Source organism: Streptomyces sp. NBC_00654, assembly GCF_026341775.1.
Lineage (GTDB): Bacteria > Actinomycetota > Actinomycetes > Streptomycetales > Streptomycetaceae > Streptomyces.
In genome coordinates, this window is record NZ_JAPEOB010000001.1 from 1,887,943 (window position 1) to 1,945,613 (window position 57,671).

Consider the following 57,671-nt stretch of genomic DNA (forward strand, 5'->3'; position numbering starts at 1 on the left):
ACCCTTCACGCACGCTCCGGGCGCGATTCGCGCGCGGCTCCGCGGTCTCGGGCACGGCGGGCATGAGAAAGGCCCTCCAATCCGGCGTGATGCCTGATTGAAGGGCCTATTCGGCACTTCCTGCGAAGTGCCCCCGGCAGGATTCGAACCTGCGCACCCGGCTCCGGAGGCCGATGCTCTATCCCCTGAGCTACGGGGGCGTATCGCGGTGTTGCTCTGCGACGGGTGAAACACTACCAGCTTCCGCGGGGTGTCCGTGAACAGGTATTTCCGGTGCACGACGCGGGCACGACGCGGGTACGGGGCGTGCGTGAGACGCGCCCGCGTCGTGCGCGCGGCGTGCGAGACGCGCGCGACGTGCGGTTTCCGACCCGGCGCGGCACCGCGTGCGCTGTGTTCCGCCCGTCCCTACCGCGTGTTCCGGCCACGGCCGGGGGTCCGGTCGGCGGAGTGCTTCGCCACCCTTCCAGGGACGGAAGTGGTCAAAACCCGGACGCAGCCCCTCCGGCCGACCTACCCTCGAAACGTGTCAGGGGCGTACGGCCGCGTGCTTGTTGTCGACGACAACAAGGTCATCCGGCAGTTGATCAGGGTCAATCTCGAGCTGGAGGGCTTCGAGGTCGTGACCGCGGCTGATGGTGTCGAGTGTCTGGATCTGGTGCACCAGGTCTGCCCGGACGCGATCACGCTCGATGTCGCGATGCCCCGGCTCGACGGCCTGCGGACCGCCGCGCGGCTGCGGGCCGATCCCCGGACGAGTCATCTGCCCGTCGCGATCATCAGTGGCTGCACGCAGTACGAGGTGGACGCGGGGGTCTCGGCCGGCGTCGATGTCTTCCTGGCGAAGCCGTTCGAACCGAGCGAGCTGGTGCGGATCGTGCACCGGCTGGTGCGCCGGGAGGACCTGCCGCCGCTGGACGGGCGGCGAGGCGTGGGGCGGGCGGGGAGCGCCGCCGGCTGACCGGATGGCGAAACCGGGTCGCGAAGTGCCCCCCTGTCTCCCCTACGCTTGTCCCGTGACCCCCGCCGACCTCTCCCGGACCGTGCTGCACGCCGTGCGCCGCGCGGTCGACGAGGATGCGCTGCGCGCGCCCGTGCCCGCGCGCGTGCGGGTGGAGAGGACCCGGCCCGGCGGCAGCGGTGACTACGCCTGCGCCGTCGCGCTCCAGCTCGCCGGGCCCGCCGCGCTGCCGGCGCTGGAGGTCGCACGGATCCTGCGGGACCGGGTCGTCGCCGAGCCCGGGATCGGGCGGGTGGACATCACCGGGCCCGGGTTCCTGAGTTTCACCCTCGACGCCGGTACCGACGCCGCCGCTCGCCACGCCCTGGTGCACGAGGTGCTGGAGCGGGGGCCGCGGTACGGGCACGGCGACGCGCTCCGTGCGGAGGTGCTCCAGTTCCGGCACGCGCGTGAGGTACGGGCCGCCGTCAGCGCCCACGCGGTGCGCGCGCTGCTCCTCTCGCAGGGCGCCCGGGTGCGGATCAGCTGCGACGAGGCGTCCGACCCCGACTGGGCGCGGCTCGGAGTCACCGTCGACGCCCACGGGGTTCCGCCCGCCCCGCTCACCGCCGTACGGCCGGTTCCCGCCGGAGCGGAGGCGGGGGAGCTGCTGGAGCGGCTCGGGCCCGACGCCGTCCGGTGGGGGCTGCTGCGGCCCGCCGGGCACGACCGGGCGCCGCTCGGCGACGACCTGCTCGTCCAGAGCGCGGACAACCCGCTCTTCCTGGTGCGGTACGCCCACTCCCGGGCCCGTGCCCTCACGCGCGGCGCGGCGCTCCTCGGCTTCGACGGCGCGTACGACGCGAACACCGACGCCCGCCACCCCGCCACCGACGCCCTGTTCGGCCTTCTCGCCGACCACCCCGGTGTCCTCCTCGCCGCCGCCCGCCACCGCGCGCCGGACCGGCTCGCCCGGCACCTCGAAGCCGTGGCCCACGCCTTCTTCGACGTCCACGACTCCCATCCGCCGCTCCCCGCCGGCGACGAGAAACCCTCGGCCGCCCATCGCTCCCGGCTGGCCCTCGCCGAAGCCGCCGGGACGGTGCTGGCAGGCGGCCTGTCCCTGCTCGGTATCAGCGCGCCCGAACACCTCTGAGAGACCCGAGAGAGCAACACGATGAGCCGATCCGCACACCCCGCCGGACCCCGTCACGCCGACGTCCTGACGGAAGGGCACTACACCGCCCCGGCCGCCGATCTGAACGTGCTGGACGAGAAGGTCTGGTCCCGTACCGTCTCCCGCGACGCGGACGGCGCGCTCACCGTCGGCGGGATCGGCGTGGCACGCCTGGCCGAGGAGTTCGGCACCCCGGCGTACTTCCTCGACGAGAGCGACTTCCGCGCCCGCTGCCGCGCCTGGGCGGACGCCTTCGGCCCCGGTGCCGATGTCTTCTACGCCGGGAAGGCCTTCCTGTCGCGGGCCGTCGTGCGCTGGCTCAAGGAGGAGGGGCTCAACCTCGACGTCTGCTCCGGCGGCGAGCTGGCCACCGCGCTCGACGCCGGGATGCCGGCCGAGCGGATCGCCTTCCACGGCAACAACAAGACCGTCGCCGAGATCGAGCGGGCCGTCGAGGCGGGTGTGGGCCGCATCGTGCTCGACTCCTTCCAGGAGATCGTCCGGGTCGCCCACATCGCGCAGCAGCGGGGCGTGCGCCAGCGCGTCCAGATCCGGGTCACCGTCGGCGTCGAGGCGCACACCCACGAGTTCATCGCCACCGCGCACGAGGACCAGAAGTTCGGTATCGCGCTGGCCGGCGGGCAGGCCGCCGAGGCGGTGCGGCGGGCGCTGACCCTGGACGGTCTCGAACTGATCGGCATCCACTCGCACATCGGCTCGCAGATCTTCGACATGGCCGGTTTCGAGGTGTCCGCCCGGCGTGTGGTGCAGCTGCTCGCCGAGGTGCGCGACGAGCACGGCGTCGAGCTGCCCGAGATCGACCTCGGCGGCGGGCTGGGCATCGCGTACACCTCCGAGGACGACCCGCGCGAGCCGCACGAGATCGCCAAGGCGCTCAGCGACATCGTGACCCGTGAGTGCGAGGCCGCGAACCTGAACACCCCGCGCATCTCGGTCGAGCCGGGCCGTGCCATCGTCGGACCCACCGCGTTCACGCTCTACGAGGTCGGCACCATCAAGCCCCTCGAAGGGCTGCGCACCTACGTCAGCGTCGACGGCGGAATGTCGGACAACATCCGCACCGCGCTGTACGACGCCGAGTACAGCGTCGCGCTCGTCTCGCGCACCTCGGACGCCGAACCGATGCTGGTCCGGGTCGTCGGCAAGCACTGCGAGAGCGGGGACATCGTGGTCAAGGACGCCTTCCTGCCGGCCGACCTCGCTCCCGGAGACCTGATCGCGGTGCCCGCCACCGGCGCGTACTGCCGCTCCATGGCGAGCAACTACAACCACGCCCTGCGCCCGCCGGTCGTCGCCGTGCGCGACGGCGGGGCCCGAGTGATCGTCCGGCGCGAGACGGAGGAAGATCTCCTGCGTCTCGATGTCGGCTGATGAAATAGTCGTCTCAGGATCCGGACGGGTGGCAGAAACTCCCGTCCGGTGAGTGAGACTGGTCCACACCTAAGTATGTATGAGAAACGAGGTCGGATGATGCGTACGCGTCCGCTGAAGGTGGCGCTGCTGGGCTGTGGAGTGGTCGGCTCAGAGGTGGCGCGCATCATGACGACGCACGCCGACGACCTCGCCGCGCGTATCGGCGCGCCCGTCGAGCTCGCCGGTGTCGCCGTCCGCCGGCCCTCCAAGGTGCGGGAGGGAATCGATCCCGCGCTGGTCACCACGGATGCCACCGCACTGGTGAAACGGGGTGACATCGACGTCGTCATAGAGGTCATCGGGGGCATCGAGCCGGCCCGCACCCTCATCACGACCGCGTTCGAGCACGGTGCGAGCGTCGTCTCCGCCAACAAGGCGCTGCTCGCCGAGGACGGTGCCGCGCTGCACGCCGCCGCCGAGAAGCACGGCCGCGACCTCTACTACGAGGCGGCCGTGGCCGGTGCCATCCCCCTCGTACGGCCGCTGCGCGAGTCCCTCGCCGGTGACAAGGTCAACCGGGTGCTCGGCATCGTCAACGGCACCACCAACTTCATCCTCGACCGGATGGACACGAGCGGAGCCGGTTACTCCGAGGCGCTCGACGAGGCCACCGCCCTCGGGTACGCCGAGGCCGACCCGACCGCCGACGTGGAGGGGTTCGACGCCGCCGCGAAGGCCGCGATCCTCGCCGGTATCGCCTTCCACACCCGCGTACGCATCGGCGATGTGCACCGCGAGGGCATCACCGAGGTCACCGCCGCCGACATCGCCTCCGCCCGCCGCATGGGCTGCACGGTCAAGCTGCTCGCCATCTGCGAGCGCGCCGCCGACGGGCAGTCGGTCACCGCCCGCGTGCACCCCGCGATGATCCCGCTCAGCCACCCGCTGGCCTCCGTCCGCGAGGCGTACAACGCGGTCTTCGTCGAGGCGGAGGCGGCCGGGCAGCTGATGTTCTACGGCCCCGGCGCCGGTGGCGCGCCCACCGCGTCCGCCGTCCTGGGCGACCTGGTGGCGGTCTGCCGCAACAAGCTCAACGAGGCCCCCGGCCCCGGTGAGTCCGCCTACACGCGTCTGCCCGTCAGCCCGATGGGCGACGTCGTCACGCGCTACCACATCAGCCTCGACGTGGCCGACAAGCCTGGCGTACTCGCCCAGGTCGCGACGGTCTTCGCCGAGCAGGGCGTATCGATCGACACGGTGCGCCAGCAGGGCCGTCAGGACGGAGGCGGCGAGGCCTCTCTCGTCGTCGTCACCCACCGCGCGCCCGACGCCGCCCTCTCCGGGACCGTCGAAGCGCTGCGCAAGCTCGACACCGTGCGCGGTGTCGCCAGCATCATGCGTGTTGAAGGGGAGTAAGGACCCATGACCAGCAAGGGCACCCACCAGTGGCGCGGCATCATCGAGGAGTACCGGGACCGTCTTCCGGTCACGAGCACGACGCCCGTCGTCACGCTTCGTGAGGGCGGTACGCCGCTCGTACCGGCGCAGGTCCTCTCCGAGCGCACGGGCTGCGAGGTGCACCTCAAGGTCGAGGGCGCCAACCCCACCGGTTCGTTCAAGGACCGCGGGATGACCATGGCCATCACCCGGGCCAAGGAGGAGGGCGCGCAGGCCGTCATCTGCGCCTCCACCGGCAACACCTCCGCCTCCGCCGCCGCGTACGCGGTGCGGGCCGGAATGGTCTGCGCCGTCCTCGTACCGCAGGGCAAGATCGCGCTCGGCAAGATGGGCCAGGCGCTCGTCCACGGCGCCAGGATCCTCCAGGTCGACGGCAACTTCGACGACTGCCTGACCCTGGCCCGCTCGCTCTCGGACAACTACCCGGTGGCGCTGGTCAATTCGGTCAACCCGGTCCGCATCGAGGGCCAGAAGACCGCCGCGTTCGAGATCGTCGACGCGCTCGGCGACGCTCCGGACATCCATGTGCTGCCGGTCGGCAACGCGGGCAACATCACCGCGTACTGGAAGGGGTACACGGAGTACGCGGCTGACCGGGTCTCCACGCACGCACCGCGCATGTGGGGCTTCCAGGCATCCGGCTCCGCGCCGATCGTGCGCGGCGAGATCGTCAAGGACCCCTCCACGATCGCCACCGCGATCCGGATCGGCAACCCGGCCTCCTGGCAGTACGCCCTGGCCGCGCGGGACGAATCGGGCGGTTTCATCGACGAGGTGACGGACCGGCAGATCCTGTCCGCGTACCGGCTGTTGGCCTCGCAGGAGGGCGTCTTCGTCGAGCCGGCCTCGGCCGCGTCCGTCGCCGGTCTGCTCAAGGCCGCCGAAGAGGGCAAGGTCGACCCCGGCCAGAAGATCGTCTGCACGGTCACGGGCAACGGCCTCAAGGACCCCGACTGGGCCGTCGCGGGTGCCCCGCAGCCGGTCACCGTCCCGGTCGACGCGGCCGCCGCAGCCGAGAAGCTCGGCCTGGCGTAACCCTCCGCGCCCCTCGTGACCCTTCGCGACCGGGTGCGGAGAAAAGTAGCTCAACCGCCTCTTTTCGGGGCGGAGAGCGCATAGGAGGCGTGCGACACGCATCGTGCGCCTCCTGTGCGCCCTATGTCGCGACAGAACCTTCCTTCGATAAGCTGTATGCAACCGCCCCGCCGCATGTGCCGCGGTGCGGCCGGCGCCGTTGCCGTCGGTTGGGCGACAGAGGTTCCCGGAAGGCCGGGAGCCCCCTTCGCAGCCGCGCCCCCCAGTCACCTCCGCCCCCACCGCCGCAGAGCCACACCGCACCGAATCCCCGCTGTCTTACAAGGAGTCGTCCAACCGATGGCCGGTCCCGCGTTCCGAGCTGCCGCCGTCCGGGTGCGCGTCCCCGCGACCAGCGCCAATCTGGGCCCGGGTTTCGACGCCCTCGGGCTGTCGCTGGGGCTGTACGACGATGTCGTGGTCCGGGTCGCCGACTCCGGGCTGCACATCGACATCGCAGGTGAGGGCGCGCAGACGCTCCCCCGCGACGAGAGCCACCTCCTCGTGCGCTCCCTGCGCACCGCCTTCGATCTGCTCGGCGGACAGCCCCGCGGCCTCGAAATCGTCTGTGCCAACCGCATCCCGCACGGACGGGGCCTCGGCTCCTCGTCCGCCGCCATCTGCGCCGGTATCGTCGCCGCCCGCGCCGTGACGACGGGCGGCGACGCCCGCCTCGACGACGCGGCCCTGCTGGAGCTGGCCACCGAGATAGAGGGCCACCCGGACAATGTCGCGGCCTGTCTGCTGGGCGGCTTCACCCTCGCCTGGATGGACGGCGGAGCGGCCAGGGCACTCAGGATGGACCCTGCGGATTCCGTCGTTCCGGTGGTTTTCGTCCCCGGCCGGCCGGTGCTCACCGAGACCGCCCGCGGCCTGCTGCCGCGCACCGTCCCGCATGTCGACGCCGCGGCCAACGCCGGGCGCGCGGCCCTGCTCGTAGCGGCTCTCACCCAGCGGCCGGAGCTGCTGCTCGCCGCCACCGAGGACCGTATCCACCAGGAATACCGCGGACCCGCGATGCCGGAGAGCCTGGAGCTGGTGCACCGGCTGCGCGCCGACGGCGTCCCCGCGGTCATCTCCGGCGCGGGACCCACGGTCCTCGCGCTGGCGGAGGAGGGTTCGGCCGACAAGGTCGCCCGACTGGCGGGCGAGGGGTGGGCCGCGAACAGGCTCGCGCTCGACGCCGCGGGCGCGAGCGTTCTGCCGCTCGCCCCGTAATCGCATGTGATCGCCGGTGAGTGAGAGGGGGAATGTTTGTTGGAGCCGGTAGTGTTAACCTCAAGTCTGCAACCGACGTCTTTGTGGCGCGTTGCTTCGTGTCCCCCTCCGGGACCACCATTCTTCCGGGAGCCTCCCCAACTGCCTGAGCAGCCTGCCTGAGCAGTTTCGTGCACGCTCCGGAACCGGCACGACACCCCTCGCTCATCCAGGAGTGGGCCGAGCAGGGGGATCTCGCGCCGGACCCCGCACATTCATCTCTCCGCCGTACCCGGCGGACCACCGCCCCGGCAAGGTCCGCGATCCGCAAGATCACAGACCGCAGTCGGACAGCACAACCGGTCGCCGAGCCAGAAGGCCGACGTCCGCTCCAGGGAAGGACCCTTCGTGAGCGACACCACCGATCTGATGGGCGTGACTGCCGACAAGAACGTCGACAGCGCCGCGCCCGCCGAAGGTGCTGCCACTGGCACCACCGCACGGCGCCGCCGCTCCGGCACCGGCCTCGAGGGCATGGTCCTGGCCGAGCTGCAGCAGGTCGCGTCCGGCCTCGGTATCAGGGGAACTGCGCGGATGCGCAAGAGCCAGCTGATCGAGGTCATCAAGGAGGCGCAGGCGGGCAGCTCTGCCGCGCCCAAGGCCTCCACCAAGGCCGCTGCGGCCCCCGCCGGCACGGACACCGAGAGCAAGCCGAAGCGGCGTGCCACCTCCAAGGCGCGCACCGGGGACGAGGCCGCCGCACCGGCCGACAAGTCCGAGGCCCAGCAGCAGATCGACATCCCCGGTCAGCCGGCCAGCGACGACCAGCCCGCCGGCGAGCGCCGTCGGCGCCGGGCCACCGCTCAGGCGGGCAGCCCCGAGGCCAAGACCGATGCCAAGACCGAGGCCAAGGCCGAGGTCCGCGCGGAGCCGCAGGCCGAGCAGAAGAACGACGACCGCGGCGAGTCCAAGGCCGAGTCCGGCGCCGACAACGCCGAGGGCCGCCGCGGCGACCGCCGGGACCGCGGCGAGCGTGGTGACCGCGGTGACCGCGGTGACCGGCGCGAGCGTCAGCGCGACCGTCGCGGCAAGGGCGACGACCAGGGCCAGCAGGGCGGCGGGCAGCGCCCGCAGCGCCAGGGCCAGGGGCAGAGCCCGAGCCAGGGCCAGCAGGGCCGGGACAGCGGTCCGCAGGACGACGGTTACGACGACGAGGCGGGCGGCCGTCGCGGCCGTCGCGGCCGCTACCGCGACCGCCGTGGCCGCCGTGGGCGCGAGGACTTCGCCAGCGATGTGCAGGTCGCCGACGACGACGTCCTGATCCCCGTCGCGGGCATCCTGGACATCCTCGACAACTACGCGTTCATCCGGACCTCCGGCTACCTGCCGGGCCCGAACGACGTCTACGTCTCGCTCGCCCAGGTCCGCAAGAACGGCCTGCGCAAGGGTGACCACGTCACCGGTGCGGTGCGTCAGCCCAAGGACGGCGAGCGCCGCGAGAAGTTCAACGCGCTGGTGCGTCTCGACTCGGTCAACGGCATGGCGCCCGAAACCGGCCGCGGCCGTCCGGAGTTCCAGAAGCTGACCCCGCTCTACCCGCAGGACCGGCTCCGTCTGGAGACCGACTCCAATGTGCTGACGACGCGGATCATCGACCTGGTCGCCCCCATCGGCAAGGGCCAGCGAGGCCTGATCGTGGCCCCGCCGAAGACCGGCAAGACGATGATCCTCCAGGCCATCGCCAACGCGATCACCGTCAACAGCCCCGAGTGCCACCTGATGGTCGTCCTGGTCGACGAGCGTCCGGAAGAGGTCACCGACATGCAGCGGTCGGTGAAGGGCGAGGTCATCTCCTCGACCTTCGACCGCCCGGCCGAGGACCACACCACGGTCGCCGAGCTGGCCATCGAGCGCGCCAAGCGTCTCGTCGAGCTGGGTCACGACGTGGTCGTCCTGCTGGACTCGATCACCCGTCTGGGCCGCGCGTACAACCTCGCGGCGCCGGCCTCCGGCCGCATCCTGTCCGGTGGTGTCGACTCGACCGCGCTGTACCCGCCGAAGCGCTTCTTCGGCGCGGCGCGCAACATCGAGGACGGCGGTTCGCTGACCATCCTGGCCACCGCGCTCGTCGAGACCGGCTCGCGCATGGACGAGGTGATCTTCGAGGAGTTCAAGGGCACCGGCAACATGGAGCTCAAGCTCGACCGGAAGCTCTCGGACAAGCGCATCTTCCCGGCGGTGGACGTCGACGCGTCCAGCACCCGTAAGGAAGAGATCCTGCTCGGCACCGACGAGCTGGCGGTCGTCTGGAAGCTGCGCCGGGTGCTGCACGCGCTCGACCAGCAGCAGGCGATCGAACTGCTGCTGGACCGCATGAAGAAGACGCAGTCCAACGCGGAGTTCCTGCTCCAGATCCAGAAGACGACGCCGGGCAACGGCAACGACTGACGTCGTCCCAGCAGTCCGCGGAACCGCCCTCGTTACTCCGGTGACGAGGGCGGTTCCGCGTTATAGCATCAGCAGGCCCGTAGGTGGGGGGGAAACGTATTTTCTCTGTGCCCACTGTGCCGAACCACCAGTGGGCCCGTCCCTCCCTTCGCGTGCAACTACCCGGCGCCGCACTCGCGTTGCGCCGCGTCGACCGAAGGGATTCTTGCGTGACATCCGGCAGACCGAGGCAATTCATCACCCTGCCCGCGGCGGCCGCCGCGCTTGCCCTGGGGGCCGCGGCGCTGACCGCCGCTCCCGCGCAGGCGGCGGACCGGCCGCCGCTTCCCGGGACCCAGAACGTGCAGAAGCGTTCCGCGCAGTCGCAGGAGGAGCTCCTCGACACCGTCAGGGGCTCGGCCACGAAGCTGGAGCAGGGCGAGTCGGGCGCCCCCGGCCAGGCCGCCGACGACGCCGGGAAGGCCGCTCCGGGCGCACCCGGCAGCAGGGTGGACCCGAAGATCATCGGTGGTGTGGACGCGCCGATCACGGACGCGCCGTGGATGGTGCAGCTGCACTACTACGACGACAGGGGAACCTCCGACACGGCCGACGACGAGGGCTACTTCTGCGGCGGCACCCTGGTCGCGCCGGCCAAGGTCCTCACCGCCGCGCACTGCGTCGACGGTCTGGACTGGGCGGCGAACGGGGCCGTCGTCGGCGGTACCGCGCAGCTGCCGGACGGCGCTGATCTGCACGGCGGGCAGGCCGTTTCGGTCTGGCGGCAGTGGGTCGACCCCGCGTTCGACGACGCCGCGCTGACCAGTGATGTCGCCGTGCTGACGCTGGGAGCGACGCTTCCGTACAAGACGCTCCAGCCGGCCTCGGGCACGGACACCGCCCTCTACAAGGACGGCACCCGCGCCACGGTCTACGGATGGGGCCGCACCAGCTCCACCGACGAGTCGATATCGCAGACCCTGCGCAAGGCCACCGTGCCGATCCACGCGGACTCCACCTGCGCGGCCTTCTACCCGGCCGACTTCGTGGCCGGCCCGATGACCTGTGCGGGGATACCGGCGTCCGGTGAGGACAACGGCACGGTATCCCCGTGCAACGGCGACTCCGGCGGCCCGATGGTCGTCAACGGCCGTATCGCGGGCGTCGTTTCCTGGGGGATGAAGGACTGCGTGGAGAAGGGCTCGTACAGCGTCTACGCGAAGACGAGCACGCTCTACGGGAAGATCGCCCCGCGGATCGACGACACCAACATCAACGGCGACTTCACGGCGGACCTGTTCGCCCGCAAGGCCACGGGCGAGGCGTTCGAATACGTCTCCACCGGCACCTCGTTCACCCGGCCCGTCTCCGGCGGCGACTGGGGCGGGGCCGACCTCGTGCGTCAGGTCGACTGGAACCGCGACGACTACCAGGACTTCGTCTACCGCATCGGCAACGGCGACCTGTACTGGCTCCGTTTCGACGGCGAGACCCAGTGGATCGAGACGAAGATCGGCAAGGGCTGGTCGACGTGGAAGAACATCCTCTTCCCCGGTGATGTCACCCGGGACGGTGTTCCGGACCTGGTCGGCATCGACAAGGACGGCAAGATCTGGACGTACCCGGGCCGCGGTGACGGCTCCTTCGGAGCGCGCGTCGGCGGCGGCGGAGGCTGGGGCACCGTGCAGGTCTTCGGCAAGGGGGACTACAGCGGTGACGGCAAGCCGGATCTGCTGACCCGTGACAGCGAGGGCCGTCTGTGGCTCTACGCGGGCCGGGACACCCCCTCCTCCCCGTACGCGCCCAGGGTCCAGGTCGGCAAGGGCTGGAACTTCACGGCGTACGTCACCACCGGCGACAACACCGGTGACGGCATCGCCGACCTTGTGGTCCGCGACAAGGCGGGCGACCTGTGGATCTACCCGAGCCGCGGCTCGGCGACCGCACCGTTCAGCGCGCGGCTCAAGGCGGGCAAGGGCTGGAACGGGTTCGACCTCTTCGGCTGACCCCGACCCGGTCCGGCCCGGACCGAGAGCCGGCCCGGCCCTGATCCGACCCGGATCCGGACGCGGACCGCTCCGGACCGCGCCGGGCCGAGACCTTTGCCACACCCCGGCTGCCGGACTCCCGCGCGGAGAATGGCTGTACGGGGCAAGAAACCCCAGGTGAGCGCCGGATCACGGCCAGTTCACCCGCACGACCTGTGGCCCCCGTCCCCGACGGGGGCCACAGGTCGCTGTGCAACCCTTCTTGATGCTTCGACGTCTGATCAAGAGATGACAAACCGTGCCGGAACCACCGGGGCCGGGGGAGCAGGGAGCGGCGAGGCGCCAGGAGCGAGGGAGACCATGAGCGAGCACAGCAGGGGGACGGGCCGAATACGCGGCACCGGAAGCCGCCGGAAGAAGCCCTCGCGCCGTCACCGGGCGAAGGTCGTCGTGGGCTGGACGGTGGCCGCGGTCGTCGTCGCCGGCGGATCGGGGCTCGGATACGCCTACTTCACGCTGAACGGCAATCTCAAGGGCGTCGACATCAACGCCGCGCTCGGTGCGGACCGCCCCGACGACGTGGACGACGGCTCCCAGGACATCCTGGTGCTCGGCTCCGACTCCCGCTCCGGCGACAACGCGAAGTACGGCGCCGACGACGGCGCGGCCCGTTCGGACACGGCGATGATCGTGCACGTCAACGAGGGGCACAAGGCCGCCAGCGTCGTCTCCATACCCCGCGACACCCTCATCGACCGCCCCGGCTGCACGAGCGACGAGACCGGCGACCCGGTCGCCGCCGAGCAGCGCGCGATGTTCAACACGGCGTACGAGGTCGGGGGGCCGGCCTGCGCGGTGAAGACCGTCGAGGCGATGTCCGGGATCCGCATGGACCACTACGTCGAGGTCGACTTCACCGGCTTCAAGAAGCTCATCGACGAGCTCGGCGGCGTCGAGATCACCACCAACCAGGCGATCAACGACCCCAAGAGCCATCTGGATCTGGAGCCCGGCACCCACACGCTGAACGGCGAGCAGTCGCTCGGACTGGTGCGTACCCGCAAGAGCGTCGGCGACGGCAGCGACCTCGGACGCATCCAGCTCCAGCAGGCGTTCATGAAGGCGCTGATGGAACAGGCCAAGAGCGTCGGGGTGTTCACCAATCCGAAGAAGCTGTACGACATCGCCGGTACCGCCACCAAGGCCATCACCACCGACTCCGACCTGGCCTCGGTGAGCGAACTCACGGGCTTCGCGAACGGACTGAAGGGCCTGAGCTCCAAGAACGTCCACATGGTCACCCTGCCCGTCCAGTACGACCCCGCCGACCCGAACCGCGTCATACCGCTGGAGAAGGAAGCCCAGCAGGTGTGGACGGCCCTCAAGAGCGACCTGCCGATCCCGGCGTCCGCCACCGAGCGGTCGGCGGGCGACAAGGGCGAGGCCGGGCAGGTCGTCGAGTAGCTCCGCCGCACCCGCCGCCTGCGGATATGCCACCCGGTGACCGCCTGGTCACCGGGTGGCGCGGTCCCGTCGGGAATAGGTGCGCCCCGACCCCGGTTTTGGGAGATACGGCCGGTCCTGGCAGACTGGTACGTCGGCCCCGGTTCACGGACGCGCAATCCGCGCGGACGACCCGGCGCCCTCCCGAAACTAGGAGTCACCTTGAAGCGCGACATTCACCCCGAGTACGTCGAGACGCAGGTCAGCTGCACCTGCGGTGCGTCGTTCACCACCCGGAGCACCATCGACGGCGGCACCATCCGTGCCGACGTCTGCTCCGAGTGCCACCCGTTCTACACGGGCAAGCAGAAGATCCTCGACACCGGCGGCCGTGTGGCCCGCTTCGAGGCCCGCTTCGGCAAGGCTGCCGGCTCCGCCAGCAAGTAGCGAGCCACTGCGCCGGTTCTCGGCGCCCTCTTCCCGGGGGCGTCGGAACCGGCGTTTTTTCCGGCCGGGCGTCCGGGGGCGCCCCCGGACGCCCCACCCGGCAGTACGCCCTCCAGCAGGCCCGCAGACGTCATCAACCAGGAGCCCCCGAATGTTCGAGGCGGTCGAGGAACTGATCGGTGAACACACCGGTCTTGAGAAGAAGCTCGCCGACCCGTCGGTCCACGCCGACCAGGCCAACGCGCGCAAGCTGAACAAGCGCTACGCGGAGCTGACCCCGATCGTCTCCACGTACCGGACCTGGAAGCGGACCGGCGAGGACATCGAGACCGCCCGCGAGTTCGCCGCGGACGACCCCGACTTCGCCGCCGAGGTCAAGGACCTGGAGAAGCAGCGCGAGGAGCTCACCGAGAAGCTCCGCCTCCTCCTCGTCCCGCGCGACCCGAGCGACGACAAGGACGTACTCCTGGAGATCAAGGCGGGCGCGGGCGGCGACGAGTCGGCCCTGTTCGCCGGCGACCTGCTGCGCATGTACCTGCGGTACGCGGAGCGCGTCGGCTGGAAGACCGAGATCATCGACTCCACCGAGTCCGAGCTCGGCGGCTACAAGGACGTCCAGGTCGCCGTGAAGACCAAGGGCGGCAACGGAGCCACCGAACCCGGCCAGGGCGTCTGGGCCCGGATGAAGTACGAGGGCGGCGTGCACCGTGTGCAGCGGGTGCCCTCCACCGAGTCCCAGGGCCGTATCCACACCTCCGCGGCGGGCGTGCTCGTCACCCCCGAGGCGGAGGAGGTCGACGTGGAGATCCACGCCAACGACCTCCGGATCGACGTCTACCGCTCCTCGGGCCCCGGCGGCCAGTCCGTCAACACCACCGACTCCGCGGTGCGCATCACCCACCTGCCGACCGGTGTCGTGGCCTCCTGCCAGAACGAGAAGAGCCAGCTCCAGAACAAGGAGCAGGCCATGCGCATCCTGCGCTCCCGGCTGCTGGCCGCCGCCCAGGAAGCGGCCGAGCAGGAAGCCTCCGACGTGCGCCGCAGCCAGGTCCGTACCGTCGACCGCTCCGAGAAGATCCGCACGTACAACTTCCCGGAAAACCGGATCTCGGACCACCGCGTCGGCTTCAAGGCGTACAACTTGGACCAGGTGCTCGACGGCGACCTCGACGCCGTGATCCAGGCGTGCGTGGACGCGGACTCCGCCGCCAAGCTCGCCAACGCGTAAGCACAGCCCGCCCCGCCGCCCGTAACCCCGTACGGAGAACCGCGATGAACCTGCTGCTCGCCGAGGTGGCCCAGGCCACCCAGCGGCTGGCCGACGCCGGTGTCCCTTCACCGCGATTCGACGCCGAGGAACTCGCCGCGTTCGTGCACGGCGTCAAGCGGGGCGAGCTGCACCGGGTGCCGGACTCGGACTTCGACGCCCGCTACTGGGAGACCATCGCCCGCCGCGAGGCCCGCGAACCGCTCCAGCACATCACCGGCCGCGCCTTCTTCCGCTATCTGGAGCTCCAGGTGGGACCCGGCGTCTTCGTGCCCCGTCCCGAGACCGAGTCGGTCGTCGGCTGGGCCATAGACGCCGTCCGGGCGATGGACGTCGTCGAGCCGCTCATCGTCGACCTCTGCACGGGATCGGGCGCCATCGCCCTCGCCATGGCGCAGGAGGTCCCGCGCTCGCGCGTGCACGCCGTGGAGCTGTCCGAGGACGCCCTCAGATGGACCAGGAAGAACGCCGAGGGGTCCAGGGTCACCGTCCACCGCGGAGACGCCCTGAGCGCCCTTCCCGAGCTCGACGGCCAGGTGGACCTGGTCATCTCCAACCCGCCGTACATCCCGCTCACCGAGTGGGAGTACGTGGCACCCGAGGCCCGCGACCACGACCCGGAGATGGCCCTGTTCTCCGGCGAGGACGGACTCGACACCATCCGCGGCATCGAGCGCACCGCGCACCGCCTGCTGCGCCCCGGCGGCCTCGTCGTCATCGAGCACGCCGACACCCAGGGCGGCCAGGTGCCGTGGATCTTCACCGAGGAACGGGGCTGGGCGGACGCCGCCGATCACCCGGACCTGAACAAGCGCCCCCGGTTCGCCACCGCCCGCAAGGCCATGCCGTGACCGGCGGCCCGCACCGGCGCGCGCCGTACTTCCCCACCAGGGGCCGGCAGCTGCCGCACCGGCACCCGTCGGACCCGTACACGCCATACCCGTACACGCCATACCCGTACACGCCATACCCGTACACGCCATACCCGTACATGCTTGAGGAGGCCGGCTGATGGCACGGCGATACGACTGCAACGACGCGACCGACCGTACGACCGGCCTGCGTGAAGCCGCGTCCGCCGTCCGCCGCGGCGAACTGGTCGTGCTGCCCACCGACACCGTGTACGGGATCGGTGCGGACGCCTTCAGCTCCGAGGGCGTCGCCGATCTGCTGGACGCCAAGGGGCGCGGCCGCAATATGCCGACCCCTGTCCTGATCGGCTCCCCGAACACCCTGCACGGCCTGGTCACGGACTTCTCCGAGCAGGCCTGGGAGCTCGTCGACGCCTTCTGGCCCGGTGCCCTCACCCTCGTCGCCAAGCACCAGCCCTCGCTCCAGTGGGACCTCGGGGACACCCGGGGCACCGTCGCCATCCGGATGCCGCTGCACCCGGTCGCCATCGAGCTGCTCACCGAGGTCGGCCCGATGGCCGTCTCCAGCGCCAACCTCACCGGACACCCCTCGCCCGAGGACTGCGACGCCGCCCAGGAGATGCTCGGCGACTCCGTCTCCGTCTACCTCGACGGCGGCCCGACGCCCGGCATCGTGCCGTCCTCGATCGTCGACGTCACGGGCGGCGTCCCGGTGCTCCTGCGAGCCGGTGCGCTCTCCGTCGAGGAACTGCGCAAGGTGGTACCCGACCTCGAGGTGGCCAATTGACCGCCCCTGAGGGGCGTGGCATAGCGGGTCGGACCGATACCTTCCGCATCCTCCACGTCAGCACCGGCAACGTCTGCCGCTCGCCCATCACCGAGCGGCTGACCCGCCATGCCCTGGTGGACCGCCTCGGCGATCCGCTCAGCGGCGGACTGATCGTGGAGAGCGCGGGCACCTGGGGACACGAAGGCGCCCCCATGGAGGCCAACGCGGAGGTCGTCCTCGCCGACTTCGGCGCCGACGCCACCGGCTTCGTCGGCCGCGAACTGCTCGACGAGCACGTGATCCGCGCCGACCTGGTCCTCACCGCCACCCGCGACCACCGCGCCCAGGTCATCTCCATGGGCCACTCGGCCGGCCTGCGGACGTTCACCCTCAAGGAATTCACCCGGCTGGTCCGGGCCATAGATCCGGCCACTCTCCCCGACGCACGCGACGAGGGCGTCGTCGAACGCGCCCGCGCGCTGGTGCGCGCCGCCGCGGCCCTGCGCGGCTGGCTGCTGGCCCCCACCGCCGAGGCGGACGAGGTCTACGACCCCTACGGCGCCCCGATCACCTTCTTCCGCTCCATCGGGGACGAGATCAACCAGGCCCTCGATCCCGTCGTCACCGCGCTGACGGGCGTCAGCGCCCCCCACTGACGGTCCGTACGCCGGCCGGTGCGCCGACCGGCCTACGGAGCCGCGCCCGACAGCGGGCACGGCGCCCGGCCGCGGCCTACATTGGATCTGACGCCAGCGCACCCCTCCCCAGGCCCGGAGCCGTCAGATGCCGGTCACCTCTCCCGCCGCACCCGCAGCCGTGTCCCCCTCCCACGCCGCCCTGCCGCAGGACTTCGACGCCCTGCGCCGGGAGGACCCGGAGATCGCCGACGTCCTCCTCGCGGAGGTACAGCGGCAGACGGGCACCCTCCAGCTGATCGCCGCCGAGAACTTCACCTCGCCCGCGGTGCTGGCCGCCCTCGGCTCCCCGCTCGCCAACAAGTACGCCGAGGGCTACCCCGGAGCCCGCCACCACGGCGGCTGCGAGCACGCCGACGCCGCCGAACGCATCGCGATCCGGCGGGCCCGCGCCCTCTTCGGCGCCGAGCACGCCAATGTCCAGCCGCACTCCGGCTCCTCCGCCGTGCTCGCCGCCTACGCGGCGCTGCTGCGCCCCGGCGACACGGTGCTCGCGATGGGACTCCCGTACGGGGGACACCTCACCCACGGTGCGCCCGGGAACTTCTCCGGCCGCTGGTTCGAGTTCGCCGGGTACGGGGTGGACCCCGACAGCGGGCTCATCGACTACGCGCAGGTCCGCTCCCTGGCCCGCGCCCGCCGGCCCAAGGCGATCGTCTGCGGCTCGATCTCGTATCCGCGCCACCCCGACTACGAGCTGTTCCGGGAGATCGCCGACGAGGTCGGCGCGTACCTGATCGCCGACGCCGCGCACCCGATGGGCCTGATCGCCGGGGGAGCGGCCCCCAGCCCCGTCCCGTACGCGGACGTGGTCTGCGCGACCACGCACAAGGTGCTGCGCGGACCGCGCGGCGGCATGATCCTGTGCGGCGCCGAGCTGGCGGAGCGGATCGACCGGGCGGTGTTCCCGTTCACCCAGGGCGGCGCCCAGATGCACACGGTCGCGGCGAAGGCCGTCGCGTTCGGGGAGGCCTCGACGCCCGCGTACACGCTGTACGCCCATCGGGTGGTCGCCCACGCGCGGGTGCTGGCGGCCGGTCTGGAGGCCGAGGGCTTCGAGGTCACCACGGGCGGCACGGACACCCACATCGTCGTCGCGGACCCCGCCCCGCTCGGCGTGGACGGCCGCACCGCGCGCGAGCGGCTGGCGGCGGCGGGTATGGTGCTCGACACCTGCGCGCTGCCCTACGGAAACGCCCGCGGCATCCGGCTCGGGACCGCGGCCGTCACCACCCAGGGCATGGACGAGGCGGACATGGCGCGGATCGCCGCACTGTTCGGAGCGGCGGTACGGGAGACGGGCGCCGCCGGCCGTCTGCTGGCGGAGGTGCGGGAGCTGGCAGCGGGAAATCCGCCCTATCCGGGGTAGGCGAAGCCTGTGGAACCATCACCCGTGCCAGGGAGTCCTTGTTCATGAGGCTAGGGTGTGGGGCTGAGATGGCCGGCGATTTCTGTGGGGCAGCCCGTGCGTGATTACCTGCTGACGCTCTGTGTCACGGCCGCAGTGACTTATCTGCTGACCGGGCCGGTGCGAAAGTTCGCCATCGCGATCGGGGCGATGCCCGCGATCCGTGCGCGTGACGTACACCGAGAACCGACACCACGGCTCGGTGGCATCGCCATGTTCGGCGGACTGTGTGCGGGGCTGATCGTCGCGGACCATCTGTTCAACCTGAACGGTGTCTTCGAACTCTCCAACGAGCCGCGGGCGTTGCTCTCCGGGGCCGCGCTGATCTGGCTGATCGGCGTCCTGGACGACAAGTTCGAGATCGACGCCCTCATCAAGCTCGGCGGGCAGATGATCGCCGCGGCGGTCATGGTCATCCAGGGTCTGACGATCCTCTGGCTGCCGATCCCGGGCGTGGGCACCGTCCCGCTCACCCAGTGGCAGGGCACGCTGCTCACGGTCGCGCTGGTCGTCATCACGATCAACGCGGTCAACTTCGTCGACGGCCTGGACGGCCTGGCGGCCGGCATGGTGTTCATCGCCTCCGCCGCGCTCTTCCTGTACACCTACCGGCTCTGGTACGGGTACGGAATCGAGGCCGCCGCCCCGGCCACGCTCTTCACGGCGATCCTGATGGGCATGTGCCTCGGCTTCCTGCCGCACAACATGCACCCCGCCCGGATCTTCATGGGGGACTCCGGGTCGATGCTGATCGGCCTGGTGCTGGCGGCCGGGGCGATCTCCGTCACCGGGCAGGTCGACCCCGACGCGATGAAGCTCTTCGAGGGCAGCGAGCGGCAGGCCACCCACGCGATGCTGCCGGTCTTCATCCCGCTGCTGCTGCCGCTGACGATCATCGCGATCCCCGCCGCGGACCTGGTGCTGGCGATCGTGCGGCGCACCTGGAACGGCCAGTCGCCGTTCGCGGCGGACCGCGGTCATCTGCACCACCGGCTGCTGGAGATCGGCCACTCGCAGAGCCGGGCCGTGCTGATCATGTACTTCTGGTCCGCGCTGATCGCCTTCGGCGCCGTCGGCTACTCGGTGCACTCGGCGTCGATGTGGATCGTGCTCGCGATCGTGGCGCTGAGCGCCGTGGGCCTGGTGCTGCTGCTGATGCCGCGCTTCAAGCCGCGTGCCCCGCACTGGGCGGAACGCTTCGTACCGCCGCGCTACCGGCGCCCCCGCGGACACGACGGCGCGGTGGCGTCCCCGCTCGCGTACGGGGAGCGGGCGGAGTTGGGGCAGGAGCCGGCGCAACAGGGGCCGGGAGACGCGCAGATGGCACCGGAGAGCACGGAACGCACTCCTGTGGCCGTGGGTGTCTCCGGCGTCAACGGAGCGACCGCGATCGGCCACCGTTCGCGCTTCTCCGATCGTCGCAAGGCCGATTCACCGCATTGACGTTTCGGTCTTCTCGGTGCATTACCAGACAAGGCAACGCCCTGTCTTGCGCAGGTGTGCGGATTAACTCTCACGTGTGACAGTTGGCACACTTTCCAGGTAAAGACCTCATCAAATAGTTTGTGATACCGTTCACGAGACCCGGTGACAGAGCCGAAGGACCCTAGCGAGACGGTTCATTGGCCCGAGGCGACCACTCTCGGACCGGGCCTACGCTCGTCCCTGACGACACCATTGCCCACCCCCTGCAAGCGGAGTTACCGCCATGCCGTCCAACGACGCCCGGACTCTCCTCCACACCGCCGTGCCCACCGCTGCCGCCGGTGTTGTCGCCGTTGCCGTCAGCGCCGTGGTCGCGGGTGGCAAGGGAGCGATCGGGGCCGCTGTCGGGACGCTGTTGGTGATCCTCTTCATGGGGATCGGCCTGTCCGTCCTGCAACGGACGGCGAGGTCCATGCCGCACCTGTTCCAGCCGATGGGGCTGATGCTCTATACGGCACAGCTGCTGCTGCTCTTCATCTTTATCGCCGTGTTCAAGAACACGACGCTGTTCAACCCGAGGGCTTTCGCCATCTCGCTGGTCGTCGCGACCGTTGTATGGGTCGCGGCCCAGATCCGTGTACACATGAAGACCAAGATCCTTTACGTCGAGCCGGACTCGTCCGCGGGCAAGAAGCCCGAGAACAAGGGGTCATCGACGTGAGGGGTAGGGCCGGGATAAGTGCGCGTTCGCGATCCTGCTATCGTCCGGTGCCAACTGCGGCACTGCGGGCGCGGGCATCCAAGCTGACGCCTGCTTCATCGCGAAGCTCTGTGCCTGAGCCGCCCCCCCATCCGTAACACCAAGTCCAGTGCCGACCAGCGGCTTCCTGCCGCGCCGACACAACGAGGTTGCCGTACCTATGCGCCACGCTGAAGGAGCCCGCGGTGAGTGCTGACCCGACGACGGTGCTCGCCTTCGAGACCGACTGCCACATTTTCGACGGGTGTGGCTTCCCGGCTCCTGGCCTGCACTCCTTTGTATTCGAGCCGATGTTCACCGTCGGCGGCATCGAGATCAACAAGCCGATGCTGCTGGCGGTCCTGAGCACCGTTGTCGTCGTCGGCTTCTTCTGGGCGGCCTTCAACAAGCCGAAGCTCGTGCCCGGGAAGCTGCAGATGGTGGCGGAGGCGGGTTACGACTTCATCCGCACCGGTGTGGTCTACGAGACGCTCGGCAAGCGCGAGGGCAAGAAGTACGTGCCCCTCATGGTCTCGATGTTCTTCTTCATCTGGATCATGAATCTCTGGGCGATCATTCCGCTCGCCCAGTTCCCGGTGCCCTCGGTCATCGGCTTCCCTGTGGCCCTGGCCGCGATCGTGTACGTCCTGTGGGTCAGCCTGACCTTCAAGCGCCACGGATTCGTCGGTGGCTGGAAGAACATCGCGGGCTACGACAAGACGCTCGGCCCGGCCCTTCCGTTCGTCATGGTCATCGAGCTCTTCTCCAACCTGCTGATCCGGCCGTTCACGCACGCCGTGCGACTCTTCGCGAACATGTTCGCCGGTCACGTGCTGCTGCTGATCTTCACCATCGCCAGCTGGTACCTGCTGAACGGCATCGGCATCGCCTACGCCGGTGTCTCGTTCGTGATGGTCCTGCTGATGACCGCCTTCGAGCTGTTCATCCAGGCGCTGCAGGCCTACGTCTTTGTCCTCCTGGCCTGCAACTACATTCAGGGCGCTCTCGCCGAGCACCACTGACCCGCCGGCCACACCCCGATAGTCGTCCGGTGGCCAACCCCCACCGGTCCTGAAAGAGAAGGAAGAAACGGCATGTCCGCTCTTGAGACCCTCGCCGCCGTCAACATCACGGGCAACCTCGGTTCCATCGGTTACGGCCTGGCCGCGATCGGCCCCGGCGTCGGCGTCGGCATCATCTTCGGAAACGGCACCCAGGCGCTGGCCCGCCAGCCCGAGGCCGCCGGTCTGATCCGTGCCAACCAGATCCTCGGCTTCGTGCTCTGTGAGGCGCTGGCCCTCATCGGTCTCGTCATGCCCTTCGTCTACCCGGTCGACTAATCGCGGCATTCCTTACCGCCCGATTCGACGAAAGGCACTGATGTGATCGCCCAACAGTTGGCGTCAGAGGAGATTCAGAATCCTCTGCTCCCGGCGGTCCCCGAGATCGTCATTGGTCTGATCGCCTTCGCCATCGTCTTCGGCTTCCTCGCCAAGAAGCTCCTCCCGAACATCAACAGGGTTCTGGAAGAGCGTCGCGAGGCCATCGAAGGCGGTATCGAGAAGGCCGATGCGGCCCAGACCGAGGCGCAGAGCGTTCTCGAGCAGTACAAGGCTCAGCTCGCCGAGGCGCGCCACGAGGCCGCCCGTATGCGCCAGGAGGCGCAGGAGCAGGGCGCCGTCATCATCCAGGAGATGAAGGCGGAAGGTCAGCGGCAGCGCGAAGAGATCATCGCCGCAGGCCACGCCCAGATCGAGGCCGACCGCAAGGCCGCGGCGTCCGCGCTGCGTCAGGACGTGGGCAAGCTCGCCACCGACCTGGCCGGCAAGCTCGTCGGCGAGTCCCTCGAGGACCACGCCCGGCAGAGCGGCACCGTGGACCGGTTCCTCGACGAGCTCGAGGCGAAGGCCGAGGCAGTCCGATGAACGGCGCGAGCCGCGAGGCACTGGCAGCCGCACGTGAGCGTCTCGACGCGCTGACCGACAACACGTCGGTCGACGCGGCGAAGCTCGCCGAGGACCTGGCAGCCGTCACCGCGCTGCTCGACCGCGAGGTTTCCCTGCGCCGGGTCCTCACCGACCCGGCCCAGAGCGGCGAGAGCAAGGCCGAGCTGGCCGGACGACTGCTGAGCGGTCAGGTGAGCGGCGAAGCCGTGGACCTGGTCTCCGGCATGGTCCGCTCCCGCTGGTCGCAGTCCCGCGAGCTGGTGGACTCGGTCGAGGAGCTGGCGAACATCGCAGACCTCACCGCGGCCCAGCGCGGCGGCGCACTCGACGACGTCGAGGACGAGCTGTTCCGGTTCGGCCGGATCGTCGGCTCCGACACGGAGCTGCGTTCCGCGCTCACCAGCCGTACGGCCACCACCGCTGCCAAGAGCCAGCTGCTGCGCAGCCTGCTCGGCGGCAAGGCACAGCCGGTGACCGAGCGGGTCATCGTCCGCCTCGTGACCCAGCCCCGGGGACGTAGCCTGGAAGCGGGACTCGAATCCCTGTCCAGGCTCGCCGCGGAGCGACGGGACCGCATGGTCGCCGTGGTCACCTCGGCGGTGCCGCTCAGTGACCGGCAGAAGCAGCGCCTCGGCGCCGCACTCGCCACGATCTACGGCCGGCAGATGCACCTGAACCTGGACGTGGACCCCGCGGTCCTCGGCGGGATCTCGGTGCGCGTGGGTGACGAGGTCATCAACGGCACCATCGCGGACCGCCTCGACGAGGCGACCCGTCGCATGGCCGGCTGACACAGCGCAGCGCAACAGACTGTGCGTTTCAACTGAACGAGCAAGACCAGCGGCCCGGTTGGGCCGTGCAGAAATTGCAGAAGATTCCTGGGGGTCGGCCCCCAGACCCCCTTAAGAAACTTCGGGCCCAACAAGGAGAGCAGGGAACCCAGATGGCGGAGCTCACGATCCGGCCGGAGGAGATCCGGGACGCGCTGGAGAACTTTGTCCAGTCGTACAAGCCGGACGCGGCCTCGCGCGAGGAGGTCGGTACGGTCAGCGTTGCCGGTGACGGCATCGCGAAGGTGGAGGGCCTGCCCTCCGCCATGGCGAACGAGCTGCTGAAGTTCGAGGACGGCACCCTCGGTCTCGCCCTCAACCTTGAGGAGCGCGAGATCGGTGCCATCGTCCTCGGCGAGTTCAGCGGTATCGAGGAGGGCCAGCCGGTGCAGCGCACCGGTGAGGTGCTCTCCGTCGGCGTCGGCGAGGGTTACCTCGGCCGCGTCGTCGACCCGCTCGGCAACCCGATCGACGGTCTCGGCGAGATCGCGACCGAAAGCCGCCGCGCCCTCGAGCTGCAGGCCCCTGGCGTCATGGTCCGTAAGTCGGTGCACGAGCCGATGCAGACCGGCTACAAGGCCGTCGACGCCATGGTGCCGATCGGCCGCGGCCAGCGTCAGCTGATCATTGGTGACCGTCAGACCGGCAAGACCGCTCTGGCCGTCGACACGATCATCAACCAGCGCGACAACTGGCGCTCGGGCGACGTGAACAAGCAGGTGCGCTGCATCTACGTCGCCATCGGTCAGAAGGGCTCCACCATCGCCTCCGTGCGCGGTGCCCTCGAAGAGGCCGGCGCGCTGGAGTACACGACCATCGTCGCCGCCCCGGCGTCCGACCCGGCCGGCTTCAAGTACCTGGCGCCGTACACCGGTTCGGCCATCGGCCAGCACTGGATGTACCAGGGCAAGCACGTCCTGATCATCTTCGACGACCTTTCGAAGCAGGCCGACGCCTACCGCGCCGTGTCGCTTCTGCTGCGCCGTCCGCCGGGCCGTGAGGCCTACCCGGGCGACGTCTTCTACCTGCACTCGCGTCTGCTGGAGCGCTGCGCCAAGCTCTCCGACGACCTGGGCGCCGGTTCGATGACCGGTCTGCCGATCGTCGAGACCAAGGCGAACGACGTGTCGGCGTTCATTCCGACCAACGTCATCTCCATCACCGACGGCCAGTGCTTCCTGGAGTCCGACCTGTTCAACGCGGGTCAGCGTCCGGCGCTCAACGTCGGTATCTCGGTCTCCCGAGTCGGTGGCTCCGCCCAGCACAAGGCCATGAAGCAGGTCTCCGGCCGGCTTCGCGTGGACCTCGCCCAGTACCGCGAGCTGGAGGCGTTCGCCGCCTTCGGTTCCGACCTGGACGCGGCCTCGAAGGCTTCGCTGGAGCGCGGTAAGCGCATGGTCGAGCTGCTGAAGCAGCCGCAGTACGCCCCGTTCCCGATGGAGGAGCAGGTCGTCTCCGTCTGGGCCGGCACCACGGGCAAGATGGACGACGTCCCGGTCGAGGACATCCGTCGCTTCGAGAGCGAGCTGCTGGAGTTCCTGCGCCGTGAGCGCAAGGACCTCCTGACCAGCATCGCCGAGGGCGGCAAGATGTCCGACGACACGCTGCAGTCGATCGCCGACGCGATCGCCGCCTTCAAGCAGCAGTTCGAGACCTCGGACGGCAAGCTTCTGGGCGAGGGCTGATCGATGGGCGCTCAGCTTCGCGTTTACAAGCGCCGCATCCAAGCCGTCACCGCGACCAAGAAGATCACCAAGGCGATGGAGATGATCGCCGCCTCGCGCATCGTCAAGGCGCAGCGCAAGGTGGCGGCGTCGATGCCGTACGCGACCGAGCTCACCCGTGCGGTGACCGCGGTCGCGACCGGCTCCACCACCAAGCACCCGCTCACCACCGAGGCCGAGGCCCCGGCCCGGGCCGCGGTCCTGCTCGTCACGAGCGACCGCGGTCTGGCCGGCGGCTACTCCTCCAACGCCATCAAGGCGGCGGAGCGGCTGAGGGAGCGGCTCGCGGCCGAGGGCAAGGAGGTCGACACCTACATCGTCGGCCGCAAGGGCGTCGCCTACTACGGCTTCCGTGAGCGCAAGGTCGCGGAATCCTGGACCGGCTTCACGGACAGCCCGGCGTACTCGGATGCCAAGAGCGTCGCCGCGCCGCTGATCGAGGCCATCCAGAAGGACACGGCCGAGGGTGGCGTCGACGAACTGCACATCGTCTTCACCGAGTTCGTCTCGATGATGACGCAGAACGCAGTCGACGACCGGATGCTGCCGCTTTCGCTCGACAAGGTTGCGGAAGAGAGCGGTACGAAGGGCGAGATCCTTCCGCTGTTCGACTTCGAGCCGTCGGCGGAGGACGTCCTCGACGCCCTCCTGCCGCGCTACGTCGAGAGCCGTATCTACAACGCACTGCTGCAGGCCGCCGCTTCCGAGCACGCCGCCCGCCGTCGCGCGATGAAGTCGGCGACCGACAACGCCGGGGATCTCATCAAGAGCCTCTCCCGGCTTGCCAACGCGGCCCGCCAGGCCGAAATCACCCAGGAAATCAGCGAGATCGTCGGCGGTGCCAGTGCTCTGGCCGACGCGACCGCGGGGAGTGACAAGTAAATGACGACGACTACCGACAGCGCTGTGACGGCCGCTGCGACGGGCCGCGTCGCCCGGGTCATCGGCCCGGTCGTCGACGTGGAGTTCCCCGTCGACGCGATGCCGGAGATCTACAACGCATTGCACGTCTCGGTCGACGACCCGGCCGAGGACGGCGCCCGCAAGGTGCTGACCCTGGAAGTCGCCCAGCACCTGGGTGACGGCGTGGTCCGTGCGATCTCGATGCAGCCCACCGACGGTCTGGTCCGCCAGGCCCCGGTGACCGACACGGGCGCGGGCATCACCGTCCCGGTCGGTGACATCACCAAGGGCAAGGTGTTCAACACCCTCGGCCGGATCCTGAACGAGCCGGAGGCCGAGGCGCAGATCACCGACCGCTGGCCGATCCACCGCAAGGCCCCGGCCTTCGACCAGCTCGAGTCGAAGACCGAGATGTTCGAGACCGGCCTGAAGGTCGTCGACCTGCTGACCCCGTACGTCAAGGGCGGCAAGATCGGTCTGTTCGGTGGTGCGGGCGTCGGCAAGACGGTCCTCATCCAGGAAATGATCATGCGTGTGGCGAAGCTGCACGACGGTGTGTCGGTGTTCGCCGGTGTCGGCGAGCGCACCCGTGAGGGCAACGACCTCATCGACGAGATGACCGACTCGGGCGTCCTGGACAAGACCGCGCTGGTCTTCGGCCAGATGGACGAGCCGCCGGGCACCCGTCTGCGGGTCGCGCTGTCCGCCCTGACCATGGCGGAGTACTTCCGCGATGTGCAGAAGCAGGACGTGCTGCTCTTCATCGACAACATCTTCCGCTTCACGCAGGCCGGCTCCGAGGTCTCCACGCTGCTCGGCCGTATGCCGTCCGCGGTGGGTTACCAGCCGACCCTGGCCGACGAGATGGGTGTGCTCCAGGAGCGCATCACCTCGACGCGTGGTCACTCGATCACCTCGATGCAGGCGATCTACGTCCCCGCGGACGACCTGACCGACCCGGCCCCGGCCACCACGTTCGCCCACCTCGACGCGACGACGGTTCTCTCCCGTCCGATCTCCGAGAAGGGCATCTACCCGGCCGTGGACCCGCTGGACTCCACGTCCCGCATCCTGGACCCGCGCTACATCGCGCAGGACCACTACGACACGGCGAGCCGTGTCAAGGGAATCCTGCAGAAGTACAAGGACCTCCAGGACATCATCGCGATCCTCGGTATCGACGAGCTGGGCGAGGAGGACAAGCTCGTTGTCCACCGTGCCCGTCGCGTCGAGCGCTTCCTGTCGCAGAACACCCACGCCGCCAAGCAGTTCACCGGCCTGGACGGTTCGGACGTTCCGCTCGACGAGTCGATCGCCGCGTTCAACTCGATCTGCGACGGTGAGTACGACCACTTCCCGGAGCAGGCGTTCTTCATGTGCGGTGGCATTGAGGACCTCAAGGCCAACGCCAAGGAGCTCGGCGTCTCCTGAGCCTCCGGCTCACCGAGGGGGGTGGGTGTGTCCCGCCCCCCTCACCACGCCCCGTAGAATTGACCCAACACCCGGCTCGACGGCCGGGTGGTGACCCGAGGAGCCACCCTTGGCTGCTGAGCTGCATGTCGAGCTGGTCGCCGCGGACCGCAGTGTCTGGTCCGGCGAGGCCACCCTGGTCGTCGCGCGTACCACGTCCGGCGACATCGGCGTCATGCCCGGTCACCAGCCGCTTCTCGGTGTGCTGGAATCGGGCCCGGTGACGATCCGCACGAGCGCGGGCGAAACCGTCGTCGCCGCTGTCCACGGCGGTTTCATCTCGTTCGCGGACAACAAGCTGTCGCTGCTGGCGGAGATCGCCGAGCTGGCCGACGAGATCGATGTCCAGCGCGCCGAGCGTGCGCTGGAGCGCGCGAAGTCGGACACGGACGCCGCCGCCGAGCGGCGCGCCGATGTACGACTGCGTGCGGTGGCGGTGCACTAGCACCCCCACCAGTAGTTTTTTCCTCAGCCGCGGCCCGAGCTGGAATTATCCAGACCGTGTCGCGGCTGAGGCGATGCAGGTGCAGTTCGAATTCCGTTACTCGACGATGCGAGGAGGTCGGTGGAGATGGTCCTCGCTTTGTGGGTGGGCGGTCTGGTCGTCGTGCTGGTCGTGGTGGGTCTGTTCGTCTTCGGCCTGCGCCGCCGGCTGATCCAGCGTTCCGGCGGAACCTTCGACTGCAGTCTGCGCTGGGACGTGTCCGAAGAACCTGATCCGTCCGGCAAGGGCTGGGTGTACGGCGTCGCCCGCTACAGCGGCGACCGGGTCGACTGGTTCCGGGTCTTCTCCTACGCTCCCCGCCCCCGTCGCGCCCTGGAGCGCTCGGCCATCGAGGTGATCTCCCGTCGGCTGCCCGACGGCGAGGAGGAGCTGGCGCTGCTGTCGGACTCCGTCGTGCTCGGCTGTCTCCACCGTGAGACGCGCCTGGAGCTTGCGATGAGCGAGGACGCCCTGACGGGTTTCCTCGCCTGGCTGGAGGCGGCACCGCCCGGCCAGCGGGTGAACGTGGCCTGAGGGCCCGTACGCGGACGGTGCGAGGGCGGTCGCCCGCGGTGTCAGGGGGTTCCCCCCTTCTCCATACCCGTACCCGTACGCGTGGTCGTACCCGTGGCGTGGTCGCGCCCGTACCCGCGCCCGTGGTCGTACCCGTACGGCATGAAGGCCACCGTGCTCATGGCCGTTCCGCGGGGACGTGGACAGCGAAAGACCGGGGAGACAGGGGGCGGACCTGTCTCCCCGGTGCTTTTCGGGGTGGCACCGGTGGTGCGAGTGGTGCCGGTGCGGTGCTGCTACGGCGTGGGGATTACTGCAGACCGCTCTTCATCGCGTTCACGAGCTCGCCGTTGGCGGTGTCACCGCTGAACTCCCAGAAGAACGCGCCTCCCAGGCCCTGGTTCTTCGCCCAGGTCATCTTCGAGCCGATGGTGGCCGGGGTGTCGTAGCTCCACCAGTTGGTGCCGCAGTGGGCGTACGCGGTGCCCGCGACGGTCCCGGTGGAGGGGCAGGAGTTCTTCAGGACCTTGTAGTCCTCGATGCCGGCCTCGTACGTGCCCGGGGCCGCGCCGGTCGCCGTGCCGCCCGGGGCGGCCTGGGTGACGCCGGTCCAGCCGCGGCCGTAGAAGCCGATGCCCAGGAGCAGCTTCTTGGCCGGGACGCCCTTGGCCTTCAGCTTGGCGATCGCGTCGGCGGAGTTGAAGCCCGCCTGCGGGATGCCGTCGTAGGAGGTGAGCGGGGAGTGCGGGGCCGTCGGGCCCTTGGCCGCCCAGGCGCCGAAGAAGTCGTACGTCATCACGTTGTACCAGTCCATGGACTGGGCGGCGCCCGCGTAGTCGGCGGCGTCGATCTTGCCGCCGTCCGAGCCGTCCGCGGTGATGGCGGCGGTGACCAGGTTGCTCGTGCCGAACTTGGTGCGCAGCGCCGAGGCGAGGTTCTTCAGCGCGGCCGGGCCGGAGGTGTCACAGGTGAGACCGCAGGCGTTGGGGTACTCCCAGTCGATGTCGATGCCGTCGAAGACATCGGCCCAGCGGGGGTCCTCGACCAGGTCGTAGCAGGACTGGGCGAACGCGGCGGGGTTCTTCGCCGCGTCACCGAAGCCGCCGGACCAGGTCCAGCCGCCGAAGGACCAGAGGACCTTGATGTGCGGGTACTTGGCCTTGAGCTTGCGCAGCTGGTTGAAGTTGCCGCGCAGCGGCTGGTCCCAGGTGTCGGCGACGCCGTCGACGGACTGGTCGGCGGTGTAGGCCTTGTCGTAGTCGGCGTAGGAGTCACCGATGGTGCACTTGCCGCCCTGGACGTTGCCGAAGGCGTAGTTGATGTGCGTGATCTTCTCGGCGGAGCCCGAGGTCACCAGGTTCTTGACGTGGTAGTTGCGCCCGTAGACGCCCCAGTTGGTGAAGTAACCGAGGTTGATCTTGTCGCCGCCGGGGCCGGGGCCCGTGCCGCCGCCGGTGGTGCGGACCTTGACGGAGCCGGAGGCCGGACCGGTCTGGTCGGCGGTGTCGCGGGCCTGCACGGTGTACGAGTAGTCGGTGCCGGCGGTGAGACCGGTGTTCGTGTACGTCGTACCGGTGACCGTGGCGACCTTGGCGCCGTCGCGCAGGACGTCGTAGTTCTTGATGCCCTTGTCGTCGGTGGCGGCACTCCAGCTGAGCTTCGCCGAGGTGTCGGTGATGTCGCTCGCGGTGGGGGTGCCGGGCGCGGACGGGGCGTTGTCGCCCGGGACGCTGCCGCCGTCACAGGAGGCGCCGTTCAGCTTGCAGCCGGTGGGGGAGCCGGAGCCGGTGCCGTTGAAGCCGAAGCTGAGGCTGGCGCCCGGGGCGATCGACCCGTTCCAGCTGAGGTTCTTGGCGGTCCAGTGGTTGCCGGAGCTGGTGACGGTGGCGTCCCAGGCGGAGCCGGCCGCGGTGCCCGCGGGGAAGTCCCACTCGATCGTCCAGGAGGAGAGGGCGGTGGTACCGGTGTTCTTCACCGTCCACTGGCCCTCGAAGCCGCTGCCCCAGTCGGACTTCTTGAGGTAGGTGGCGGTGGCGGAGGTGGCGGCCGACGCGGGAGAGGCGAGGCCGACCATCGCGGCGAGGGGGAGCAGCAGTGCGGTGAAGCCCGCCACCGCCTTGGCCCTGCCGGTCCTGGTGAGGCTCCATCTGAATCTGGTCCGGCGTTGGGGGGTCTCAGTGCTCAACGGTGCTCCTCGGGTGAGGTCCGACAAACGGGGGTGATCCGTGGACTGCAAACCCTGCGCCGCCCTGAGCACGCTTTGTCATGACGCGCTCACCGCAGTGTGCTCGGTGAGATTAGGAAGGTCTGGACCAATCGTCAAGAGGTCTGGACCAAAGATCGTCGCTAAACCTCAGATGCCCAACTCCTGTGCGAGCACCGCCGCCTGGACCCGGCTGCGCAGCTCCAGCTTCCCCAGCAGCCTGCTGACGTGCGTCTTCACCGTCGCCTCGGCCATCGAGAGCCTTACCGCGATCTCCGCGTTCGACATCCCCTGGCCCAGGCAGCCCAGCACCTCGCGCTCCCGCCTGGTCAGCGCGTCCAGCACCGCCGGATCGGCGGCGCGCACGGGGGCGGTCCCGGCGAACTCCGCGATCAGCCGCCGGGTCACGGCCGGGGCGATCAGCCCCTCGCCGCGCGCCACCGTGCGTACGGCTTCGAGCAGATCGTGGGCGTCGGTGTTCTTCAGCAGAAAGCCCGAGGCGCCCGCGCGCAACGCCCCGAAGACGTACTCGTCGTGATCGAACGTCGTCAGCACGAGCACATCGGCGAGCCGTTCGGCCACCACCTGTTTCGTCGCCGACACCCCGTCCAGCCGGGGCATCTGTACATCCATCAGGACCAGATCGGGCCGCAGTTCCCGGGCGAGCCGCACGGCCTCCTCCCCGTCCCGCGCCTCTCCCGCGACCTCGATGTCCGGCGCGCTGCCCAGGATCAGCACCAGCCCCGCGCGTACCGCGGACTGGTCCTCCGCGACCAGAACCCGGATCTTCATTCCTTCACCGCTCTTTCCTCGACGGGCAGTTCGGCCCGCACCCGCCAGATCTTCGTGCCGTCCGGGCCGGGCTCGGGCCCCGCCTCGATGTGCCCGTCCAGCAGCGCGACCCGCTCCCGCATCCCCACCAGCCCGGCCCCCGAACCCGGTGCGCGCGGCCCCGGCCGGTCCCCGAACACGCTGGTGACCTCCACGCTCAGCACCTGCCCGGACGTCGCGAGCCGCACCGTGACCGGCCCCGGGGCGGCGTGCTTGAGCGCGTTGGTCAGGGACTCCTGCACGATGCGGTACGCGGCCAGTTCGACCGGCGCGGGCAGTGCTCCGGACTCCTCGCGGGTGTCGTGAAGGGTGCAGGTCAGCCCGCTGGACGCGGCGGTCGTACGGGCCTGCTCGATGAGCGCGTCCAGCCCCTGGAGCGTCGGCGCCGCGCTCGGCTCCGCGTCCGCGCCGCCCCGGCGCAGCAGACCGATCAGCCGGCGCATCTCCGCGAGCCCGGCGACGCTGTTCTCCCGGATCACCCCGAGCGCGCCCCGCGAGGTCTCCGGATCGTCGATGGAGAGCGCCGCCGTGGAGTGGATGGCGATCGCGGACAGATGGTTGGCGACCAGATCGTGCAGCTCCCGGGCCATCCGGGAGCGTTCCGCGACGACGGCCTGCGTACGGTCCATCTCGGCCAGCAGCGCCGTCTGGTCGGCCCGCAGCCGCGCGGTCTCGGCCGCGTCACGGTGGTTGCGCACGCAGACCCCGGTGATCGCGGGCCCGAACGAGACCAGGCCGGTGACGATGCCGATCAGCAGCACCTCGGCCGTCCGGAACCAGGCCAGGAACCCGATCGTGACGCCGACGGTGATCAGGAACGAGGTCACCGGGATACGGCGTGCCGCGGCCGGGGGCCCGTACAGCACGGCCGCGTAGACGAGGTCGGTGAACATCAGCACGGTCACCAGGTTCCCCCGGGTGAACTGGTCCGCGACCAGCGTGAGTGTGCCGATGACCAGCGCGGTCTGCGGCGCGCTGCGCCGCATCAGCTCCAGGGACGCCATCACCATGAGCGGCAGCAGGCTGACCCAGGGGGCGTCGAAGGTGCGGCCGGCCTGCGTGTGCAGACCGAGCAGCCACAGGAACAGGCCGCCGAGCAGCCCGGAGGCCGCGATGACGGCATCGTCGCGGTGGGGGCGGGTGGGTGAGAACACCCCTCCATCCAACACGCAGCACCCCCGCACGACGTCGCTACGGCGGGTGAGGCGCGGCTACATCGAAGGATGCAGTCACGATTCGTCACTGCCGACGACGAATCGGCGCCCCGGGGAGGGGAGTCTGGAGGTGACCGGAAGGAGAAGTGCCGTGATCGTCACTCTGATCGTAATCTGCGAGGTGGCCTTCTGGGTGCTGCTCGCCGCGGGACTCGCGCTGCGGTACCTGGCGAAGAAGCCCCGGCTGGGCGCGGCGGTCCTGCTGTGCGAGCCGCTGCTGGAGGTACTGCTGCTGGTGGTGACCGCGATCGACCTGAAGAACGGCGCCGCACCCGACTGGAAGCACGGCCTGGCCGCCGTCTACATCGGCTTCACGGTGGGCCTGGGCCACTCCACCATCAAGTGGGTCGACGCCCGTGTGGCCCACCGCTTCGCCGGCGGTCCGCCGCCCGTGCGGCCGCCGAAGTACGGCATGGCGCGCGCCGCCCACGAGTGGAGGTTGGCCGCCCGCTGGACGGCCGCCGCCGTGACGGCGCTGGCCCTGCTCCAGGCGGCGATCTGGTACGTCGGAGGCGACGGCGACACCAGCTCGCTGGAGGTCTGGCAGCAGAAGATGCTGCTGGTCATCGGGATCAACCTGCTCGTCGCCGGTGGATACACGGTGTTCCCGAAGCAGGCGCCGAAGGACGCGGGGGACCGGGAACGGGTCGACCACTAGGGCGCCCGGACCCGGACCGGGTGCCGTGCGGGGTCAGCGTTCCCCGCCCGGCACCCACAGCACGTCCCCGACCTCCTTGTTCGCGGTCCTCGCGAGGATGAACAGGAGGTCGGACAGGCGGTTGAGGTAGGTCGCCGTCAGCGCGTTCATCACGTCTCCGTGCACCTCCAGCGCCGCCCAGGTGGACCGCTCGGCGCGCCGGACCACCGTGCAGGCCTGGTGCAGCAGCGCCGCCCCCGGCGTACCGCCGGGCAGGATGAAGCTGCGCAGCTTCTCCAACTCCTCCAGGAAGTTGTCGCAGTCCCCCTCCAGCTTGTCGATGTAGGACTGTTCGACGCGCAGCGGCGGGTACTTGGGCGCCTCGACCACGGGGGTCGAGAGGTCCGCGCCCACGTCGAAGAGGTCGTTCTGGACGCGTACGAGGACCTTCACGACATCCTCGGACAGCTGCCCGAGCGCGATGGCCGTGCCGATGACGGCGTTGGCCTCGTTGGCGTCGGCGTACGCCGAGATCCGCAGATCGGTCTTGGCGGTGCGGCTCATGTCGCCGAGGGCGGTGGTGCCCTGGTCGCCGGTACGGGTGTAGATACGCGTCAGATTGACCATGCGGGCCAGCGTAGTGCGCGGGAGTCAGGCACCGGCCCCGCGGAAGACGCGTGTGCCCACTGTCACGGCCAGGACGGCGAATCCGACGGAGACCAGGACCCCGTACAGCATGTGCGCCGTGGCGTACGAGCCCACGAAGGCGTCCCGGACCGCGTCCACCGGATAGCGGAACGGTGTGAAGTGCGAGAGCACGTCCAGCCAGGCCGGGCCGAGGGCGATCGGGAGCATCAGCCCGGAGAGCAGCATCGCCGGGAGGGTGAGCGCGTTGATCACGGGGCCGAACTCCTGCGGGGTACGGACCCTCATGGCCAGCGCGTACGACAGCGAGGCGAGCGCGACGGTCAGCAGGCCGACGAACGCGAAGCCGATCAGGACCCCCGCGAGCGGCGCCCGCAGCCCCATGAGCAGGGCGGCCAGCACCAGCAGGACGGCCTGGAACAGGAACAGCAGCGCGTCGCGCAGGACGCGCCCGAGCAGCAGGGCGAGCCGGCTCACCGGTGTCACCCGCATCCGGTCCACCACCCCGGTCGACTTCTCGATGATCACCGAGAACCCGGCGAACGAGGCGCCGAACAGCACGAGTTGGAGCAGCAGTCCCGGCACGAGGATCTGCCAGGAGTCCCCGGACGGGCCGAGCGGCAGGCCGCTGAGGAGGGGGCCGAAGAAGAGCAGGTAGAGCAGCGGCATCAGTACGCCGAACAGGATCTGGAACCGCGAGCGCAGGGTCTGGCGGGCGTATCGCCCGAAGATCAGCGCGATGTCGTGGAAGAGCACGGAGGAGTCCTGTGGGGGAGAGGTGCCCAACAGCGGGGCACGGGCGGTGGATCAATGGGCGAGTGGGTCACGGGCAGTGGGTCCGGGGCGCCCGGGGCTCGGCGGTGAGGGTCCGGTGGTGAGGGCTCGGCGGAGACGTCCCGGGCGGCGCGGTCGCGGCGGAGAGGTTCGGGCAGTGAGGTCTCGGGCGGTGCGGTCTCAGACGGAGAGGGGAGCGGCGTCGGCGGGTGCCGCGGCCCGCCCGGTGATCGCGAGGAACGCCTCCTGGAGCGAGGCGGTGGCGGAGCCCGCGTAGCCGGCCTTCAGAGCCCGGGGCGTGCCCTCGGCCACGACCGTTCCCCCGTCGATCACGACGAGCCGGTCCGCGAGGGTGTCCGCCTCGTCGAGGTAGTGGGTGGTCAGGACGACGGTGGTGCCGTGGTCGTCGCGCAGTTGCCGCACCAGGTCCCACAGGCCGGCGCGGCTGCCGGGGTCGAGGCCGGTGGTCGGTTCGTCGAGGAAGAGGACGGCGGGGCGGTGGGTGAGGCCCATCGCCAGGTCGAGCCGCCGTCGCTGACCGCCGGAGAGCGTGGCCGCCTTCCGGTCGAGCAGCGCGTCGAGGCCGAGTCCACCGGCCAGTTCGGCGGCGCGCGCCACCGCGTCCGCCCTGCTCAGCCGGTACAGCCGGCCCTGGGTGACGAGCTCCTCCCGCACGGTCAGCTGCGGGTCGACGCCGCCCGACTGGGCGACGTACCCGCACTTCTCGCGTACGCCCGCGGGGTCGTCGAGCAGGTCGTGCCCGGCGACGGTGGCGGCGCCGCCGGTGGGGGCGAGCAGGGTGGTGAGCATGCGCAGGGTGGTGGTCTTGCCCGCGCCGTTGGGTCCGAGGAGGCCGACGATCTCCCCCGGGCCGACGGTGAGATCGATGGAGCGTACGGCCTCCACCGGGCCGCTCGGGGTCGCGAAGGTCCGGGCGAGTCCGGCCGTGCTGATGATGGGCATGGCGACACAAAAACAGAGTCACTGAAAAATTGCAACAACACCAAAATTTCTGCGACCCCATGAACTTTCCGGGATTCCGCGCCCCCGACACGTCCGCCCTACGATGAGCACATGGCTGAGGGACTCAGGGAACGCAAGAAGCGCCAGGCCAGGCAGCACATCTCCGACCTGGCCACCGGGCTGTTCCTCAAGCACGGCTTCGTCACGGTCACCGTCGCCGATGTCGCCGAACTGGCGGACGTCTCCGTGAACACCGTCTACAACTACTTCCCGGCCAAGGAGGACCTCTTTCTCGACCGGATGAAGAGCGTCAGCCGGCGCGTCCCCCGCTTCATCCGCGCCCGCGACCGGGGCGAGTCCGCGGCCGAGGCGGTCCTGCGCGAACTGCGTGCCGCCGTCGTCGCCGTCTCCCCGGAGTACGGACTGATGGACGGCTTCGCCGACTTCATGCGGGTCATCGAGGAGGCGCCCACGCTCAAGGCCCGCCTCTGGTACCTCCAGCAGGAGGTCCTGCAGGGCGTCGTCGAGGTCCTGCGCGAGGAGACGGACGTGGCCCCGGAGGACCCGATGCCGCTGCTCGTCGGCGGTCAGATCGCCTGGGCCGAGGGCGCGCTCGTCGCCTACATCAGCCAGGAGATGAGCGCGGGCCACCAGGCGGTCGAGGTCTCCCGCGACGCCCTCGTCGTCCTCGACGAGATCGAGGGGCTGCTCGGCGAGAAGGTCCTCAACTACGCGCGGCGTGCCGCCGCGTGACGCGTCCCGGTGTGATGTCCGTCATTTGAGACGTGACGCGCATCTCTTCACCGCCCCAGCGTCCCCCACGGGTACTAATCTCCGCCGGAGAGCATGTGAACGACCGTTGAGACCAGCCCGTAGAGGCGAACAGAAACCAAGGGGTGCGAACGTGGCCAGGAAGCTTGCCGTCATCGGGGCCGGACTCATGGGATCCGGAATCGCACAGGTCTCCGCCCAGGCGGGCTGGGACGTCGTGCTGCGCGATGTGACCGACGCGGCGCTGACCCGCGGCCGCGACGGGATCAAGGCCTCGTACGACAGGTTCGTCTCCAAGGGCAAGCTGGACGCGGCCGACGCCGGGGCCGCGCTCGCCCGCATCACCACGACCACCGATCTCGATGCCGTGGCCGACGCCGACATCGTCGTCGAGGCCGTCTTCGAGAAGCTGGAGGTCAAGCACGAGATCTTCCGGACCCTCGACAAGGTCGTCCGCGAGGACACCGTCCTGGCCTCCAACACCTCCGCCATCCCGATCACCAAGATCGCGGCGGTGACCGAGCGCCCGGAGCGCGTCGTCGGGGTGCACTTCTTCTCGCCGGTGCCGATGATGCAGCTCTGCGAACTGGTGCGCGGCTACAAGACGAGCGACGAAACCCTGGCCACCGCACGGGAGTTCGCCGAGTCGGTCGGCAAGACCTGCATCGTCGTCAACCGTGATGTCGCGGGCTTCGTCACCACCCGGCTCATCTCGGCGCTGGTCGTCGAGGCCGCCAAGCTGTACGAGTCGGGCGTCGCGTCGGCCGAGGACATCGACACCGCCTGCAAGCTGGGCTTCGGGCACGCCATGGGGCCGCTGGCCACGGCCGACCTGACCGGCGTCGACATCCTGCTGCACGCCACCGGCAACATCTACACCGAGTCGCAGGACGAGAAGTTCGCCGCCCCGGAGCTGATGCGCCGGATGGTCGATGCAGGTGACATCGGACGCAAGAGCGGGCAGGGCTTCTACACCTACTGATCGTTTTCCGCCCCCGGCCGCCTGATCCGCCGTCAGTCGGGCCGGGGGAGCGGGGGGTCACCTCCCCGGCTGCGGTCGGATCTCCGCGGACCGGTATCACCCCACGGGGTGAATTCGGTATCGGTTCGCTTACAGACGGCAACTTCCCTGTCGTTGTTGCAGTCAGTTGTGGCAGAGACAGAACAGACAGACCTACCTTGCTACGGAGCAATCCCGGGGAGCGCATATGCACATCAGGGGCGACCACGCCGAGCTGGTCGTCGGGGGCCGCCTCGACGTCCGAAGCGCGGCGGACGCCCGTACGGTCCTGCACTCGGCCGTCGACGACGGAGTCGGTGATCTGGTGCTGGACCTGACCGAGCTGGATTCCTGGGACGCCACCGGACTCGGCGTCATCATGGGCGCGCACCGCCGGGCCGGCCGGGCCGGGCGGCGCCTGGTGCTGCGCGGCGTACCGCCGCAGATGCAGCGACTGCTGGTGGCCACCCGGCTGCACCGCATTCTGGCCATCGAGGGCGGAATCGCCGCAGACTCCCTGCCGCGTGTGTAGAGGTACCCCACGGCAGAAGACGCGCAATCATTGACGGAACGTGACGTCCGGGGCGGCGCGGCACCCCGCCGGTTCGCCGATACCGTGCGAAGGTCTAGGGTTCGGCCGTCCGCCGATTGACGGAACCCATGGGCGGACACCGGACCAGAAGCGACAGCGGGGCGTGCGGCCGGAGGGACAAACCGCGCGCGACGCGTCTGGGGGACTTGGCGATGGACCCGACACACCGGGGACCGGAAGAGTACGGGCATGACCGCGACCGGACCGGGGATGACGCGGGGCAGGGAGGACAGTCCCGCGATCCGCTGCCACCGGGACCGGCCCCGCACACCTCGCGCCACACCCCGCAGACGCCCGTGCAGGCCCGGGTGGTCCAGCTCGTCTCGGGCGACCTGCTGCTCACGGTCAACCCGGTCGACGGCAGCGAGGTCGAACCCTGCCCGCCGGGCGAACACCCCGCCGCGCCGGTCCGCCGCACCGCGCGACAGCGCGCCGACCGCGAACGCGCCATCGCCCCGCCCGTCCCACCGGGCCCGCCCGGCCCGCAGCTGCCGCTGCTGGAGCGGCAGGAGGAGCGCGAGCGGCTGGTGCGTCTGCTGTCGCGCGGCAGGTCCGTCCGCCTCACCGGCCCGGCCGGCTCGGGCCGCTCGGCCCTCCTGAGCGCCGTCGCCGCCGACTGCGCGGAGCTGGCCCCCGACGGCGTCGTACGCCTCTGCGGTCACAAGCGCACCACCACGGACCTGCTGTACGGGCTCTTCGACGCGGTGCATCTGGCCCCGCACCACCGCCCGGACCGCCAGGAACTTCTCGGATTCGTGCGCGGCATCGGTGCCGTCGTCGTCGTGGACGACCTGGAGTTCGGCGGCGCCGCGCTGGAGGAACTGCTCGACGCCACCCCGGAGTGCGCCTTCCTGTTCGGCGCCACCCTCGATGTCACGCCCCCCGCCGCCGATACGCACCTCGAAGAGGTCGCCCTCGCCGGGCTCGGCCGCGGTGCCTCCCTGGACCTGCTGGAGCGGGTCGTCGAACGTCCGCTCACCGACGAGGAGACCAACTGGGCGGGCGACCTCTGGTTCGAGTCCGAGGGCCTGCCGCTGCGCTTCGTCCAGGCGGGCGCGCTGCTGCGCGACCGCCACGTGTCGCCCGCCGGCCCCGCGGCCTCCTCCGCGTGGCCGCGCCCCGACGACGCGTCCGCTCCGGCCCCCCTGCCGAGCCTGGGCGAGGGCGCGGCGCCCGCCGTGCTGCTGGCCTCCCGGCTGAGCGGGGCGGCCCGGGACACCCTGCGCTTCGCCGTCGCGCTCGGCGGCGAGGTGCCGCACCAGGCACATCTGCCCGCGCTCGTGGGCGACACCCACGCCGACGCCGCCCTCGGTGAGCTCGCCGGGTGCGGGCTGCTCTCCCCGGCGGGACCCCGCTACCGGCTGGCCGCCGGGGTCCTCGCCCAACTGGAGGCGGGCGGCTACGGCGAGGACGCCCCGGCCCGCGCCCGCAGCGCCGCCCAGCACTACGCCTGGTGGGCGGGCCACCCCTCGGTCACCCCCGAGCGGGCCGTCACCGAGGCCGACGCCGTCATCGCCGCGATGGCCCGGCTGGTGCCGGGCGACGGGGCGGGACAGGCCAGCGCCGCCGTCCTGCTGGCCCGCAGCGCCTCTCCCGCCTTCGCGGCGGGGATGCACTGGGGAGCCTGGGAGCGAGTCCTCAGGATCGGCCAGGAGGCCGCCAGGATTGCCGGTGAGGTCGCCGAAGAGGCGTACTTCCACCACGAGTTGGGTGTCCTCGCGCTCTGCGCCGGAAATCTGGACCGGGCCAGGGCCGAGCTGGAGACATCGATCGGCATGCGCGGTGCGCTCGCCGACAAGTCCGGGGCGGTGGCCGGCCGCCGCGCACTCGCGCTGGTGGCGGACCGCTCCGGCGGCCTCACACCCGTGGGCAGGACCCTGACGGGCGACGAGGTGCCGGCCGTGCGGCAGGAGGAGCCGGACACACCGGCCGGCGGAATCCCCGTGCTGCCGCTGTTCCCGCAGCAGACGCAGGCGCCCGCGACGGTGGTCTCCCGGCAGGTCCCGGCGCCCGCGCCCGGTGCCGGAGGCGGACGGTCCCTGCGCCGGGGGATCCTGGGCGGGGCACGGCGCAACCTGGTCGCGGTGGGGGCCGGGACCCTGCTGGCCGCCGTGCTCGGCACCGTGGTGACGCTCGGCGCGACATCCGGCAAGGACGAGCCGGCGGGCCGCGACACCACCACCGAGCAGTCGTCGAACGAGGACGACGCCGGGGGCGGACTTCCCACGGACGAACCGGCGGACGGTACGGAACCGGCGGACGGTGTGCCCGCCGGCAGCGGATCCATGTCCCCGGGCCCGTCGGATCCGGCCACCCCGAGCAGCAGCGGTACCCCGTCGCCCGGGACGTCCGGACCGGGCGGGACCCCGTCCACGGACGGGCCCACCGACGGGCTGCCGACCGACCCGCCGACGACCGGCCCGTCCTCGACGGGGAAGCCGACGGGCAGGCCGACCACGCCCCCGACGACGCCGCCGACCACCCCGCCCACCACGCCCCCGACGACGCCGCCCACCGACCCGCCGACGGACCCGCCCACCGACCCGCCCACCGACCCGGACACCTCGATGTCGGCGGGCGGCCCGACGACGGCCGGCGCCGCGGACACGGAGCGGGACGGGGTGCCGGACGGGCAGCGGGACGTGCTGCCGGACGAGGAGCCGGGCGGGCAGCCGGGCGCACCCCTGTAGCCCCCGGCCGGATCCGGGAAAAGCCCTGGCCGGACGGACCCGCTGAACGGGTCCGTCCGGCCAGGGACGCCGGCCCGGGGGCCGGAAACGGATCAGGCTGCCGGGGTCAGAACAGCCGCAGTTTGTCGTCCTCGATGCCGCGCATCGCGTCGTAGTCGAGGACCACACAGCCGATGCCGCGGTCCGTCGCCAGGACACGGGCCTGGGGCTTGATCTCCTGGGCGGCGAAGACGCCCCGCACCGGTGCGAGATGGGGGTCGCGGTTCAGCAGCTCCAGGTAGCGGGTCAGCTGCTCGACACCGTCGATGTCGCCGCGGCGCTTGAGTTCCACGGCCACCGTCCCGCCGTCCGCGTCCCGGCACAGGATGTCGACGGGGCCGATCGCGGTGGGGTACTCACGGCGGATCAGGGTGTGTCCCTCGCCCAGGATCTCGATCCGGTCGGCGAGCAGTTCCTGGAGGTGCGCCTCCACCCCGTCCTTGATGAGACCCGGGTCCACGCCCAGCTCGTGGGACGAGTCATGGAGGATTTCCTCCATGGTGATGATGAGTTTCTCGCCCGCTTTGTTCACCACGGTCCAGACGCCTTCGCTGTCGTCGGCGCCCTCCTTCAGGGTGCAGGGCGGAGACATCCAGTTGAGGGGTTTGTACGCCCGGTCGTCGGCGTGGATCGACACGCTGCCGTCCGCCTTCACCAGGATCAGACGAGGGGCGGAGGGCAGGTGGGCTGTGAGCCGGCCCGCATAGTCGACGGAGCAACGGGCGATGACGAGACGCATGGTCGGAACGCTACTCGACGACCGGGGCTCCACGCGATTCACCGCCTTCGCACCCGTCGCCACTCTTGACATCCGCGAGCGGGCTTGCCCCTCTATGTGCCCCTTAGTTATTGGCCGGTTGTGTTCCCAATCTCCTGGTGCGGCCCGGACTGCGCGCTTACCGTGTAATCAGGAGGTCGCCGTCCGTGCACACTGCGTCGCCGTCCTCCTTCCATGCCCGTAAGGCCCCGGCCGTCCGTCGGGGTCGCGAGAGGAGAACCCATGTCGCTCGACGTCTCACCGGCGCTGTTGGAACAGGCCGAGCGAGGCGAAGTCGACGAAGCCGACTTCGTCGACTGCGTCCGGACCTCCCTGCCCTACGCATGGGAGATGATCAGCTCTCTGGTGGCCCAGCTGAAGGTCGACGGCGGACAGTTCGCCGACAATCAGACGCCGCCGCCGAACGAGCAGGCACGTGGTCAGCTGCTGCGTGCGCTCGCGAGTGATGCGATACGCGGCGCGCTTCAGCGGCACTTCGGGGTGCGTCTGGCATTCCAGAACTGCCACCGGGTCGCGGTGTTCCCGCTGGATGCCTCGGTTGACGACCGGCTGGCCAAATTCACCTCGGTGAGGGGCCAGTTGCTCAACCAGTCGCCCGAACTACGGGACTGCTGAACGCTTCCGCTGCCGTCCCGGGCCGCGGGAGGTGCAACTGGCTCCGGGGCGGCAGCTCCCGTACCACCAGCACCACCAGGATTACCGGCACCACCAGCACCACCAGCACCAGCGCCATCAGAACCGTCATATGCCCCTCACATCAGCAGCGGCAGCACCTCGGTGCCCAGTCGCCGTACGTTCTCCTCGGTCGCCGTGAGGTCGCCCGACCCCTCGACGAGAAGCGCGAAGCGCGTGATGCCGGTCCGTTCGGCCGTCTCCGCGAGCCGGTCGGCCGCCGCCCCGGGCGCACCCACCGGGTGCAGCCCGCAGAGCAGCTCCGTGTACGCGACGGGGTCCCGCATCACACGGTGCCTGTCGTCGACCGTCACATGGGCGCCGAGCCCCTGGCGCAGCCAGCCGGGCATGGCCTTCACCAGCGTCTCCGCGGCATCGACGGGACCGTCCGCGATCTGGGCCACCCCGGCGGACACATGGCCCGCCCCCGCCACGACGTCCGGCGGATGACCGGCCTCCCGGGCGGCCGTGCGCCACAGGGCGACCATCTCCGCCTTCTCCTCGTTGCCGCAGTGCATGCCGAGCAGCATCGGAAGCGCCTTCCGCGCGGCCAGCCGTACGCTCTTCGGTGAGGTGCACGCGACGACCACCTCGGGCCCCGGCGAGCTCCCGGGGCTCTGGGCCGGCAGCTCGTCGGCCCGGGGCACCACCGCCACCTCGCGGAAGCCGAACCGCTCCCCGCGCCCCGCCACACGCGGCTCCCGCAGCCAGTCGAGCAGCAGCTCCAGCGATTCGGGGAAGCCCCGCTCGTACGCCTCCAGGCCGCCTCCGAACACCTCCAGGTCCACCCACGGGCCGCCCCGGCCCACTCCGAGCGTGAACCGCCCGCCGCTGGTGAGGTGCAGCAGCGCGGCCTGTTCGCCGAGCGCCACCGGATGGTGGTTGGGCAGCACGCTCACCGCCGTACCCACGCGGATCCTGCGGGTGCGGCCGAGCAGCAGCGCGGCCAGTGTGACGGCGGACGGGCATACCCCGTACGGCACGAAATGATGTTCCGCCAGCCAGACGGAATCGAGTCCGGACTCCTCCGCGACCTCGGTGGACCGGACAGCCCGGTGCAGGGCTTCCCCCTGCCCCTGCCCCGGAAACTGGGCTGCCAGTACGAACGTTCCCACGCGCATCGCTCTTGCCTCCTTGCGGCCCGACGCGGTTCTCCCCTGTCGGCAACAACGTCCGACACGTGCCAAAGGCACGGTCCACGCAGAAGTTGTTGCGATTTTCCGCTAACTCACCCCGTTGCCCGACGTCGCCGCGCGCCCGCCAGGGATTGCGGAACAGCCTTTAGGCTGGACGGACCCTGTCCGTTCAGCCCGTGAGGTGTCACGTGTCCCCGCGCCGCAACCGCCCCCGAGGCGGCGAGAGTCCCACCGACAGCGCGAGCACGCCGGGGGAGCGGTACGGCGGCGGCGGGGGCGGCGAGAGCTGGCAGGGCGAGGAGTGGTCGGTGCGCCCGGTGAGCGGTGCGAGCGCGCAGGGCAAGCGGTACCGCTGCCCCGGCTGCGACCAGGAGATCCCGCCCGGGGTCCCGCACCTCGTCGCCTGGCCCGAGTTCGGCGGGATCGAGGACCGCAGACACTGGCACAAGGCCTGCTGGAACGCGAAGGACCGCCGCACCACACGGGTGCAGCGGTCCAGGAACGCTCCTCGCTACTGAACGGGAACGCTTCCCGCCACCGGACACGGGCGGGCGCCGGCGCCGCCGGGCCCGGTCCGGGCCGTCAGACGTCGCGCCGGTCGAGCGAGACGAAGGCACCGGCCAGGGCCACGGCCGCGGCGCCCAGGATGATCCACAGCGGTTCCCAGCCGGAGGGTCCCGAGTTGCTGATCGCGGAGCCGTAGAGCGCCCCGAGCTGGTTGGGGATCGAGTACTCGAACAGGGCCCGCTGGAGGTCGGCCAGGCTCTCCGAGAACATGAACATCGCCAGCACGAGCGGCAGCAGCACCAACGCGATCATGATCGTGATGGCTCCCGCGGAGTGCCGGATGATCGCGCCGAGTCCCAGCGAGAGCAGTCCGAGCGTCGCGATGTAGAGCCCCACGCCCACGGTGGCGCGCAGCCAGTCGGTACCCGAGGCGGGCGCGCCGTCCAGGATCACCGTCTGGAGCCCCGCGACGAGCGTGGCCATGACCACGGTGATGACGAACGTCAGCAGGAAGAAGACGGTCGCCTTCGCGGTCAGCACCCGTCCCCGGCTCGGGCAGGCGGTCAGCGTCGTGCGGATCATGCCGGTGCCGTACTCGGAGGAGATGGTCAGCACGCCGAGGGTGATCACGCAGATGGAGCCGAGGAGCACCCCGAAGAAGCCGAGGCTGAGCACCGGCTCGTCGCCCAGGTTCGCGTCGGTCGCGGCGACGGCGAACGCGGACAGCAGCCCGATCGCGAGCATGAGCACGATCATCACGCCGAGCGTCCACATGGTGGAGCGCACAGAACGGATCTTCGTCCACTCGGAGGCGAGGGCGTCGCCGAAGGTGGGGGCCCGGACCGGGATGGGCGAGGCGTAACCGCCGCCCGGGGCGGGCCAGGCCGCCTGCGGCTGCTGCTGGGGGGCCTGCGGGGTGGCCGGCGTCGTCATCGGGGGTCCTCGCTGGTCTTGCGCCCGGTCGGGGCTTCGGTGGATACGGGCGCGGGGGCCGCGGGCCCGGCGGCTGCGGGCGGCACCGCGGGCGCCGGCGCCGCGGGGGCCGCCGGACCTGCCGGGGCGCCGGACGCGTACGGGTTCCGGCCGGGCGGCGGCGGGGCGTACCAGCCCTGCTGCGGCGCCTCGGGCACCTGCGGGTGCCCCGGGCCGGGGTGGGTCCCGTAACCGGCCCCGTAGCCCGGCTGGGCCCCGTAGGCGGCGTCCTGAGGCCCCTGGCCCGGCAGCGGAACCTGAAGACCCGCCTTGGCGTCCACCGTCGAGCGGTAGTCCACGGCGCCCTGCGTCATCCGCATGTACGCCTCCTCCAGCGAGGCCTGGTGCGGCGAGAGCTCCCACAGCCGGACGTCCGAGGCATGCGCCAGATCGCTGATCCGGGGCAGCTGGAGACCCGTGACCCGAAGGGCCCCGTCCGGCTCCGACATCACCCGGCCGCCCGCCTCGGTGAGCGTGGCGGTCAGCTTCTCGCGCTGCTCGGGCACGTTCTCCGGGACCCGTACCCGCGCGAAGTCGGCGGAGTTCGCGGAGATGAAGTCGGTGACGCTCATGTCGGCGAGCAGCTGGCCGCGCCCGATCACGATCAGATGGTCGGCGGTGAGGGCCATCTCACTCATCAGATGGCTGGAGACGAAGACCGTGCGCCCCTCGGCGGCCAGCATCTTCATCAGGTTGCGGACCCAGAGGATGCCCTCGGGGTCGAGGCCGTTGACCGGCTCGTCGAAGAGCAGCACCTGCGGGTCGCCCAGGAGCGCCGCCGCGATGCCCAGCCGCTGACCCATACCGAGCGAGAAACCGCTGGAACGCCGCTTGGCCACGTCCTGGAGCCCCACGACACCGAGCACCTCGTCGACCCGGGCGGCCGGGATGCCGGCCAGCTGCGCCAGCGAGAGCAGGTGATTGCGCGCGCTGCGCCCGCCGTGCACGGCCTTGGCGTCCAGGAGCGCGCCCACCTGGCGCGGCGCGTTCGGCAGATCGCGGAAGGCGTGACCGCCGATCGTCACACGGCCCGATGTCGGCCGGTCGAGGCCGAGCATCATCCGCATGGTGGTGGACTTGCCCGACCCGTTGGGACCGAGGAACCCGGTGACGGCCCCCGGCCGCACCTGGAACGAAAGGTTGTACACGGCCGTCTTCGCACCGTAGCGCTTGGTCAGGCCGACTGCCTCGATCATTCTCCAGCCCCATCGACTTATCTGTCGTCGGGGCACGGGCTGCCTGGCCGCACGCCCCCGTAAGACTTAGGAGGATAACCAGGGCTTGACGGTTCCAGCCAAGTTCTGATCCTGAATGAACGGTTCCGGGATCGCTTCCGAGCCGTTCTGGACAGGCCCTACGCGTCCCGCTTCTTCAGCAACACGTACCCGCCGAGCACCGCCAGCACCACCCACCCGACCATGATCCCGAGCCCGCCCCAGGGGCCGTACGGCGCCGGATCGCTGTTCATCGCGTCCGGGAGCACCTGCATGATCTTGGAGCCCGCCTGGTCGGGGAAGTACCGGGCCACGCTCTTGGCACCCGGGACCGCCGACAGGATCTGGGAGACGAGGAAGAAGAACGGCATCAGGATGCCGAGCGACAGCATGGAGCTGCGCAGCATCGCCGCCACTCCCATGGAGAAGATCGCGATCAGCCCCATGTAGATGCCGCCGCCGAAGACCGCCCGCAGTACGTTGTCCGCGCCGATGTCCGTGCGGTGGTCGCCGAGCAGGGCCTGGCCCAGGAAGAACGAGATGAAACTCGTCGCGAGTCCGACGGCCAGAGCCAGTACCCCGGCCACCGCGATCTTGCTGAAGAGGAACGTGCCGCGCTGGGGCACGGCCGCCAGCGAGGTGCGGATCATGCCGGAGCTGTATTCCGTACCGACCACCAGCACCCCGAAGACGACCATCGCGAGCTGGCCGAGGATCATGCCCGAGAAGCTGACGAAGGTCGGGTCGAAGGTGGCGCGCTCCAGGTCGGAGAGATTGTCGAACTGGGAGTTCATCACCGCGCAGAGCGCCGCGCCCATCGCGACGGTGACGCCGAACGCGCAGATCAGCGTCCAGGTGGTCGAGGAGACCGTACGGATCTTGGTCCATTCCGCATTCAGGACCGCGGGTACCGATGCCATCGTCGTCACGCCCCCCTGCCGTCGCGGGAAGCGCCCCGGCCGCCCCGCTGGTTCCACTGCTCGCCCCAGCCCGCACCCACCGGCGGTGGCGGGGCCCCGTCCCGTTCCGAGTGCGCGTGGTACTCCACGGAGCCCGCGGTCATCTGCATGAACGCTTCCTCCAGCGAGGCCCGCTGGGAACTCAGCTCGTGCAGGACGATCTGGTGGCGCGCGGCGAGCTCACCGAGTGCGTCGCTGGTGGCGCCGTCGATCTCCAGGGTGCCGTTCCCCGACTCGACCGCGACGAAGCCCTCCGCGTGCAGCACGTCCCGCAGGCGCTCCTGCTGCGGGGAGCGCAGCCGTACATAACTGCGCGAGTTCTCGTGGATGAAGTCGGCCATCGAGGTGTCGGCGAGCAGCCGGCCCTGGCCGATCACGATCAAATGGTCGGCGGTCAGTGCCATTTCGCTCATCAGATGCGAGGAGACGAAGATCGTCCGGCCCTCGGACGCGAGGGTCTTCATCAGATTGCGGATCCAGTGAATACCCTCGGGGTCCAGACCATTGACCGGTTCGTCGAACATCAGGATCTCGGGATCACCGAGCAGCGCGGACGCGATACCGAGCCGCTGGCCCATACCGAGGGAGAAGCCCTTGGACTTCTTCTTCGCGACCGCGCTCAGCCCGACCGTGTCGAGAACCTCCGCGACCCGGCTCTCGGGGATGCGATTGCTCTGCGCGAGACACAGCAGATTGTTGTACGCGCTGCGACCGCCGTGCATCGACTTGGCGTCGAGCAGCGCTCCGATGTACTTCAGCGGTTCTTCCAGCTCGCGGTAGTGCTTGCCGTCGATGCGCACCGATCCGCTGGTGGGGTTGTCGAGATCGAGCATCATCCGCATCGTCGTGGACTTGCCCGCCCCGTTCGGGCCCAGGAAGCCGGTCACCATCCCCGGTCTGACCTGGCAGGACAACTGGTCGACGGCGACCTTGTCGCCGAATCGCTTGGTGAGTCCGTCAAGCTCGATCATGCGTTCACGCTAGAACGGCCGCGCGCCCGGCGCCACCACAAGGGCGGAACCGGGCGCGCGACGGGGTACGGCTGTCCTACCGGGGGTCAGCGGCCCTGCTGAGCCGGCACACCACGGGTGGCGGGCTCGTCGTCCACCGGCGAACCGGCGGCGGCCACCGCGGCACCCGTCAGCGTCGCCAGCATCTCGCGGACGTTGGTCAGCTGGGCGTTGATCGAGTCGCGGCGGTTGGTGAGCGCCGCCAGCTCGCGCTCCGATTCGCTGCGGATCCGGTCGGCCTTGGCGTTCGCGTCGGCCACGATGTCCTCGGCCTGGCGCTGCGCGGTCTCCACCGTCTGACGGGCCCGGCGCTCGGCGTCCGTACGGAGCTTCTCGGCCTCCAGGCGGAGCTGCTCGGCGCGGTGCTCGATCTCGGCCAGACGCTTCTCGGCCTTGGCCTGACGGGACGCGAGGTCGCGCTCCGACTGCTCGCGGCGCTTGGCGAGGTTCGTCTCGAAGTCCGCCGCGGCCTGGGCCGCCTTGGCGCGGGTCTCCTCGAAGAGGGCGTCCGCCTCCTCGCGCTTGGACTGGGCGTCCTTCTGCGCCTCGGTGCGCAGCGTGGTCGCCTCGCCCTTGGCCTTCTCGACGATGCGAACGCCCTCGTCCTCGGCCTTCGCCTTGCGCTCGGCGGCGAACGACTCGGCGTCGTTGCGCACCTGCTGGGCGGCCGACTCGGCCAGCTCGCGGTGCTGCTCGGCCGCGCGACGGGCCTCCTCACGCAGGTCCTTGGCCTCCTCCTCGGCGAGGCGGAGAATCTTCTCGACACGCGCACCGAGCCCGGCGTACGACGGCTCCGCGTCGTTGACCTGGGCCTGGGCGTTCTGCGTTTCGAGGTGGAGCTCCTCGATGCGCTTTTCCAGAGAGGTGATTCGGGCCAGAGCACTATCACGGTCGGCGACGAGCTTGGTAATGCGGTCGTCCACCTGACCGCGGTCGTAACCACGTCGCACGAGCTCGAAGCCGAAGGGGGAGGAAGGGTCGCTCATGGGTTTCCTGTCGAATGAGACCGGTGAGGTGTTAGGGGGAATCCTAGGGGCCTGGGCGGCGTGTCAGCGTGCAGAAGCCGGTTTGATCTGGAGAATGACACCCCTTTTGAGTGGCTGACCCCCGGAGCGCTTGCCGCTCAAAGGATTGAATGTCCATGACGAAGCACGGGACATGACGGACCGGCTACCCCTCCGAGGACTTGCCGCCGGACCGGGTACCCGCCGCCGCCGTGGCCTTGGCGCCTCCTGGGGAGCCGCCGTTGGCCGGCTTCCCGCCCCCTGCCGGTGTCTCGAAGGACTCCAGCGCTTCGAGTACGTCCTGGACACGGGAAATCTCCGTATTGATGTCCTTGCGCCTGCGCACCAGCACATCCAGCTCCCGCCGGCCCTCGTCGACCATCTGCTTCGACTCCGACTCGGCGTCGGCGCGCAGCTTCTCGGCCTGGCGGACCAGCTCGGACTTCTTGGCCTCGGCCTCCTTCAGGAGCGACTCGGCACGCTTCACCGCGGCGATCCGGACCTTGCTGGCCTCCGAATTGGCGTCCGCCAGCAGCTCCTTGGCCTTCGATTCGGCCTCGTCGCGCTGTTCGGTCGCCGCCTTCATCAGGTTGTCGACGCGCTCGCCGGCGGTCTTCATCTGCTCCGAGGTCTCCCGGCGGGCCCGCTCGTGCAGCTCCTCGATCTCGCTCTCCAGCCGGGTCCGCAGCTCCTCGGCCCGGTCCCGGATCGCGGTGGCGTCGCGCCGTGCGCCGACCAGCAGTTCGTCCGCGTCCGTACGCGCCCGCTCCACCAGGGTGTTGCCCTCGACCGTCGCCTCGGACGTGATCCGCACGGCCTCCTTGCGGGCCGCGCCGACCATCGTGTCGGCCTGCGCCTCGGCCTCGGTGGCGGAACGGAGCGCCTCCTCCTGGGCCTTGCCCACGAGCTGGTCGGCCTGCTCGGCCGCGTCCGCGCGCCGCTTCGCCGCGGCCTCGCGCGCCTCGTCGAGCACCCGGTCCGCCTCCTGGCGGGCCTCGGCGCGCAGCTTCTCGGCCGCCGACTCCGCCTCGGCGCGCAGCTGTTCGGACTCCTCGTGGGTGCGGGCCGCGTGCTCCCGCGCCGAGCCGAGGGTCTCCGCCGCCTCCGCGCGCAGCCGCTCCGCCTCGTCGGTGGCCTCCGCGACGACCCGGTCCGCCTGGGCGGCCGCCTCCGTACGGCGCCGCTCGGCCTCGGTAGTGGCCTCGCCGACGAGCTGGTTGCCCGCGTCGGTGGCCTCGGTACGGATCCGCTCGCTCTCGGCCGTCGACTCGCCGATGAGCCGGTCGGACTGGGCCGCCGCCTCCGAACGGATGCGGTTGGCGTCCTGACGGGCCTCGGCACGGGCGCGCGAGGCGTCCTGCTCGGCGGAGGCGAGCGCGTCGGACGCCTCGGTACGGACCCGCTGGCTGTACTCCGAGGTGTCGGCGCGCACCCGCTCCGACTCGGCGATCGCCTCGGAGACCGTACGCTCGGCCAGCGCCTTCGCGGCCTCGGACTCCTCGGCCGCCACCCGGCGGACGCGGTTGGCGTCCTCGGTGGCCCGCTCGCGCTCGGCGTAGGCGTCCGCGCGGACGCGGTCCGCCTCCTCCTGCGCCTCGGTCCTGGTCCGGTCCGCGGCGTGCTCGGCGGTGGAGCGCAGCCCGGCGATCTCCTCCTCGGCCTGCTCCTGGAGACCGGCGACGGAGTCCCGTACCTGCTGGGCCGTCTGCTCGGCCGCGGCGACCAGCTCGGTCGCCCGGGAGTCCGCCTCCGCGGCGAGCCGCTGGGCCTCGGCCTGGGCCTCCTCGACCCGCTTGCGGGCGGAGGCGAGCAGCTCCTCGCTCTGCTCGCGGGCCCGGACGCGCTCCTGCTCGGCCTCGGTGCGCGCCGCTCCCAGGGTCTCCTCGGCCTCCCGGCGACGCCGGTTGGCCTCCTCCTGGGCGGCCGACAGCGCCTCGGCGGCCTCGGTGGCGACCCGCTCCGCCGCGGCGGCTGCCTCGGCCCGCACCCGGTCGGCGCTCTCCTGCGCCTCGGACTTGAGCCGCTCCGCCTCGGCCGCCGCCTCGCCACGCAGCCGTACGGCGACGTTCTCGCCCTCCGCACGGGCCTGCGAGGCGTCGGCCGCGGCCTCGTCGCGCAGCCGCTCGGACTCCGTCTCGGCCTGCTCCTGGAGCGTACGCAGCCGCTCGGCGGCCTCGGCCCGCAGCCGCTCGGACTCCTCGTTCGTCTCGCGGCGGATGCGCTCCGCCTCGGTACGGGCCTCGCTCAGCGCCTCCTCGGCGGTGGCGAGCCGGGCCTCGGCCTCGGTGCGCAGCCGGGCCAGCTCCTCGGCGGCCTCGGACTGCCGGGCGGCTACCGCGCGCTCGGTCTCCGCCCGCAGCTCCGCCGCCGCCTGTTCGGCCGCGGCGGTGAGGGACTCGGCCTGCTCCTCGGCCTCGGCCCGGAGCTTGTCGGCCTCGGCCCGGGTGCGCTCCAGGGTCTCCTCGGCCTGCTTGCGCAGGGTCGCGGCGCGCTCGGCCGCGTCGGTGCGCACCCGCTCGCTCTCGGTGCCCGCGGAGGTCCGCAGCTCATCGGCGTCCGACCTGGCCCTGGTCAGCAGCTCCTCGGCGGTGCGGGCACCCTCCTCCAGCTGCTGGACGGCCTCCCGGCGGGCCTCGCCGCGGATCCGCTCGCCCTCGGCGACGGCCTCGGAGCGCAGCTGCTCCGCCTCGCCGCGCAGCCTGCGGGCCTCCTCCTGGAGCTCGACCGTCTTGGCCCGGTACTCCTTGGTGTCGTCCTTGGCCGCGCCCTTGAGCTGGTCGGCCTGTTCGGCGGCCTCGCCGCGCAGCCGGTCGGCCTCGGCCTCCGCCTCGCGGCGGATCCGGTCGGCCTCCTCGCTCGCCGCCGCGGTGGTGGACTTCGCGTCCTCGGACGCCTTCGTCAGCACCTCCTCGGCGGTCCGGGCCGCCTTGGCGAGCTGGGCCGCGGTGTCCTCGGCGGCCGTGGTGCGCGCCTTCTCGGACGCCTCGGCGACCACCCGCTCGGCCTCGGCGCGGGCGTCGGCGAGGGCCTGCTCGGCCTCCTCCTTGAGCGCTTCGGCGCTCTTGGTGGCCTCGCCGACCAGCCGGGCGATCTCGGACTTGGCCGTACGGGTGCGCTGCTCGTTCTGCGACTCGGCGCCGGCCAGCCGCTTGACCGCGGCCTCCTTCGCCTCGGAGAGGATCTTCTCGGCCTCCAGCCGGGCTTCGCGCAGCTGGGTCCCGGCCTCCTGGAGACGCTGTTCGGCCGTCCGGTTCAGCTCGGTGGTCTGCTGCCTGGTCTGCTCGGTCTCGGCGGTCGTCGAGGTCCGCAGCTGCTCGGCGTGGCTGGCGGTCTCCTGCGCCTGCGCCGAGGCCGAGGTCACCAGACGCTCGGCCTCCCGGCGGGCGCGCAGCAGCAGCGTCTCGGCCTCGGACCGGGCCGCCTCGGACTCCGAGCCGAGGCGCCGGCGGGTCTCGTCGGCGAGCCGGGTCGCCTCGTTGCGCGCCGCCGTCAGAGCCTGCTCGGCCTCGGCGCGGGACTCGTCGAGGAGACGGCGGGCCTGGGACTCGGTGCGGGCCCGGAGCTGCTCGGCCCAGGCGACGTTCTCGTTGACGTGGGACTCGACGGTCTGGCGGCGTTCGGCCAACTCCTGGTCGAGCCGCTGCCTGCGCTGGACGGCCTCCGTGTGCAACTCGGCCTGGAGTCTGGCCTGGTGCTCGGCGTGTTCCTGAAGGATCCGCTGGGTCTGCGCGCGGGCGTCACGGAGCTCACGCTCGGCGTCGCTGCGCAGCTGGTCCGCCTGGACCTGGGCGTTGCGGAGCATCTGCTCGGCCTGGTAGCCGAGGTCCGCGCTGTCGTACGCGGGACGGGTCGCGAGATTGCGCCGGGCCTCGTGCAGCTTGGCACGCAAGACCTCGACCTGGTAACCGAGGTCCTCGGCGTGCTGGACGGCCTTCTCCCGGTCGGTCTTCAGCCGGTCCATCTCGGCTTCGAACCGCGAGAGATGGTCGTCTTCAGCTCGGTGGCTCTCCTGGCGTTCGTAGCCCCGCACTGCGCGGTCCCATCCGTCCCCTGGTCGCAACTCTCCAAACGAGCACCGTTCGCCGGCGAACGGTCCCCCGGGGAATGGTGACAGACAAACGAAGGAGACGCGGCGCGGCCCCGACCCGGCCCCGGCCCGGAACCGCCCACTCTACCGGCCCAGGTATGCGGAGGTCAGTGCTCCGTCCGGGACGTGACCAGTTCGGTGAGCACACCGTGGCAGTCCTTCGGGTGCAGAAACGTGATCCGGGACCCCATCGACCCCGTCCTGGGCTCGTCGTAGAGCACCCTGACACCCTTCTCCCGGATGTCCGCGGCGTCCTGGTCCACGTCCGCGGTCCCGAAGGCGATGTGGTGGACGCCCTCCCCGTTCTTCGCCAGCCACTTGCCCACGGCCGAGTCCTCCCGGGTCGGCTCCAGCAGCTGGAGGTAGGAGGCCCCGCCGTCCGAGGTCCCGTTGATCCTGAGCATGGCCTCCCGGACGCCCTGCTCCTCGTTGATCTCGGAGTGGTACACCTCGAACCCGTACGTGGCCCGGTAGAACTCCACCGTCGTGTCGAGGTCGAAACAGGCGATCCCGATGTGGTCGATTCGCGTCAGCATGGAACCAGTGCAGCGCCCCGGACATGGTTACGCAACGTGCGCGCCATCACACCCGTTGCCGGATGACGGGCGGGGTACCGCTCAGTACATTCGAGTAAACCCTCGTTCACATACAACCCCAAGGGGCCGTGCCCATGTCAGGAACGACCGGTACCACCACCTCAGTGATCGTCGCGGGCGCCCGCACGCCCATGGGCCGTCTCCTCGGCTCCCTGAAGAGCTTCTCCGGGGCCGACCTCGGCGGCATCGCCATCAAGGCCGCGCTGGACCGGGCCGGCATCGGCGGCGACCAGGTCGAGTACGTGATCATGGGTCAGGTGCTCCAGGCCGGGGCGGGGCAGATCCCGGCCCGCCAGGCCGCGGTCAAGGCCGGCATCCCGATGAACGTTCCCGCGCTCACCGTCAACAAGGTGTGCCTGTCCGGGCTCGACGCCATCGCGCTGGCCGACCAGCTCATCCGCGCCGGTGAGTTCGACGTCGTCGTCGCCGGCGGCCAGGAGTCGATGACCAACGCCCCGCACCTGCTGCCGAAGTCCCGCGAGGGCTACAAGTACGGCGCGATCGAGATGCTCGACTCCATGGCGTACGACGGTCTGACCGACGCCTACGAGAACATCCCGATGGGCGAGTCCACCGAGAAGCACAACAGCCGCCTCGGCCTGGACCGCGCCGCCCAGGACGAGATCGGCGCCCAGTCCCACCAGCGGGCCGCCGCCGCCCAGAAGAACGGCGTCTTCGAGGCCGAGATCACCCCCGTCGAGATCCCGCAGCGCAAGGGCGACCCGGTCCTCTTCGCCAAGGACGAGGGAATCCGCGCCGAGACGACCGTCGAGTCCCTCGCCCGGCTGCGCCCCGCCTTCGCCAAGGACGGCACCATCACCGCGGGCACCTCCTCGCAGATCTCCGACGGCGCCGCCGCGGTCGTCGTCATGAGCCGGGCCAAGGCCGAGGAGCTGGGCCTGGACTGGATCGCCGAGATCGGCGCCCACGGCAATGTGGCGGGTCCGGACAACTCGCTCCAGTCGCAGCCCTCCAACGCCATCCGGCACGCGCTGAAGAAGGACGGCCTGACCGTCGAGGACCTCGACCTGATCGAGATCAACGAGGCGTTCGCGGCCGTCGCCGTCCAGTCGATGAAGGACCTCGGGGTCACCTCGGACAAGGTCAACGTCAACGGCGGCGCCATCGCGCTCGGCCACCCCATCGGGATGTCCGGCGCCCGCGTGGTGCTGCACCTGGCCCTGGAGCTGAAGCGGCGCGGCGGCGGCACCGGCGCGGCGGCGCTGTGCGGCGGCGGCGGTCAGGGCGACGCGCTGATCATCCGCGTTCCCCGGTAGATCCCGGCGTATCCCGCTGGGGACGCCTTCCGGCAAGGAACACTCGTAACCCCGAGAACGAAGTGAACGGAGCGGTGATGGTGGACGTCCCCACCCTGGTCGAGCAGGCGCGGCAGGGCAGGCCGCGGGCGGTGGCCCGGCTCATCTCGCTGGTGGAGGGGGCGTCACCGCAGCTGCGGGAGGTGATGGCGGCGCTGGCCCCGCTCGCGGGCCACGCCTACGTCGTGGGGCTCACCGGTTCGCCGGGCGTGGGCAAGTCCACCTCGACCTCGGCGCTGGTCTCCGCCTACCGCCGGGCCGGCAAGCGGGTGGGGGTGCTGGCCGTCGACCCGTCCTCGCCGTTCTCCGGGGGCGCGCTCCTCGGTGACCGGGTCCGGATGTCGGACCACGCCTCCGACCCGGGCGTCTACATCCGCTCCATGGCCACCCGCGGCCATCTGGGCGGTCTGGCCTGGTCGGCACCGCAGGCGATCCGGGTGCTGGACGCGGCGGGCTGCGACGTGATCCTCGTCGAGACGGTGGGCGTCGGCCAGTCGGAGGTGGAGATCGCCTCCCAGGCCGACACCTCGGTCGTGCTCCTCGCCCCGGGCATGGGCGACGGCATCCAGGCGGCGAAGGCCGGAATCCTGGAGATCGGCGATGTGTACGTCGTCAACAAGGCCGACCGGGACGGCGCGGACGCCACCGCCCGCGAGCTCAACCACATGCTCGGCCTCGGGGAGGCGCGCGGCCCCGGCGACTGGCGGCCGCCGATCATCAAGACGGTCGCCGCCCGCGGCGAGGGCATCGACGAGGTCGTCGAGGCCCTGGAGAAGCACCGGGCATGGATGGACGAGCACGGCGTCCTGGCCGAGCGGCGCACCGCGCGGGCGGCCCGCGAGGTCGAGACCATCGCCGTCACCGCCCTGCGCGAACGGATCGCCGATCTGCACGGCGACCGGCGCCTGGACGCCCTGGCGACCCGGATCGTGGCGGGCCGCCTCGACCCGTACGCGGCGGCCGACGAACTCGTGGCGGGCCTCACCGGCGAATCCTGACGGCTCCCCGGGGCGGCGTGCGGGCCGCCCCGGGAACCGCCGCGCGGCTCGCCCCGTCCCGTCCGGTGACAGTGAAACCTTTGACTGACGGTTCATCAGTCACGGGACGGGGGCGTGCCGTTCGCCGTACGGGTGGAAGCCTGCCGGTCGGGCGGCGCGCGTGGCAGGATGCCACGGGACGCGCGCGGGGGCCGCGCGCCAGCCGTGCGCACCAGGGGGGAAGCGACGCATGCCGGGGCCGCTGCGGGAGGACTCGCCGAGACGGATCGGGCCGTACGCGATACGGGCCAGGCTCGGCGCGGGAGGCATGGGCGAGGTCTACCTCGGGGTACGGGACGAGGAGACCGGAGCGGCCGCCCGCGGGACGGACGCGCCGGGCGGCGCCGAACCCGTCGCCGTCAAGACCGTCCGCCGCGACGTGGCCGGTGACCCCGGCTTCCGTACCCGCTTCCGGCGCGAGATCACCCTCGCCCGCTCCGTCACCGGCCCCCATCTCGCCCCGCTGCTCGACGGCGACGCCGACGCGGAGGTGCCCTGGCTGGCCACCGGCTATGTGGCGGGCCCGACCCTGTCGGCCGCGGTGCGCCGCTCGGGGGCGCTCGGCGAGGAAGAGGTGCGGATGCTCGGCGCCGGGCTCGCCCGTGCGCTGGCGGCCGTGCACACGGCGGGCGTGGTGCACCGCGATGTGAAGCCGGGCAATGTGATGCTCGCGTCGGACGGCCCGCGGCTCATCGACTTCGGGATCGCCCGGGACACCGGCGCCACGGCGCTCACCACCACCAGCCGCATGGTCGGCAGCCCCGCCTTCATGTCCCCGGAACATGTCGCCGGCGGCGGACGCGTCACGTTCGCGTCCGACATCTTCTGCCTGGCCTCCGTGCTCTGCTACGCCGCCACCGGGCGGGACCCCTTCGGCGACGGGCCCCTGGCCGCGGTGCTCTACCGGATCAAGTACGTCGAGGCCGATCTCGACGGCGTACCGTCCGCCCTGCGCGGTGTCCTCGCGGACTGTCTCGTCGCCGGCCCGGAGGACCGCCCCACCGCCGCCGGACTCGCCGCGCGCCTCGCCCCGGACGCGGCCGTGGGCTGGCCCGGACCGGTGGCGGAGCACATCGCCGAGCACGAACGCGAACTGGCCGCACTCCGGGCCCTGGACGGCCCCCTGCTCCCGCCGTACACCCCGACGCAGGCCGCCACCGGCAGCAGGACGCCCGCCGATCAACTGCCCACCCAGGGACCGGGACTTCCCCGGGATCCGGGTCCGGACCCGGACCGGGAACAGCCCCCCGGCCCGGCCGCCTCCCGGCCCCCGCTGCCTTCCTGGGGCCGGTATGTGCGCGCCGCGGTCATCGCGCTGGTCCTGGCCGGCGCAGCCACCGGCGGGCTGCTCGCGCTGCGCGACGGGGAGCCGGGCGGAAACGGTGGACCGGAGGGCTCCGGAGGCGGACCCGCCCAGGTGCTCGCCGGGATCGACGCCCAGGGCGGGCCCGACG

General features: G+C 70.8%; 51 protein-coding genes and 1 tRNA gene (1 of these 52 running past the window's edge). 36 read left to right on the forward strand and 16 right to left on the reverse strand.

The genetic code is table 11. From position 1 onward, the window contains the following. Positions 1-128 precede the first annotated feature (128 nt). A tRNA-Arg gene (locus tag OHA98_RS08285) sits at positions 129-200 on the reverse strand. Between the two features lie 326 nt (positions 201-526). Here OHA98_RS08285 and OHA98_RS08290 point away from each other — a divergent pair. From OHA98_RS08290 to OHA98_RS08415, 26 genes are all read left to right on the forward strand, one after another. Next, on the forward strand, positions 527-961 hold the full coding sequence (locus tag OHA98_RS08290) for a response regulator (RefSeq protein WP_266923844.1): 435 nt from the start codon (positions 527-529) through the stop codon (positions 959-961). A gap of 55 nt (positions 962-1,016) precedes the next feature. After that, positions 1,017-2,096, forward strand: a complete 1,080-nt coding sequence (gene nrtL / locus OHA98_RS08295; protein ID WP_266923846.1) for an ArgS-related anticodon-binding protein NrtL — start codon at positions 1,017-1,019, stop codon at positions 2,094-2,096. Positions 2,097-2,117: 21 nt separating this feature from the next. Continuing rightward, the gene (gene lysA, locus OHA98_RS08300; RefSeq protein WP_266923848.1) at positions 2,118-3,509 is read left to right on the forward strand and encodes a diaminopimelate decarboxylase; all 1,392 of its coding nucleotides are present in this window, start codon (positions 2,118-2,120) and stop codon (positions 3,507-3,509) included. Between the two features lie 96 nt (positions 3,510-3,605). Continuing rightward, positions 3,606-4,907 (forward strand): homoserine dehydrogenase, encoded by a 1,302-nt coding sequence (locus tag OHA98_RS08305; RefSeq protein WP_266923850.1) that lies wholly within the window; start codon positions 3,606-3,608, stop codon positions 4,905-4,907. Positions 4,908-4,913: 6 nt separating this feature from the next. After that, a complete protein-coding gene (gene thrC, locus OHA98_RS08310; protein WP_266923851.1) occupies positions 4,914-5,984 on the forward strand; it encodes a threonine synthase in 1,071 nt (356 codons plus the stop codon). 339 nt (positions 5,985-6,323) lie between these two features. Continuing rightward, entirely contained in the window at positions 6,324-7,241 is a 918-nt protein-coding gene (gene thrB, locus OHA98_RS08315; RefSeq protein WP_266923853.1) for a homoserine kinase, read from the forward strand. A 387-nt stretch (positions 7,242-7,628) separates the two neighbouring features. Continuing rightward, on the forward strand, positions 7,629-9,668 hold the full coding sequence (rho, locus tag OHA98_RS08320) for a transcription termination factor Rho (RefSeq protein WP_266923855.1): 2,040 nt from the start codon (positions 7,629-7,631) through the stop codon (positions 9,666-9,668). 209 nt (positions 9,669-9,877) lie between these two features. Continuing rightward, positions 9,878-11,653 carry a trypsin-like serine protease gene (locus OHA98_RS08325; protein ID WP_266923857.1) on the forward strand — a complete coding sequence of 592 codons (1,776 nt, stop codon included), beginning with the start codon at positions 9,878-9,880 and terminating at the stop codon, positions 11,651-11,653. A 342-nt stretch (positions 11,654-11,995) separates the two neighbouring features. Further along, the gene (locus OHA98_RS08330) at positions 11,996-13,099 is read left to right on the forward strand and encodes an LCP family protein (protein ID WP_266923859.1); all 1,104 of its coding nucleotides are present in this window, start codon (positions 11,996-11,998) and stop codon (positions 13,097-13,099) included. Positions 13,100-13,300: 201 nt separating this feature from the next. Beyond that, on the forward strand, positions 13,301-13,525 hold the full coding sequence (gene rpmE, locus OHA98_RS08335) for a 50S ribosomal protein L31 (RefSeq protein ID WP_019764351.1): 225 nt from the start codon (positions 13,301-13,303) through the stop codon (positions 13,523-13,525). 151 nt (positions 13,526-13,676) lie between these two features. Beyond that, a complete protein-coding gene (gene prfA / locus OHA98_RS08340; RefSeq protein ID WP_266923861.1) occupies positions 13,677-14,753 on the forward strand; it encodes a peptide chain release factor 1 in 1,077 nt (358 codons plus the stop codon). A 44-nt stretch (positions 14,754-14,797) separates the two neighbouring features. Further along, entirely contained in the window at positions 14,798-15,643 is an 846-nt protein-coding gene (prmC, locus tag OHA98_RS08345; protein ID WP_266923863.1) for a peptide chain release factor N(5)-glutamine methyltransferase, read from the forward strand. 160 nt (positions 15,644-15,803) lie between these two features. Further along, complete coding sequence (locus OHA98_RS08350; protein WP_266923864.1) at positions 15,804-16,451, forward strand: L-threonylcarbamoyladenylate synthase; 648 nt, start codon at positions 15,804-15,806, stop codon at positions 16,449-16,451. Further along, the gene (locus OHA98_RS08355; protein ID WP_265599324.1) at positions 16,448-17,089 is read left to right on the forward strand and encodes a protein-tyrosine-phosphatase; all 642 of its coding nucleotides are present in this window, start codon (positions 16,448-16,450) and stop codon (positions 17,087-17,089) included. The genes OHA98_RS08350 and OHA98_RS08355 overlap by 4 nt, the downstream gene beginning before the upstream one ends. A gap of 127 nt (positions 17,090-17,216) precedes the next feature. Next, positions 17,217-18,497 carry a serine hydroxymethyltransferase gene (glyA, locus tag OHA98_RS08360; protein WP_266923868.1) on the forward strand — a complete coding sequence of 427 codons (1,281 nt, stop codon included), beginning with the start codon at positions 17,217-17,219 and terminating at the stop codon, positions 18,495-18,497. An 84-nt stretch (positions 18,498-18,581) separates the two neighbouring features. Next, a complete protein-coding gene (locus OHA98_RS08365) occupies positions 18,582-19,979 on the forward strand; it encodes an MraY family glycosyltransferase (protein ID WP_266923870.1) in 1,398 nt (465 codons plus the stop codon). Between the two features lie 265 nt (positions 19,980-20,244). Further along, the gene (locus OHA98_RS08370; protein WP_266923872.1) at positions 20,245-20,682 is read left to right on the forward strand and encodes a hypothetical protein; all 438 of its coding nucleotides are present in this window, start codon (positions 20,245-20,247) and stop codon (positions 20,680-20,682) included. A 224-nt stretch (positions 20,683-20,906) separates the two neighbouring features. Further along, complete coding sequence (gene atpB / locus OHA98_RS08375) at positions 20,907-21,722, forward strand: F0F1 ATP synthase subunit A (protein WP_266923874.1); 816 nt, start codon at positions 20,907-20,909, stop codon at positions 21,720-21,722. Positions 21,723-21,794: 72 nt separating this feature from the next. Continuing rightward, positions 21,795-22,040, forward strand: a complete 246-nt coding sequence (locus tag OHA98_RS08380; protein ID WP_266923876.1) for a F0F1 ATP synthase subunit C — start codon at positions 21,795-21,797, stop codon at positions 22,038-22,040. 42 nt (positions 22,041-22,082) lie between these two features. Then, positions 22,083-22,625, forward strand: a complete 543-nt coding sequence (locus tag OHA98_RS08385) for a F0F1 ATP synthase subunit B (RefSeq protein ID WP_266923878.1) — start codon at positions 22,083-22,085, stop codon at positions 22,623-22,625. After that, entirely contained in the window at positions 22,622-23,437 is an 816-nt protein-coding gene (locus OHA98_RS08390; RefSeq protein WP_266923880.1) for a F0F1 ATP synthase subunit delta, read from the forward strand. Before OHA98_RS08385 ends, OHA98_RS08390 begins: the two co-directional genes overlap by 4 nt. A 152-nt stretch (positions 23,438-23,589) precedes the next feature. After that, the gene (atpA, locus tag OHA98_RS08395) at positions 23,590-25,161 is read left to right on the forward strand and encodes a F0F1 ATP synthase subunit alpha (protein ID WP_266923882.1); all 1,572 of its coding nucleotides are present in this window, start codon (positions 23,590-23,592) and stop codon (positions 25,159-25,161) included. Positions 25,162-25,164: 3 nt separating this feature from the next. Further along, positions 25,165-26,082, forward strand: a complete 918-nt coding sequence (locus tag OHA98_RS08400) for a F0F1 ATP synthase subunit gamma (protein ID WP_266923883.1) — start codon at positions 25,165-25,167, stop codon at positions 26,080-26,082. Continuing rightward, the gene (gene atpD, locus OHA98_RS08405) at positions 26,083-27,534 is read left to right on the forward strand and encodes a F0F1 ATP synthase subunit beta (RefSeq protein WP_266923885.1); all 1,452 of its coding nucleotides are present in this window, start codon (positions 26,083-26,085) and stop codon (positions 27,532-27,534) included. A 109-nt stretch (positions 27,535-27,643) separates the two neighbouring features. After that, entirely contained in the window at positions 27,644-28,018 is a 375-nt protein-coding gene (locus OHA98_RS08410) for a F0F1 ATP synthase subunit epsilon (protein WP_266923887.1), read from the forward strand. 126 nt (positions 28,019-28,144) lie between these two features. Next, positions 28,145-28,591: a DUF2550 domain-containing protein gene (locus OHA98_RS08415; RefSeq protein ID WP_266923889.1), complete on the forward strand. Its 447-nt coding sequence runs from the start codon at positions 28,145-28,147 to the stop codon at positions 28,589-28,591. Positions 28,592-28,880: 289 nt separating this feature from the next. Here the strand turns inward: OHA98_RS08415 and OHA98_RS08420 are convergent, their stop codons facing one another. The 3 genes from OHA98_RS08420 to OHA98_RS08430 all read right to left on the reverse strand — a co-directional run bounded on the left by OHA98_RS08420 (position 28,881) and on the right by OHA98_RS08430 (position 32,758). Next, positions 28,881-30,755 carry a glycoside hydrolase family 18 chitinase gene (locus tag OHA98_RS08420; RefSeq protein WP_266923891.1) on the reverse strand — a complete coding sequence of 625 codons (1,875 nt, stop codon included), beginning with the start codon at positions 30,753-30,755 and terminating at the stop codon, positions 28,881-28,883. Positions 30,756-30,923: 168 nt separating this feature from the next. After that, on the reverse strand, positions 30,924-31,565 hold the full coding sequence (locus OHA98_RS08425; protein WP_266923892.1) for a response regulator transcription factor: 642 nt from the start codon (positions 31,563-31,565) through the stop codon (positions 30,924-30,926). After that, a complete protein-coding gene (locus OHA98_RS08430) occupies positions 31,562-32,758 on the reverse strand; it encodes a sensor histidine kinase (protein ID WP_266923894.1) in 1,197 nt (398 codons plus the stop codon). The genes OHA98_RS08425 and OHA98_RS08430 overlap by 4 nt, the downstream gene beginning before the upstream one ends. A gap of 151 nt (positions 32,759-32,909) precedes the next feature. On the opposite strand from OHA98_RS08430, the gene OHA98_RS08435 reads away from it, so the two are divergent. Further along, positions 32,910-33,476, forward strand: a complete 567-nt coding sequence (locus OHA98_RS08435) for a hypothetical protein (RefSeq protein ID WP_266923896.1) — start codon at positions 32,910-32,912, stop codon at positions 33,474-33,476. Positions 33,477-33,509: 33 nt separating this feature from the next. Here the strand turns inward: OHA98_RS08435 and OHA98_RS08440 are convergent, their stop codons facing one another. From OHA98_RS08440 to OHA98_RS08450, 3 genes are all read right to left on the reverse strand, one after another. After that, a complete protein-coding gene (locus OHA98_RS08440; protein ID WP_266923898.1) occupies positions 33,510-34,082 on the reverse strand; it encodes a cob(I)yrinic acid a,c-diamide adenosyltransferase in 573 nt (190 codons plus the stop codon). A 24-nt stretch (positions 34,083-34,106) separates the two neighbouring features. Continuing rightward, on the reverse strand, positions 34,107-34,856 hold the full coding sequence (locus OHA98_RS08445; protein ID WP_266923900.1) for an ABC transporter permease: 750 nt from the start codon (positions 34,854-34,856) through the stop codon (positions 34,107-34,109). A gap of 198 nt (positions 34,857-35,054) precedes the next feature. Beyond that, positions 35,055-35,837, reverse strand: coding sequence for an ABC transporter ATP-binding protein (locus tag OHA98_RS08450; RefSeq protein WP_266923902.1), 783 nt, complete (start codon positions 35,835-35,837; stop codon positions 35,055-35,057). 111 nt (positions 35,838-35,948) lie between these two features. Between OHA98_RS08450 and OHA98_RS08455 the strand changes: the two genes are divergently transcribed. From OHA98_RS08455 to OHA98_RS08470, 4 genes are all read left to right on the forward strand, one after another. Next, complete coding sequence (locus OHA98_RS08455) at positions 35,949-36,590, forward strand: TetR/AcrR family transcriptional regulator (RefSeq protein WP_266923904.1); 642 nt, start codon at positions 35,949-35,951, stop codon at positions 36,588-36,590. A gap of 151 nt (positions 36,591-36,741) precedes the next feature. After that, positions 36,742-37,590, forward strand: a complete 849-nt coding sequence (locus OHA98_RS08460) for a 3-hydroxyacyl-CoA dehydrogenase family protein (protein WP_266923906.1) — start codon at positions 36,742-36,744, stop codon at positions 37,588-37,590. Between the two features lie 226 nt (positions 37,591-37,816). Continuing rightward, positions 37,817-38,140 carry an STAS domain-containing protein gene (locus OHA98_RS08465; protein ID WP_030117666.1) on the forward strand — a complete coding sequence of 108 codons (324 nt, stop codon included), beginning with the start codon at positions 37,817-37,819 and terminating at the stop codon, positions 38,138-38,140. 212 nt (positions 38,141-38,352) lie between these two features. After that, entirely contained in the window at positions 38,353-40,890 is a 2,538-nt protein-coding gene (locus tag OHA98_RS08470; protein WP_266923907.1) for an ATP-binding protein, read from the forward strand. A gap of 106 nt (positions 40,891-40,996) precedes the next feature. On the opposite strand, the gene nucS is transcribed toward OHA98_RS08470, so the two are convergent. Beyond that, positions 40,997-41,668 carry an endonuclease NucS gene (nucS, locus tag OHA98_RS08475; RefSeq protein WP_266923909.1) on the reverse strand — a complete coding sequence of 224 codons (672 nt, stop codon included), beginning with the start codon at positions 41,666-41,668 and terminating at the stop codon, positions 40,997-40,999. A 261-nt stretch (positions 41,669-41,929) separates the two neighbouring features. Here nucS and OHA98_RS08480 point away from each other — a divergent pair, with 261 nt between their 5' ends. After that, positions 41,930-42,322, forward strand: a complete 393-nt coding sequence (locus OHA98_RS08480; protein ID WP_148020754.1) for an SCO5389 family protein — start codon at positions 41,930-41,932, stop codon at positions 42,320-42,322. A 137-nt stretch (positions 42,323-42,459) separates the two neighbouring features. On the opposite strand, the gene OHA98_RS08485 is transcribed toward OHA98_RS08480, so the two are convergent. Next, on the reverse strand, positions 42,460-43,500 hold the full coding sequence (locus tag OHA98_RS08485) for an LLM class flavin-dependent oxidoreductase (protein ID WP_266923912.1): 1,041 nt from the start codon (positions 43,498-43,500) through the stop codon (positions 42,460-42,462). A gap of 203 nt (positions 43,501-43,703) precedes the next feature. Between OHA98_RS08485 and OHA98_RS08490 the strand changes: the two genes are divergently transcribed. Beyond that, positions 43,704-44,033 carry an ATP/GTP-binding protein gene (locus OHA98_RS08490; RefSeq protein WP_266923914.1) on the forward strand — a complete coding sequence of 110 codons (330 nt, stop codon included), beginning with the start codon at positions 43,704-43,706 and terminating at the stop codon, positions 44,031-44,033. A gap of 64 nt (positions 44,034-44,097) precedes the next feature. On the opposite strand, the gene OHA98_RS08495 is transcribed toward OHA98_RS08490, so the two are convergent. The 7 genes from OHA98_RS08495 to mce form a co-directional block, all read right to left on the reverse strand. Beyond that, entirely contained in the window at positions 44,098-44,955 is an 858-nt protein-coding gene (locus tag OHA98_RS08495) for an ABC transporter permease subunit (protein WP_266923916.1), read from the reverse strand. Beyond that, positions 44,952-46,190 carry an ABC transporter ATP-binding protein gene (locus OHA98_RS08500; protein ID WP_266923918.1) on the reverse strand — a complete coding sequence of 413 codons (1,239 nt, stop codon included), beginning with the start codon at positions 46,188-46,190 and terminating at the stop codon, positions 44,952-44,954. The genes OHA98_RS08495 and OHA98_RS08500 overlap by 4 nt, the downstream gene beginning before the upstream one ends. Before the next feature lie 158 nt (positions 46,191-46,348). Further along, the gene (locus tag OHA98_RS08505; protein WP_266923920.1) at positions 46,349-47,128 is read right to left on the reverse strand and encodes an ABC transporter permease subunit; all 780 of its coding nucleotides are present in this window, start codon (positions 47,126-47,128) and stop codon (positions 46,349-46,351) included. 5 nt (positions 47,129-47,133) lie between these two features. Next, positions 47,134-48,138 (reverse strand): ATP-binding cassette domain-containing protein, encoded by a 1,005-nt coding sequence (locus tag OHA98_RS08510; RefSeq protein ID WP_266923921.1) that lies wholly within the window; start codon positions 48,136-48,138, stop codon positions 47,134-47,136. Positions 48,139-48,224: 86 nt separating this feature from the next. Next, positions 48,225-49,163 (reverse strand): cellulose-binding protein, encoded by a 939-nt coding sequence (locus OHA98_RS08515; protein ID WP_266923923.1) that lies wholly within the window; start codon positions 49,161-49,163, stop codon positions 48,225-48,227. 184 nt (positions 49,164-49,347) lie between these two features. Beyond that, positions 49,348-53,211: a polarized growth protein Scy gene (gene scy, locus OHA98_RS08520; protein ID WP_266923925.1), complete on the reverse strand. Its 3,864-nt coding sequence runs from the start codon at positions 53,209-53,211 to the stop codon at positions 49,348-49,350. A 164-nt stretch (positions 53,212-53,375) separates the two neighbouring features. Beyond that, complete coding sequence (gene mce, locus OHA98_RS08525; protein WP_266923927.1) at positions 53,376-53,804, reverse strand: methylmalonyl-CoA epimerase; 429 nt, start codon at positions 53,802-53,804, stop codon at positions 53,376-53,378. A 134-nt stretch (positions 53,805-53,938) separates the two neighbouring features. Between mce and OHA98_RS08530 the strand changes: the two genes are divergently transcribed. From OHA98_RS08530 to OHA98_RS08540, 3 genes are all read left to right on the forward strand, one after another. Then, complete coding sequence (locus OHA98_RS08530) at positions 53,939-55,141, forward strand: acetyl-CoA C-acetyltransferase (protein WP_266923929.1); 1,203 nt, start codon at positions 53,939-53,941, stop codon at positions 55,139-55,141. Positions 55,142-55,218: 77 nt separating this feature from the next. Further along, positions 55,219-56,178 (forward strand): methylmalonyl Co-A mutase-associated GTPase MeaB, encoded by a 960-nt coding sequence (meaB, locus tag OHA98_RS08535; protein ID WP_266923931.1) that lies wholly within the window; start codon positions 55,219-55,221, stop codon positions 56,176-56,178. A 229-nt stretch (positions 56,179-56,407) separates the two neighbouring features. Further along, positions 56,408-57,671 carry the 5' portion of a protein kinase gene (locus tag OHA98_RS08540; protein ID WP_266923933.1) on the forward strand. The gene runs 1,277 nt beyond the window's last position, so the window shows 1,264 of its 2,541 coding nt (coding positions 1-1,264); the start codon lies at positions 56,408-56,410; the stop codon falls past the right edge of the window.

Coding starts and splice junctions, on each gene's coding strand:
- lysA (WP_266923848.1), top strand. CDS start 2,118: ATGAGCCGATCCGCACACCCCGCCGGACCCCGTCACGCCGACGTCCTG.
- OHA98_RS08305 (WP_266923850.1), top strand. CDS start 3,606: ATGATGCGTACGCGTCCGCTGAAGGTGGCGCTGCTGGGCTGTGGAGTG.
- thrC (WP_266923851.1), top strand. CDS start 4,914: ATGACCAGCAAGGGCACCCACCAGTGGCGCGGCATCATCGAGGAGTAC.
- thrB (WP_266923853.1), top strand. CDS start 6,324: ATGGCCGGTCCCGCGTTCCGAGCTGCCGCCGTCCGGGTGCGCGTCCCC.
- OHA98_RS08330 (WP_266923859.1), top strand. CDS start 11,996: ATGAGCGAGCACAGCAGGGGGACGGGCCGAATACGCGGCACCGGAAGC.
- prfA (WP_266923861.1), top strand. CDS start 13,677: ATGTTCGAGGCGGTCGAGGAACTGATCGGTGAACACACCGGTCTTGAG.
- prmC (WP_266923863.1), top strand. CDS start 14,798: ATGAACCTGCTGCTCGCCGAGGTGGCCCAGGCCACCCAGCGGCTGGCC.
- OHA98_RS08350 (WP_266923864.1), top strand. CDS start 15,804: ATGGCACGGCGATACGACTGCAACGACGCGACCGACCGTACGACCGGC.
- glyA (WP_266923868.1), top strand. CDS start 17,217: ATGCCGGTCACCTCTCCCGCCGCACCCGCAGCCGTGTCCCCCTCCCAC.
- OHA98_RS08370 (WP_266923872.1), top strand. CDS start 20,245: ATGCCGTCCAACGACGCCCGGACTCTCCTCCACACCGCCGTGCCCACC.
- OHA98_RS08380 (WP_266923876.1), top strand. CDS start 21,795: ATGTCCGCTCTTGAGACCCTCGCCGCCGTCAACATCACGGGCAACCTC.
- OHA98_RS08390 (WP_266923880.1), top strand. CDS start 22,622: ATGAACGGCGCGAGCCGCGAGGCACTGGCAGCCGCACGTGAGCGTCTC.
- atpA (WP_266923882.1), top strand. CDS start 23,590: ATGGCGGAGCTCACGATCCGGCCGGAGGAGATCCGGGACGCGCTGGAG.
- OHA98_RS08400 (WP_266923883.1), top strand. CDS start 25,165: ATGGGCGCTCAGCTTCGCGTTTACAAGCGCCGCATCCAAGCCGTCACC.
- atpD (WP_266923885.1), top strand. CDS start 26,083: ATGACGACGACTACCGACAGCGCTGTGACGGCCGCTGCGACGGGCCGC.
- OHA98_RS08415 (WP_266923889.1), top strand. CDS start 28,145: ATGGTCCTCGCTTTGTGGGTGGGCGGTCTGGTCGTCGTGCTGGTCGTG.
- OHA98_RS08425 (WP_266923892.1), bottom strand. CDS start 31,565: ATGAAGATCCGGGTTCTGGTCGCGGAGGACCAGTCCGCGGTACGCGCG.
- OHA98_RS08440 (WP_266923898.1), bottom strand. CDS start 34,082: ATGGTCAATCTGACGCGTATCTACACCCGTACCGGCGACCAGGGCACC.
- OHA98_RS08450 (WP_266923902.1), bottom strand. CDS start 35,837: ATGCCCATCATCAGCACGGCCGGACTCGCCCGGACCTTCGCGACCCCG.
- OHA98_RS08455 (WP_266923904.1), top strand. CDS start 35,949: ATGGCTGAGGGACTCAGGGAACGCAAGAAGCGCCAGGCCAGGCAGCAC.
- OHA98_RS08465 (WP_030117666.1), top strand. CDS start 37,817: ATGCACATCAGGGGCGACCACGCCGAGCTGGTCGTCGGGGGCCGCCTC.
- OHA98_RS08470 (WP_266923907.1), top strand. CDS start 38,353: ATGGACCCGACACACCGGGGACCGGAAGAGTACGGGCATGACCGCGAC.
- nucS (WP_266923909.1), bottom strand. CDS start 41,668: ATGCGTCTCGTCATCGCCCGTTGCTCCGTCGACTATGCGGGCCGGCTC.
- OHA98_RS08480 (WP_148020754.1), top strand. CDS start 41,930: ATGTCGCTCGACGTCTCACCGGCGCTGTTGGAACAGGCCGAGCGAGGC.
- OHA98_RS08485 (WP_266923912.1), bottom strand. CDS start 43,500: ATGCGCGTGGGAACGTTCGTACTGGCAGCCCAGTTTCCGGGGCAGGGG.
- OHA98_RS08495 (WP_266923916.1), bottom strand. CDS start 44,955: ATGACGACGCCGGCCACCCCGCAGGCCCCCCAGCAGCAGCCGCAGGCG.
- OHA98_RS08500 (WP_266923918.1), bottom strand. CDS start 46,190: ATGATCGAGGCAGTCGGCCTGACCAAGCGCTACGGTGCGAAGACGGCC.
- OHA98_RS08505 (WP_266923920.1), bottom strand. CDS start 47,128: ATGGCATCGGTACCCGCGGTCCTGAATGCGGAATGGACCAAGATCCGT.
- OHA98_RS08510 (WP_266923921.1), bottom strand. CDS start 48,138: ATGATCGAGCTTGACGGACTCACCAAGCGATTCGGCGACAAGGTCGCC.
- OHA98_RS08515 (WP_266923923.1), bottom strand. CDS start 49,163: ATGAGCGACCCTTCCTCCCCCTTCGGCTTCGAGCTCGTGCGACGTGGT.
- mce (WP_266923927.1), bottom strand. CDS start 53,804: ATGCTGACGCGAATCGACCACATCGGGATCGCCTGTTTCGACCTCGAC.
- OHA98_RS08530 (WP_266923929.1), top strand. CDS start 53,939: ATGTCAGGAACGACCGGTACCACCACCTCAGTGATCGTCGCGGGCGCC.
- meaB (WP_266923931.1), top strand. CDS start 55,219: ATGGTGGACGTCCCCACCCTGGTCGAGCAGGCGCGGCAGGGCAGGCCG.